Source organism: Microbacterium sp. CnD16-F (genome assembly GCF_024124465.1).
Taxonomy (GTDB): domain Bacteria; phylum Actinomycetota; class Actinomycetes; order Actinomycetales; family Microbacteriaceae; genus Microbacterium; species Microbacterium gawkjiense.
In genome coordinates, this window is record NZ_JAMXSA010000002.1 from 54996 (window position 1) to 112048 (window position 57053).

Annotated in this window: 53 protein-coding genes and 1 pseudogene (2 of these 54 cut by a window edge); 22 read left to right on the top strand and 32 right to left on the bottom strand. The window is 66.3% G+C overall.

Annotation, left to right across the window (positions count from 1 at the left end; translation table 11 throughout):
- Positions 1-70 carry the final stretch of a tripartite tricarboxylate transporter permease gene (locus NH287_RS00920; protein WP_253034098.1) on the top strand. 1625 nt of this gene lie to the left of the window's left edge, so 70 of the gene's 1695 nt are visible here — the last part of the coding sequence; its start codon lies beyond the left edge, outside the window; it ends in the stop codon at positions 68-70.
- 87 nt (positions 71-157) lie between these two features.
- Complete coding sequence (locus NH287_RS00925; RefSeq protein ID WP_253034164.1) at positions 158-1501, top strand: hypothetical protein; 1344 nt, start codon at positions 158-160, stop codon at positions 1499-1501.
- 398 nt (positions 1502-1899) lie between these two features.
- On the opposite strand, the gene NH287_RS00930 is transcribed toward NH287_RS00925, so the two are convergent.
- Both NH287_RS00930 and NH287_RS00935 read right to left on the bottom strand, forming a co-directional pair.
- On the bottom strand, positions 1900-2436 hold the full coding sequence (locus NH287_RS00930; protein WP_253034099.1) for a hypothetical protein: 537 nt from the start codon (positions 2434-2436) through the stop codon (positions 1900-1902).
- A gap of 11 nt (positions 2437-2447) precedes the next feature.
- Positions 2448-3131, bottom strand: a complete 684-nt coding sequence (locus NH287_RS00935) for a hypothetical protein (protein ID WP_253034100.1) — start codon at positions 3129-3131, stop codon at positions 2448-2450.
- Between the two features lie 148 nt (positions 3132-3279).
- Between NH287_RS00935 and NH287_RS00940 the strand changes: the two genes are divergently transcribed.
- The 4 genes from NH287_RS00940 (at position 3280) to NH287_RS00955 (ending at position 8621) form a co-directional block, all read left to right on the top strand.
- Entirely contained in the window at positions 3280-3651 is a 372-nt protein-coding gene (locus NH287_RS00940) for a response regulator transcription factor (protein ID WP_253034101.1), read from the top strand.
- Between the two features lie 74 nt (positions 3652-3725).
- Positions 3726-5453 (top strand): ABC transporter ATP-binding protein, encoded by a 1728-nt coding sequence (locus NH287_RS00945; RefSeq protein WP_253034102.1) that lies wholly within the window; start codon positions 3726-3728, stop codon positions 5451-5453.
- Positions 5450-7504, top strand: coding sequence for an ABC transporter ATP-binding protein (locus NH287_RS00950; RefSeq protein ID WP_253034103.1), 2055 nt, complete (start codon positions 5450-5452; stop codon positions 7502-7504). The genes NH287_RS00945 and NH287_RS00950 overlap by 4 nt, the downstream gene beginning before the upstream one ends.
- A 28-nt stretch (positions 7505-7532) precedes the next feature.
- Positions 7533-8621, top strand: a complete 1089-nt coding sequence (locus NH287_RS00955) for an alkene reductase (RefSeq protein ID WP_253034104.1) — start codon at positions 7533-7535, stop codon at positions 8619-8621.
- A 16-nt stretch (positions 8622-8637) separates the two neighbouring features.
- On the opposite strand, the gene NH287_RS00960 is transcribed toward NH287_RS00955, so the two are convergent.
- The 9 genes from NH287_RS00960 to NH287_RS01000 form a co-directional block, all read right to left on the bottom strand.
- Positions 8638-8937 carry a Dabb family protein gene (locus NH287_RS00960; protein ID WP_064001600.1) on the bottom strand — a complete coding sequence of 100 codons (300 nt, stop codon included), beginning with the start codon at positions 8935-8937 and terminating at the stop codon, positions 8638-8640.
- Positions 8938-8962: 25 nt separating this feature from the next.
- Complete coding sequence (locus tag NH287_RS00965) at positions 8963-9979, bottom strand: Gfo/Idh/MocA family protein (protein ID WP_253034105.1); 1017 nt, start codon at positions 9977-9979, stop codon at positions 8963-8965.
- Positions 9980-10004: 25 nt separating this feature from the next.
- Positions 10005-10988, bottom strand: coding sequence for an NAD(P)-dependent alcohol dehydrogenase (locus tag NH287_RS00970; RefSeq protein WP_253034106.1), 984 nt, complete (start codon positions 10986-10988; stop codon positions 10005-10007).
- Positions 10989-10991: 3 nt separating this feature from the next.
- Positions 10992-11207 carry a helix-turn-helix transcriptional regulator gene (locus tag NH287_RS00975; RefSeq protein WP_184216259.1) on the bottom strand — a complete coding sequence of 72 codons (216 nt, stop codon included), beginning with the start codon at positions 11205-11207 and terminating at the stop codon, positions 10992-10994.
- Positions 11207-11641, bottom strand: coding sequence for a hypothetical protein (locus NH287_RS00980; RefSeq protein ID WP_253034107.1), 435 nt, complete (start codon positions 11639-11641; stop codon positions 11207-11209). Before NH287_RS00980 ends, NH287_RS00975 begins: the two co-directional genes overlap by 1 nt.
- A 72-nt stretch (positions 11642-11713) precedes the next feature.
- Positions 11714-12499, bottom strand: a complete 786-nt coding sequence (locus NH287_RS00985) for an MOSC domain-containing protein (protein WP_253034108.1) — start codon at positions 12497-12499, stop codon at positions 11714-11716.
- Positions 12500-12518: 19 nt separating this feature from the next.
- Positions 12519-12806 carry a hypothetical protein gene (locus NH287_RS00990; protein ID WP_253034109.1) on the bottom strand — a complete coding sequence of 96 codons (288 nt, stop codon included), beginning with the start codon at positions 12804-12806 and terminating at the stop codon, positions 12519-12521.
- 11 nt (positions 12807-12817) lie between these two features.
- Positions 12818-13465, bottom strand: a complete 648-nt coding sequence (locus tag NH287_RS15320; RefSeq protein WP_253034110.1) for a VOC family protein — start codon at positions 13463-13465, stop codon at positions 12818-12820.
- A gap of 39 nt (positions 13466-13504) precedes the next feature.
- Complete coding sequence (locus NH287_RS01000) at positions 13505-14374, bottom strand: aldo/keto reductase (protein WP_253034111.1); 870 nt, start codon at positions 14372-14374, stop codon at positions 13505-13507.
- 169 nt (positions 14375-14543) lie between these two features.
- Between NH287_RS01000 and NH287_RS01005 the strand changes: the two genes are divergently transcribed.
- Positions 14544-15083, top strand: a complete 540-nt coding sequence (locus NH287_RS01005; protein WP_253034112.1) for a hypothetical protein — start codon at positions 14544-14546, stop codon at positions 15081-15083.
- Positions 15084-15090: 7 nt separating this feature from the next.
- A complete protein-coding gene (locus NH287_RS01010) occupies positions 15091-15660 on the top strand; it encodes a TetR/AcrR family transcriptional regulator (RefSeq protein ID WP_253034113.1) in 570 nt (189 codons plus the stop codon).
- 10 nt (positions 15661-15670) lie between these two features.
- On the opposite strand, the gene NH287_RS01015 is transcribed toward NH287_RS01010, so the two are convergent.
- Entirely contained in the window at positions 15671-16549 is an 879-nt protein-coding gene (locus tag NH287_RS01015) for a hypothetical protein (RefSeq protein WP_253034114.1), read from the bottom strand.
- Positions 16550-16611: 62 nt separating this feature from the next.
- Here NH287_RS01015 and NH287_RS01020 point away from each other — a divergent pair, with 62 nt between their 5' ends.
- Both NH287_RS01020 and NH287_RS15145 read left to right on the top strand, forming a co-directional pair.
- The gene (locus NH287_RS01020) at positions 16612-16908 is read left to right on the top strand and encodes a rhodanese-like domain-containing protein (RefSeq protein ID WP_253034115.1); all 297 of its coding nucleotides are present in this window, start codon (positions 16612-16614) and stop codon (positions 16906-16908) included.
- A gap of 186 nt (positions 16909-17094) precedes the next feature.
- The gene (locus NH287_RS15145) at positions 17095-17223 is read left to right on the top strand and encodes a hypothetical protein (RefSeq protein ID WP_290440209.1); all 129 of its coding nucleotides are present in this window, start codon (positions 17095-17097) and stop codon (positions 17221-17223) included.
- Between the two features lie 3 nt (positions 17224-17226).
- Here the strand turns inward: NH287_RS15145 and NH287_RS01025 are convergent, their stop codons facing one another.
- On the bottom strand, positions 17227-17628 hold the full coding sequence (locus tag NH287_RS01025; protein WP_253034116.1) for a GNAT family N-acetyltransferase: 402 nt from the start codon (positions 17626-17628) through the stop codon (positions 17227-17229).
- Positions 17629-17762: 134 nt separating this feature from the next.
- Between NH287_RS01025 and NH287_RS01030 the strand changes: the two genes are divergently transcribed.
- Entirely contained in the window at positions 17763-18032 is a 270-nt protein-coding gene (locus NH287_RS01030; RefSeq protein ID WP_253034117.1) for a hypothetical protein, read from the top strand.
- Positions 18033-18071: 39 nt separating this feature from the next.
- Positions 18072-18461, top strand: a complete 390-nt coding sequence (locus NH287_RS01035) for a DUF2510 domain-containing protein (RefSeq protein ID WP_253034118.1) — start codon at positions 18072-18074, stop codon at positions 18459-18461.
- A gap of 8 nt (positions 18462-18469) precedes the next feature.
- Here NH287_RS01035 and NH287_RS01040 read toward each other — a convergent pair whose 3' ends face one another.
- Positions 18470-19423: an oxygenase MpaB family protein gene (locus NH287_RS01040; protein ID WP_374209349.1), complete on the bottom strand. Its 954-nt coding sequence runs from the start codon at positions 19421-19423 to the stop codon at positions 18470-18472.
- Between the two features lie 39 nt (positions 19424-19462).
- Here NH287_RS01040 and NH287_RS01045 point away from each other — a divergent pair, with 39 nt between their 5' ends.
- Complete coding sequence (locus NH287_RS01045) at positions 19463-20245, top strand: SDR family NAD(P)-dependent oxidoreductase (RefSeq protein WP_374209351.1); 783 nt, start codon at positions 19463-19465, stop codon at positions 20243-20245.
- Positions 20246-20489: 244 nt separating this feature from the next.
- Here the strand turns inward: NH287_RS01045 and NH287_RS01050 are convergent, their stop codons facing one another.
- Both NH287_RS01050 and NH287_RS01055 read right to left on the bottom strand, forming a co-directional pair.
- Positions 20490-21803, bottom strand: a complete 1314-nt coding sequence (locus tag NH287_RS01050) for an HNH endonuclease signature motif containing protein (protein WP_253034121.1) — start codon at positions 21801-21803, stop codon at positions 20490-20492.
- Between the two features lie 67 nt (positions 21804-21870).
- Complete coding sequence (locus tag NH287_RS01055) at positions 21871-24231, bottom strand: glycoside hydrolase family 65 protein (RefSeq protein WP_253034122.1); 2361 nt, start codon at positions 24229-24231, stop codon at positions 21871-21873.
- 126 nt (positions 24232-24357) lie between these two features.
- Here NH287_RS01055 and NH287_RS01060 point away from each other — a divergent pair, with 126 nt between their 5' ends.
- Positions 24358-24981: a cyclodeaminase/cyclohydrolase family protein gene (locus NH287_RS01060; RefSeq protein ID WP_253034123.1), complete on the top strand. Its 624-nt coding sequence runs from the start codon at positions 24358-24360 to the stop codon at positions 24979-24981.
- 27 nt (positions 24982-25008) lie between these two features.
- On the opposite strand, the gene NH287_RS01065 is transcribed toward NH287_RS01060, so the two are convergent.
- From NH287_RS01065 to NH287_RS01075, 3 genes are all read right to left on the bottom strand, one after another.
- Entirely contained in the window at positions 25009-25722 is a 714-nt protein-coding gene (locus NH287_RS01065; protein ID WP_253034124.1) for a membrane protein insertase YidC, read from the bottom strand.
- Between the two features lie 84 nt (positions 25723-25806).
- On the bottom strand, positions 25807-26076 hold the full coding sequence (locus tag NH287_RS01070; RefSeq protein ID WP_253034125.1) for a DUF6412 domain-containing protein: 270 nt from the start codon (positions 26074-26076) through the stop codon (positions 25807-25809).
- Positions 26077-26118: 42 nt separating this feature from the next.
- On the bottom strand, positions 26119-26940 hold the full coding sequence (locus NH287_RS01075) for an SDR family NAD(P)-dependent oxidoreductase (protein ID WP_253034126.1): 822 nt from the start codon (positions 26938-26940) through the stop codon (positions 26119-26121).
- Between the two features lie 266 nt (positions 26941-27206).
- On the opposite strand from NH287_RS01075, the gene NH287_RS01080 reads away from it, so the two are divergent.
- The 8 genes and pseudogenes from NH287_RS01080 (at position 27207) to NH287_RS01115 (ending at position 40029) form a co-directional block, all read left to right on the top strand.
- Positions 27207-27827, top strand: a complete 621-nt coding sequence (locus NH287_RS01080; RefSeq protein ID WP_253034127.1) for a hypothetical protein — start codon at positions 27207-27209, stop codon at positions 27825-27827.
- Positions 27828-27858: 31 nt separating this feature from the next.
- The gene (locus NH287_RS01085) at positions 27859-29124 is read left to right on the top strand and encodes a hypothetical protein (protein WP_253034128.1); all 1266 of its coding nucleotides are present in this window, start codon (positions 27859-27861) and stop codon (positions 29122-29124) included.
- 226 nt (positions 29125-29350) lie between these two features.
- Positions 29351-29570, top strand: a pseudogene (locus tag NH287_RS01090) (helix-turn-helix domain-containing protein).
- Positions 29567-32845 carry an ATP-binding protein gene (locus tag NH287_RS01095; protein WP_253034129.1) on the top strand — a complete coding sequence of 1093 codons (3279 nt, stop codon included), beginning with the start codon at positions 29567-29569 and terminating at the stop codon, positions 32843-32845. The pseudogene NH287_RS01090 and the gene NH287_RS01095 overlap by 4 nt, the downstream one beginning before the upstream one ends.
- Complete coding sequence (locus NH287_RS01100; RefSeq protein WP_157087326.1) at positions 32842-33312, top strand: hypothetical protein; 471 nt, start codon at positions 32842-32844, stop codon at positions 33310-33312. The genes NH287_RS01095 and NH287_RS01100 overlap by 4 nt, the downstream gene beginning before the upstream one ends.
- A gap of 9 nt (positions 33313-33321) precedes the next feature.
- On the top strand, positions 33322-36231 hold the full coding sequence (locus NH287_RS01105) for a DUF1156 domain-containing protein (protein WP_308210377.1): 2910 nt from the start codon (positions 33322-33324) through the stop codon (positions 36229-36231).
- Between the two features lies 1 nt (position 36232).
- Positions 36233-39544: a DEAD/DEAH box helicase gene (locus NH287_RS01110; protein ID WP_253034131.1), complete on the top strand. Its 3312-nt coding sequence runs from the start codon at positions 36233-36235 to the stop codon at positions 39542-39544.
- Between the two features lie 176 nt (positions 39545-39720).
- Positions 39721-40029, top strand: coding sequence for a hypothetical protein (locus NH287_RS01115; RefSeq protein ID WP_253034132.1), 309 nt, complete (start codon positions 39721-39723; stop codon positions 40027-40029).
- A 19-nt stretch (positions 40030-40048) separates the two neighbouring features.
- Here NH287_RS01115 and NH287_RS01120 read toward each other — a convergent pair whose 3' ends face one another.
- From NH287_RS01120 to NH287_RS01180, 13 genes are all read right to left on the bottom strand, one after another.
- Positions 40049-41506, bottom strand: a complete 1458-nt coding sequence (locus NH287_RS01120; RefSeq protein ID WP_253034133.1) for a hypothetical protein — start codon at positions 41504-41506, stop codon at positions 40049-40051.
- Positions 41503-42291 (bottom strand): TatD family hydrolase, encoded by a 789-nt coding sequence (locus NH287_RS01125; RefSeq protein ID WP_253034134.1) that lies wholly within the window; start codon positions 42289-42291, stop codon positions 41503-41505. Before NH287_RS01125 ends, NH287_RS01120 begins: the two co-directional genes overlap by 4 nt.
- Complete coding sequence (locus NH287_RS01130) at positions 42291-43589, bottom strand: hypothetical protein (RefSeq protein WP_253034135.1); 1299 nt, start codon at positions 43587-43589, stop codon at positions 42291-42293. The genes NH287_RS01125 and NH287_RS01130 overlap by 1 nt, the downstream gene beginning before the upstream one ends.
- A complete protein-coding gene (locus NH287_RS15150) occupies positions 43586-44431 on the bottom strand; it encodes a hypothetical protein (protein ID WP_290440210.1) in 846 nt (281 codons plus the stop codon). The genes NH287_RS01130 and NH287_RS15150 overlap by 4 nt, the downstream gene beginning before the upstream one ends.
- Positions 44421-46304: a P-loop NTPase fold protein gene (locus NH287_RS01140; protein ID WP_253034136.1), complete on the bottom strand. Its 1884-nt coding sequence runs from the start codon at positions 46302-46304 to the stop codon at positions 44421-44423. Before NH287_RS01140 ends, NH287_RS15150 begins: the two co-directional genes overlap by 11 nt.
- Entirely contained in the window at positions 46301-49273 is a 2973-nt protein-coding gene (locus NH287_RS01145) for a DEAD/DEAH box helicase family protein (RefSeq protein WP_253034137.1), read from the bottom strand. Before NH287_RS01145 ends, NH287_RS01140 begins: the two co-directional genes overlap by 4 nt.
- Complete coding sequence (locus NH287_RS01150) at positions 49273-51264, bottom strand: site-specific DNA-methyltransferase (RefSeq protein ID WP_253034138.1); 1992 nt, start codon at positions 51262-51264, stop codon at positions 49273-49275. Before NH287_RS01150 ends, NH287_RS01145 begins: the two co-directional genes overlap by 1 nt.
- A 48-nt stretch (positions 51265-51312) precedes the next feature.
- The gene (locus tag NH287_RS01155; protein WP_374209350.1) at positions 51313-54216 is read right to left on the bottom strand and encodes an SNF2-related protein; all 2904 of its coding nucleotides are present in this window, start codon (positions 54214-54216) and stop codon (positions 51313-51315) included.
- Positions 54217-54627: 411 nt separating this feature from the next.
- Positions 54628-55155: a DUF3846 domain-containing protein gene (locus tag NH287_RS01160; protein ID WP_253034139.1), complete on the bottom strand. Its 528-nt coding sequence runs from the start codon at positions 55153-55155 to the stop codon at positions 54628-54630.
- On the bottom strand, positions 55149-55688 hold the full coding sequence (locus NH287_RS01165) for a hypothetical protein (RefSeq protein WP_253034140.1): 540 nt from the start codon (positions 55686-55688) through the stop codon (positions 55149-55151). The genes NH287_RS01160 and NH287_RS01165 overlap by 7 nt, the downstream gene beginning before the upstream one ends.
- A gap of 183 nt (positions 55689-55871) precedes the next feature.
- The gene (locus NH287_RS01170) at positions 55872-56192 is read right to left on the bottom strand and encodes a ribbon-helix-helix domain-containing protein (RefSeq protein WP_253034141.1); all 321 of its coding nucleotides are present in this window, start codon (positions 56190-56192) and stop codon (positions 55872-55874) included.
- Positions 56193-56360: 168 nt separating this feature from the next.
- A complete protein-coding gene (locus NH287_RS01175) occupies positions 56361-56909 on the bottom strand; it encodes a hypothetical protein (RefSeq protein ID WP_253034142.1) in 549 nt (182 codons plus the stop codon).
- Positions 56903-57053, bottom strand: the final stretch of a protein-coding gene (locus NH287_RS01180; RefSeq protein WP_253034143.1) for a hypothetical protein. 431 nt of this gene lie beyond the right edge of the window; the window shows 151 of its 582 coding nt (coding positions 432-582); the start codon falls outside the window, past its right edge — the gene reads right to left on this strand; the stop codon is at positions 56903-56905. The genes NH287_RS01175 and NH287_RS01180 overlap by 7 nt, the downstream gene beginning before the upstream one ends.

Below are 57053 nucleotides of genomic sequence, written 5' to 3' on the forward strand. Positions count from 1 at the left end.
CGCGAAGCGCGAGGCGCGCGAGCGTCGGGGCCGCCGGGGCACCGGCGACTCGGGCGGCGGCGCCGGCTGAGTCGCCGCATCCGTCGACGCCCGTCCGATCCCTGTGGTCGGGCGGGCGTCGCCGCGTCGGTGCCACTACGGTGAGACCGTGCGAACCATGCTCGGCCTCACGTGGCGCCTCCTCGTGCGCCACTGGCCGGCGCTGCTCGCGTGGTACCTGGCCGGGACGCTCGGCCGGTACGTCGGCCTCGAGGTCGCCGGGTACGTCGGCGGGTACACCGCACTCGGCGGCATCCTGCTGCTGCCGTTGGCGATCCTCGCGAAGCTCATCAGCCTCGTCGCGATGTTCCTCGTGCTCCGCGACGGGATGGTGCGGCTCGGTGCGATCGCACCGCCGCCGACGGAGCCGCGCGCTCGACGGGTGGCGTTCCGCGACGCGATGCTCTCCTCGACTCTGCCCTTCATGGCGATCTATGCGGCCCTCGGCTTCCTGAAGGAGGACTTCGCCGTCTACGTCGACACGGCCATCCAGGCGAAGCTCGGGCGCGGCTTGACCGGAGTGGTCTCGGGCGTGGAGGTCGACACCTCGGGAACCGTGACGGCGCTCACCTGGGAGCCGTGGACGATCGCCGTCGTCGTGGCCGCGTTCGTCGGCCGCTGGGCCTGGGGACGGTGGAACGGACGTCTGCCCCGCTGGACGGGGCTCGCCGCGACATACCTCGAGGGCCTCTGGGTCTTCCTGACGGTCCTGTTTGTCAGCGACCTGTTCGGTCGTGTCACGTCCTGGGTGCAGTCCCGCCGCGCGATCGAATGGCTTGGCGACCTGCGCGAGACGGTCGGAACGTGGTTCGATCCGCTGGGATGGGCGTGGGATGGTGTGGCCCTCGTCGTCGGCGAGGCGGTGGGGCTGATCGCCGTGCCGCTGGCGTGGCTGACCGTCGCCGGTGTCGTCTACGGCCAGGCCGTCGCGCCGCAGGGCGTCCAGTGGCGCGGCGACCTCGTGCGCCGCGCCAGGGAACGCTACGGCAGCCTCCCCCAGCGCCTGCGCCGCCGGCTGGGCGACATCGGGGCGGGGGTCGGGGCGAGGTTCCAACCCATCTGGCGTGCGATCGTGCTGATGTGGCGCGGCGGCCCGATCCTCGTGGGCGGCTACGTCCTCGCCTACGTCGTGATCCAGCTCCTCGACCCGCTGCTGACGTTCGGGGTGACGCGAGCGGTCGGACCGCACGGCGTCGACGACTTCTGGCGCGGAGCCGGAGGGCTGCTCCTCGGCATCCCGGCCCTCGTCATCGAGCCGCTGCGGGTGTGTCTCATCGCCGGTGCGTACGACGCCACGGTCGGCGCACTGATCGGCGCACCCGTCGTCGCGTCAGGGCACGACGACGAGTCGAACGTAGCGCGGCAGCTCGTCGACGAGCGTGAACTCGACGCCGAGCTTTCCCGTGACGTCGTCGGGGACGATGAAGGGCACGTCGATCGTGAAAGGCCCGTCCGGGAATGAGTCGGCCTCCGGGTCGGCCGGACAGAACGTGTGGAGCCGCCAATCCCAGCGGAGGATCTGGTGGTCGGCCTCCCACAGGCGCCCCTGTCCCCCGAGTTCACGCAGCACCGGGATCGAGCACGCCGTCGACGCCCCGTGCCGGTCGACGGGCACGCTGACGGCGACCACCTTCGTGCCGGGCGGCAACTCGACGTCCGGGACGGTGATCTGCTCCGCCGTCGCGGGACCGAACGTGATCCCGTCGAAGTCGATCGTGGTGCCGGCGTCGGCCGTCACGGCGAACGTCGGCCGCCCCTGCACCTGCTTCCAGAACTCCCACCCGCCGGCGACTCCGACCGTCAGCGGGACGAGGACGACGACCGCGAGCAACGCGCGCCGGTTGCGGCGCCACCACGCGCTCACAGTCCGCCTCCCACGGTCGGGCGGAGCTCGCGCGCGTCCTCGCGCGGAAGCTCGGCGAGGTCGAGCGTCATCTCGATGACCGAATCCAGCCTCACGTCTCCCGCCTTGGACGCGAAGCGGATGGTCGCCTCCGACCCGGTGACCTCCTCCGGCAGTTCGAAGGCGAGGCTCCCCGTCGTGGCGATCCCCGCCCCGAGAGGCTCGCTCAGCAGGGACTCCGGGCGCTCGCTGGCCCGGTAGGTGCGACCGCCCACCTCGAGGGTCGCCGTTCCGAGGAGGGCGCGCTCCTCACTCGTCTTGGCGGACAGCGCGAGATCGACGACCAACCAGTCCCCCTCCGCGGTCCACCCCCGGCGATCCGAGGCGGTGGTTACGAGGACGACGTCGTCGACCGTGATGATCAGTTCCGATCCGACGGCTCGCTCCCCGAGCCGGGCCTCCGTCACGAACGAGGCTTCGGTGAACTCGGCGCCGGGCGTGACCTTGGTCACACCCCACGCGGCGACGAGCAGCGTGATCCCGATGACCCACACCGCCCACGGCCTCACTGCTCGGCCTCCGTCTGCTCGGCGTCGGCCCCGGCACCCACGTCGGTGACCGGGATCGCGATGCGCGCCGTCACGACCGGATCGGACCAGACGTCGCCCGAGAACACGACCTGACCCTGTTGCAGGGAGAAGTCGCGCAGGTCGAACTCGATCTGATCGCCGGCGGCGAGTTCGTCCTCGTCGATGATCCAGGTCACGACGAGCTCGGCCGGCAGGCCCGGCTGCAGCCACGGCTCCTTCGTGCCGTCATCGAACCGGGCCGCCGCCACGGGTACCGGATCCGCGAGCGAGGGCGCGCGGAGCATCCCCGTCAGGGACGCGTCGTTCTCCGCCGGCACCGCGCGATCCCACGTGTTCTCGGCGGTCACGACGACGGCGAGGACCCGCTCACCCTCCTCGGCGTTCGCAGACGCGCCCGCCTCGGGGAACGAGTCGATGAGCACCGCCCGCTCCACCGTGAACGCGAGCATGTCGTTGCGGTGCTCGTCGCCCGCCTGCAGGGCGGCGATGGGGGGTGCGGCGACGGCTTCGAGCCCGCCGAACGCGGCCGCCGCGCCGAGGAACACGGCGGTGACGATGCCGGGGAGCCACGCAGTGGGGACCCGGTCGGTGACCTCGCGCAGCCACCGGGCATTCCGCGGGGAACGGCTGTCCCGCGGGTCGTCTCCGGAGGCTGTCACGGCGTCATCCTAGCGACGCGGGCACCGGCATCCGTTCCTCTCATGCCGACAGCGCGAACTCCTCGGCCGGGGGCGTGGTCGAACACCGGCACACCCCCGCCCGCGGCCCGGGTTCGTCCACACCCCGGGATCGTGTCAGAGTACGGGGGTGGAGATTTCCGTGCTCGTGGTTGACGACGACGACGACATCGCTATGCTCCTCGTCTCCAGCCTCGACCGCGCCGGGATCGTGGCCGGCCGCGCCGGCAACGGCCGGGAGGCGGTCGAACGGGTCGTCGCCGACCATCCGCGCGTCGTCCTGATGGACTGGATGATGCCCGGCACCGACGGCATCCAGGCAGCGCGTGAGATCCGGGCAGCCGGCATCCCGCAGCCCCACATCATCATGCTCACCGCGCGCGTCCACAGTTCGGACCGCGAGGAAGCGCTCCGCGCCGGGGTGGACGAGGTGGTCGCCAAACCGTTCCGCCCGCGCGAGATCGTCGCGCACGTGAAGGAACTGCTCGCCGCGGTGGCCTGACGGCGCTACGCCGTCAGCGGACATCCCCCTATAGGGGGACGCGCATGTCGGCGGGCGGTGGCACTCTGAGACTCATGCTCGGAACCCTCCTGGTGCGCTACCTGCGCACCTACCGCTGGCTGGTGGTCGGGGTGCTGGTCTTCCAATTCGCCTCCGCCATGGCCGCGCTCTACCTCCCCCGCCTCAACGCCGACATCATCGACAACGGCGTCACCCGCGGCGACATCGGCTACATCTGGTCGCACGGTGTCCTCATGCTGACGATCGCCCTCGGGCAGATCGTCGCCTCGATCATCGCCACGTTCTTCGCCGCCCGCGCCGCGATGGCCGTCGGGCGCGACATCCGCCGCGACGTCTTCCAGCGCGTCAGCGGGTTCTCCGAGCGCGAGGTCACGCAGTTCGGCGCCGGTTCGCTCATCACCCGCAACACCAACGACGTCCAGCAGGTGCAGATGCTGGCGATGATGGGCGCGACGATGCTCGTCACCGCGCCGCTGCTGGCCATCGGCGGCATCATCATGGCGCTGCAGCAGGACGTCGGACTCAGCTGGCTGATCGGCGTGTCGGTGCCGACGCTGCTGGTCGTCGGCATCCTCATCATCAGTCGGATGGTGCCGCTGTTCCGCAGCTACCAGAAGAAGCTCGACGCGGTGAACCGCATCATGCGCGAGCAGCTCACCGGCGTCCGCGTCGTCCGCGCGTTCGTGCGCGAGCGTATCGAGGAGGAGCGCTTCCGGGGCGCGAACACCGACATCATGATCGTCGGCCGCAAGGTCGGGTCGCTTTTCGTCTTGATGTTCCCGCTCGCGATGCTCATCCTGAACGTCACCGTCGTCGGGGTCATCTGGTTCGGCGGCATCGAGGTGAACGAGGGGTCGGTGCAGATCGGCACACTGTTCGCCTTCATGCAGTACATCGGTCAGATCCTGATGGGTGTGCTGATGGCGACGTTCATCACGATCATGATCCCGCGCGCCGCGGTGTCGGCCGACCGCATCGGCGAGGTCCTCGCCGTCGAGGGCGGACTGGTGAAGCCCACCCAGCCCGTGTCGGTCTTCCCGACGCCCGGCACCGTCGAGTTCGACGACGTCACCTTCACCTACCCCGGAGCCGACGAGCCCGTGCTCTCGGGGGTGAGCTTCTCGGCCGCGCGCGGCGAGACGGTCGCGATCGTCGGATCCACCGGCGCCGGCAAGACGACGCTCGTGTCGCTCATCCCGCGGCTGTTCGACGTGACGAGCGGATCCGTCCGGGTCGCGGGCGTTGACGTGCGCGAGGCGGACCTCGACCGGCTGTGGCAGGGCATCGGCCTCGTCCCGCAGAAGGCGTTCCTGTTCACCGGCACCGTCGCCTCGAACCTGCGGTTCGGCCGCGAGGACGCCACCGACGACGAACTGTGGCACGCGCTCGAGATCGCGCAGGGTCGCGACTTCGTCGAGGAGATGGACGACCGCCTCGACGCGCGGATCGCGCAGGGCGGCACCAACGTGTCGGGAGGCCAGCGCCAACGCCTGTCGATCGCCCGCGCGATCGTGCACCAGCCCGACATCCTCGTCTTCGACGACTCGTTCTCGGCGCTCGACCTGTCGACCGACGCGGAACTGCGCCAGGCCCTCTGGCGAGAACTGCCGCAGGTGACCAAGATCGTCGTCGCGCAACGCGTCTCGACGATCACGGATGCCGACCGCATCGTCGTGCTCGACGGCGGCCGGATGGTCGGGGTCGGCACGCACGACGAGCTGCTGGCCACGAACGACACCTACCGCGAGATCGTCGAATCGCAGCTGGGGGTGGACGCATGAGCGCGCCCGAGAAGGAGATGACCGAGGAGGAGCGCCTCGAGACGGAACTCGCCGAACAGGCCCGTCTGAACAGCGGCGACTGGGACTCCGTCGCCCCCGGCAAGGCGTCGCAGTTCGGCCCGAGCTTCTTCCGCATGATCGGGCTGCTCTCGCCCTACAAGTGGTGGTTCGGTCTCGTCACGCTCGCCGGCGCCGTCGGTGTCGTGCTCGCCGTGATCGCGCCGAAGGTGCTGGGCGAGGCGACCAACATCGTCTTCGAGGGGTTCCTCTCGAACTTCCTCGGGCAGAATCCGGCGCTGGCGGGGCTCTCGCAGGACGAGGCCGTCGCGGCGCTGCGCTCGCAGGGTCAGGACGATTTCGCGAACATCGTGGGCGCGATGCAGAACTACGCCCCCGGTGCCGGGGTCGACTTCGACGCACTGAAGGTCGTCATCACCTGGGTGCTCGTGATCTACGTCGTCTCCGCGGTCCTCACCTGGATGCAGGGCTATGTCATCAACGTGATCATGGTCCGCACGATGTGGCGCCTGCGCGAGCAGGTCGAGGCCAAACTCAACCGTTTGCCGCTGTCGCACTTCGACCGGGTGCAGCGCGGTGAGCTGATCTCGCGCGTCACCAACGACATCGACAACATCACCCAGACGATGCAGCAGTCGCTCTCGGGCGCGCTGACCGCGATCCTCACGGTCGTGGGTGTGCTCGTCATGATGTTCTCGATCTCGTGGCAGCTCGCCATCGTCGCGCTCGTGGCGCTGCCGCTCATGGCGATCATCTTCGGCATCATCGGGCCGAAGTCGCAGAAGGCGTTCGGGGTGCAGTGGCGCAAGGTCGGCCGCCTCAACGCCCGCGTCGAGGAGTCGTTCTCCGGGCACTCGCTCGTGCGGGTCTTCGGTCGTGAGGCCGACGCGCAGGCGAAGTTCCAGGAGGAGAACGAGGAGCTCTTCCAGGCGGCGTTCAAGGCGCAGTTCTTGTCGGGCATGATCATGCCCGGCATGACGTTCATCGGCAGCCTGACCTACGTCGGGATCGCCGTGCTCGGCGGTCTGCAGGTCGCGAGCGGCCAGCTGCGTCTCGGCGACGTGCAGGCGTTCATCCAGTACTCGCAGCAGTTCACCCAGCCGCTGTCCGAGCTCGGCGGTATGGCGGCGGTCGTGCAGTCGGGCACCGCCTCGGCCGAGCGGGTGTTCGAGCTGCTCGACGCCGAGGAGCAGGAACCGGATGCCGCCGACGCCCCCGCCCGGGCCGACGGGCGCGGTGTCATCGAGTTCGAGAACGTGAAGTTCTCGTACACGCCCGAGCACCCGCTGATCACCGACCTGTCGTTCCGTGTCGAGCCCGGGCAGACGGTCGCGATCGTGGGCCCGACGGGTGCGGGCAAGACGACGCTCGTCAACCTGCTGATGCGGTTCTACGAACTGGACGGCGGACGCATCCTGCTCGACGGCCAGGACATCGCCGGGCTCTCCCGTGACGACGTGCGCTCGCGCACCGGTATGGTGCTGCAGGATCCGTGGCTGTTCGCCGGGTCGATCCGCGAGAACATCCGGTACGGCCGCGAGTCGGCGACGGATGACGAGATCGTGGATGCCGCCGTCGCGACGCGTGTCGACCGTTTCGTTCGCTCGCTCCCCGACGGCTACGACACGATGCTCGACGAGGACGCCTCCAACGTCTCCGCCGGCGAGAAGCAGCTGATCACGATCGCCCGGGCATTCGTGGCGCAGCCGGCCGTGCTGATCCTCGACGAGGCGACCTCGTCGGTCGACACACGGACCGAACTGCTGCTGCAGCACGCCATGGCGGCGCTGCGCGAAGGACGCACGTCGTTCGTGATCGCGCACCGGCTCTCGACGATCCGGGACGCCGACCTCATCCTGGTGATGGAGCACGGGGACATCGTCGAGAAGGGCACGCACGAGGAGCTCATCGCGGCGCAGGGCGCCTACTACCGGCTGTACCGCTCGCAGTTCGAGCAGGCGCACGACGACCTCGTCGGAGCGCCGGCAGACGTGGACGCGGCACCGGCCGAAGGGAAGGCCGCGACGGAATAACGCGCTGTGTGCGTCGTTCCCCCTCAGCATGAGCCTGTACGAATCCGCTGTTTTCGGTGATCTGGATCTGTCCAACCGCGTCGTCATGGCGCCGCTGACCCGCACGCGTGCGGGCGACGACGGCGTGCCGACGGACGACATGGTGGAGTACTACCGCCAGCGCGCGGGCATGGGACTCATCGTGACGGAGGGCACGTGGCCGGTGCGCGAGGGGATGTCCTACCTCGGCCAGCCCGGCATCGAGACGCCCGAGCAGGTCGAGGGCTGGCGTCGCGTCGCCGAGGCCGTGCACGCCGAGGGGGGCACGATCGTCATGCAACTCATGCACGGCGGCCGCGTGTCGCACCCCGAGATCTCGGGCGTCGACCGTGTCGTCGGCCCGAGCGCGATCGCCTCGCCCGGCGAGGGGCGCACCCGGGACGGCAAGGTCGCGCTGCCGGTCCCCCATGAGCTGAGCACGGCGGAGGTCGCCAGCGTCGTCGAGCAGTTCGTGCAGGCGGCGCGCAACGCGATCGCCGCGGGGCTCGACGGTGTCGAGGTCCACGGCGCGAACAGCTACCTCGTGCACCAGTTCCTCTCCCCTGAGTCGAACGTCCGCGACGACGTCTACGGCGGGTCCCCGGAGAACCGCGCACGTTTCGCCGTCGAGGTGACCCGCGCGGTCGCCGACGCGGTCGGTGCGGGGCGCACCGGCATCCGTCTCTCCCCGCAGCACCAGATCCCCGGGGTCCTCGAGACCGACGACGCCGACGCGCTCGCGACGTACACTGCGCTCGCGCAGGGCCTGGCTCCGCTCGGGCTCGCGTTCGTCGACCTGCTGCACGCCGACCCGAAGAGCTCGATCGTCCAGCGGATCCGGCACGAGGCGGCCGCACCGACGATCGTGAACTCCGGCTTCGGCACGGTCACGACGCGTGAGGAGGCCGAGGAGCTCGTGCTCGAGGGCTGGGCCGACGCCGTGGCGGTGGGCCGACCTGCGATCGCGAACCCCGACCTCGCCCTCCGGTGGGAGCATCGGGCCGAGCTCAACGAGCCGCGGCCGGAGTTCTTCTACACGGGTGGGGCCGTCGGCTACACCGACTACCCGTCACTCGCCGAGGTGCGCGCGGAGCGCTGACACGCCTGCGGCCCGGTCAGTCGCCCGCGACGAAGTCGTACTCCTGGAAGTCGCGCACCTCGTGCTGCCAGCGGCTCTCGACGAATGCGACGTGGTCGGGGTGCTCGTTGTACGCGTCGTAGGCGGCCTGGTCGTCGAAGAGCATCGTGAACTGCCAGCGCAGGTCGCTCTTGTCGCTGACCTGACGGTTGATGCGGAACTGCTGCACGCCGGGGATCGCCGACAGCGACCGTTGGGCGTCCGTCAGGAACGTCTTCTCCTCCGAGGAGCCCTCGGCGTGGTGCAGCGCGAACACGACGGTGTGCTGAATGGTCATGGTGACCAAGGCTAACCCCGACCGGTCAATCGGCGGCGATCTGTCGGCGCACCTCGTCGATCGTCGCGAGCACCGAGACGACCTCGTCGTGAGGGTGCAGCGGCGATTCGACGAGCCCTTCCCCGACGAACGAGGCGAAGGCCGTGGCCTGGTAACCGAGGCCGTCGTGGACGGTGGGGAGCGCGTCGTCGTGCCACACCTCCTCGTCGGCGCCGTGCAGCTGCAGCCGCAGACCGGTGGGGCCGTAGAACGGCGCGAGGACGTCGAGCCGCCCCCGTGAGCCGAACACCGTCGCCTCGACGGGGGTGACCGCGCCGAAGGTGGCCGTGAGTGCGGCCTGCGCCCCGGCATCCGTCTTGAGGGCGATCGTCGCACTGTCGTCGACACCGGTGGGAGCGAGGGTGCCGACCGAGCGGATCGTGCTCGGCGGCCCGATGATGGACGACGCGAACGCGACGATGTAGACGCCGAGGTCGAGCATGGCGCCGCCGCCGAGGGCGGGATCGAACATGCGGCTGGTGGGGTCGAACGGGACGAGCGAGCCGAAGTCGGCGCGGACGAGGTCGATCTCGCCGACGGTGCCGGCGGCGAGCACCTGCCGGATGACGTCAGCCTGCGGCAGGTAGCGCGTCCACATCGCCTCGGCGACGAGGACGCCGGCGGCGCGCCCCGCGGCCAGGATATCGGTCGCGTCGGCGGCCGTGAGGGCGATCGGCTTCTCGATGAGGACGTGCTTGCCGGCCGCGATGGCCGCCAGCGCCTGCTCCCGGTGGAGCGGATGCGGGGTGGCGACGTAGACCACGTCGACCTCGGGGTCGCCGGCCAGGTCCGCGACCGACCGGTGCACGCGGCCGATGCCGTGGGCGTCGGCGAACGCGCGGGTCTTGTCGGCATCCCGCGCGGTGACGGCGATCGCGCGCTGCCCCGTGTGCGCGTGGAGGGCGTGCACGAACCGGTCGGCGATGCCCGTGCCGATGATCCCCCACCGCAGGGCGGGGACGGCGGCGGGGTCGATCAGGCGGGGTGCGGGGAGGAGAGGCATCCCGCCATCCTGTCGGAACCCGGCGTCAGGCGTCGAGCAGTCCGTCGCGGACGACGACGACCTTGCCCACGGTGCGGCCCGCCTCGACGTAGGCGAGGGCGGCGCCGGCCTGCGAGAGCGGGAAGGTGCGCTCGAGGTGCGGGGTGAGACGACCGGATGCCGCGAGTTCGACCAGCTGCGCCGTCGTCTCGGTACGGGTGACGGCGGTGATCGGGCGGAACCGCCCGCGGGTGACGGCGGAGCGGAGGATGCGTCCGAAGGGTCCGAAGAAGGGATGCCCGTCGCCGCCGACCAGGGCAGCGGTGCCGCCGGGGGCGAGCAGGTCCCGGAGGACCGTGAGGGGCGGCTCGCCGGCGATGTCGACGACGGCGTCGAACCTGCCGCGGGGCAGGTCGCTGAGTTCGAGCGCGCGGTAGTCGAACGTCCGAGCGGCGCCGAGACGCTCGAGCACGGGTCGCGCGCGCTCTCCGCACGTCGCCCACACCTCGGCGCCGCGGTCGGCGGCGAGCTGCACGAGGAAGGTGCCGACGCCGCCGCCCGCTCCCGCGATGAGGACGCGCGCGCCGGAGCCGACGCGGCAGGCGTCGAGGGTCTGCACGGCGGTGTTGCCGGCGATGGGCAGGGTCGCAGCGATCGCGGGCGCGACCGTCTCGGGCAGGCGGGTGAGTCGCTTCGCCGGGACGACGACGCGGTCGGCGAGGGTCTCGCGCCCCGACCCCACGACGGCGTCGCCGACGGCGAACTCGGTGACGCCGTCGCCGACGGCGAGGACGGTGCCGGCGACGTCCATGCCGCGGCCGCGGATGCGCGGTCCGCGGAGGCCGAGCGCGACGCGGACGAGTCCCGGCTCACCGCGCATGAGGTGGATGTCGCCGGAGTTGAGGGCGACGGCATCCGTCTGCAGCAGGACCTCGCCGGCGCGCGGTGCGGGGACCGGGACGGTCTCGGGGCGGACGGCGTCGGCGGAACCGTAGCGGCGCTGGCGCCAGACGGTCATGGTGTCGGTCATGGGTCAGTCCTCCGGGTACTGGAAGGCCGCGTCGAAGGGGACGTCGAGGACGCGGACGATCTGGAAGGCCATCTCGAGCGAGGGCGAGTACTTGCCCTGTTCGATGGCGATGAGGGTCTGGCGGGTGACGCCGACGGCGCCGGCGAGGTCGGCCTGGGTGAGCCCGCGGTCGGTGCGCAGCTCGCGGATGGCGTTCGTGACGCGTGTGGGCTTGACCATCAGACGAGCCCGCGACGGTAGGCGACGACGCGGGCGATGCCGCCGACGACGGACGAGAGGGCGAAGCCCGCATACAGGGTGTTCGCGATCCAGAACGGGGCGGCGTCGATCGCGGAAAGGCCGATGCCGACGACGCCGCCGATGACGAGGAATGCGACACCGACGCGGTCGCCCATCTGCGTGATCGCACGGTCGCGCTCGTCGGCGGCGTTCTCGCCGCGGAGCGACCCACCCTCGGCGACGACACCCCAGATGATCGTGACGACGATCGAGACGACGATGCCGCCGATGATCGTCCAGAGCATGGGTCCGAGCCAGTCGACCTCCGGGAGGGGGGTGGATGCCGCCCGCCCCGCGACGACCGCGGCGTAGACCGCGATGGCGATGAGCGAGACGACGAGTCCGACCCACGCGGCGCGTTCCTCACGAGCCATGCTGCACCTCCGATGTCAGGAATGTTTGACATCAGGAGGATGACACGATGATCAGCGCGTGTCAAGAATTCTTTACTCGACGACCTCGTCCCCCACGCGCACGACTCCCCCGTCGCCGACCGGCAGGAGCAGGATGCCAAGGGTCGGCTGGTCCTGCCCGAACTCGGTCGTGAGCACCCGCAGCAGGCGCGCGTCGCGGACCCCGGTGTCAGGGTTCGCGGTGATCGCAGCGCACCGCCCGATCGGTCGCTGCACCGCAAAGGCGACGTCGCCGATGCGCACGCGACCCGACCACCCGAGCTCCGCCCACGCCTCGATCCCCGAGACGACGATGTTCGAGCGGAACCTGCGATGGTCGACGGATGCCGGGACCGCGGCATCCACCTCCGTCACCGAGCCTTCGCCGTGCAGCGAGACGTACCCGCGGGCGCGGTCCTGGAAACGCGACGTCACCCCGTCACCGATCAGCCGCAGCGGCAGGACACCGGGCCGGTCGAGGAGCCGGGCGTCGCTGGTCCCCCGGACGAACGCGGTGACGGCGTCTTCCAGCTCCCGGCGGCCCGCGTCGTCGAGATTCGCCTCGGCGAGCAGCGTGTCACCGTCGCTCAGGCGCACGCGACCGCCGTCGAACTGCATCCGCACCCGTGCGAGCGACGGGAAGTCCATGAGCGCGAGGCCGCGGCTCTTCGGCCAGGAGGCGAGACCGTCGGCATCCTCCGGCTCGGTCGCGTCGGCGAACCGGAACGCGAGCACGCGGTCTCCCGCGACGCGCCCGTCATCCTGCACGACGAGCTCGGAACGCGGCTCCGGCGTGAAGCCTTTGATCGGATAGCGGTACAGAGCGGAGACGACGGCCACCCTCCCACTCTGCCGCACGTCAAACCTGGCGATAGTGCCGCACCCGCTCGTCGCGGTCGATGAGGAACTCGTCGTCCTCGGGATAGAACACGGCTTTCTCAATGTCGTCGCCGGCGAACGCCGCGATCACTTCGAAGCTTTCCCAGCGCGAGACGGTGGTGATCTCGGTGCGCCCGTGGCCGAGGTCGCGCGTGAGCAGCCAGGCGTCGAGGTTGCCCGGTGTGCCGCGATAGGCGGTCATCCCCGTGCGTTCGACGTAGACGGCGTACCGTTCGCGGTCTTCGGAGCGGACGACGCCGGTCCACATGCGCACAATGCTCATTCGTACGTGTCCGTCCAGCTCGCGATGTCGACGCCGTGGTTGTCGGGTGAGGCGAGAGTCCACCAGGCCGGGGCGTTCGCGTCGTCGACGAGACGCCCACCGGCCGCGATCGCGGCATCCACCCTCGCCTGCGCCTGATCGGCGGGGACGAAGACATCGAGGTGCGTCCGCCCCCGGCCCGGGGCATCCCCGGTCAGCGGATTGAAGGCGAGGACCGGCCCCGATCGCAGCGGATCCGCCGCATCGGTGTCACCGACGGCGTCGTACCCGAGGGCGGCGAGGAAGAACGGGCGCACGTCGGCGCCGGAGTGCTCGGCGACGTAGACCCCGACGCTCTGGACCCGCGCAGGATCCGGCCGCAGCCCGAGGGATGCCGCGCCTTCCGACACCGCTCGGGCGAAGTCGGTCGCGGCAGCCGGGATGCCGTCCTCACCGCTCGACACGCGGACGACCACTGCCTCGGGCCGCAGGTCGACATCGGGACGCACCCCGTGTCGCTCGGCCGCGGCGACGACCACCGGAACGAGACGCGATCCCTCGATGAGCGACGGCGCGACGAAGACGGCGTGGGGCCCGAGCGCCGTGACGCGCCAGTCGGCGACGCCGGTCGCGCGATGGAACTGGGCGGGAGAGATACTCGTCACCCGCCCACCCTGACAGAGGCGGGCGGGTGACGCGAGGGGTCAGTTGCCGAGCTTCGACAGCTCCGCGAACTCCTCGTCGGTGAGCTCGATGACAGCGCCCTGCAGGTTGTCTTCGAGGTGCGCGACGCTCGAGGTGCCCGGGATCGGCAGCATCACCGGCGAGCGCTTGAGCAGCCAGGCCAGCGCGATCTGAGCGGGCGTGGCGTTCTTGCGCTCGGCGATGTCGATGAGCGGCGAGTCGGCGCCGGTGAGACCGCCGGTCGCGAGCGGGAACCACGGGATGAACCCGATGCCCTGCTCCTCCGACCAGTCGAGGAGGGCCTCGGCGTCGCGGTGCTGCAGGTTGTAGAGGTTCTGGACGGTGACGATCTCGGCGATCTCCTGCGCGGCCTTCACCTCGTCGACGGAGACCTCGGAGAGGCCGATGTGGCGGATCTTGCCCTCGTCCTGCAGCGCCTTCAGCTCACCGACCTGGTCCTCGAGCGGGACCTTCGGGTCGATGCGGTGCAGCTGGAACAGGTCGATGCGCTCGAGGCCGAGGCGGCGCAGGCTCATCTCGGCGCCCTGGCGCAGGAACTCGGGGCGGCCCAGCGGCGGCCAGACGTTGGGGCCGGTGCGCGTGAGCCCGGACTTGGTCGCGATGACGATGTCGTCGGCGTAGGGGTGCAGCGCCTCCTTGAGGAGCTCCTCGGCGACGTACGGGCCGTAGGACTCGGCGGTGTCGAAGAAGTTCACGCCGAGTTCGACGCTGCGCCGCAGTACGCGGATCGCTTCGTCGTGGTCCTTCGGCGGACCCCAGACACCGGGGCCGGTGAGCTGCATCGTGCCGTAGCCGAGGCGGTTCACCGCGAGCTCCCCGCCGATGCGGAACGTGCCGGACGACTGTGCAGGCTTCGTGGTGTTCGTCATGGGGAGATCCAGCGCATCAGCGCGCCGGAACATTCCCGCGTCAGCTCTTCGCGCCGAAAGCGGCGACGGTCTTCGGGTTCGCGAGGCCGACGCCGAGCACTCCGGCATCCGACCGTATTAGTACACCCGTGCTAAAATGATCCGACTCGGTCGGACGGAAGGAACCCCCGTGATCCTGGTGGCGATCATCGCCTGCGAAATCGGCTTCTGGCTCGCGATCATCGCGGGGCTCGTCGCCCGGTACGTCTTCCGTCGAGCACGCCTGGGAGCGGCGCTTCTGCTCGCGGCACCCGTCATCGATCTGATCCTGCTGGTGCTCGTCGGTGTCGACCTGCTGGGCGGCGGCACGGCCTCGTGGCACCACGGTTTGGCCGCGCTGTACATCGGCATCTCGGTCGCCTACGGACACCGGATGGTCGTGTGGGCCGACGCGAAGTTCGCCGAGTGGTTCCGCGGCGCGGAGCCGCGCCTCTCGCGCTACGGGTGGGACTACGCGCGCACCTGCTGGAAGGACGTCCCCCGCACGCTGTTCGCCGTGGCCATCGCAGCGGCCGTGCTGGGCGGGTTGATCGTCCTCGTCGGCGCCCCCGACCGCACGTCGGAGCTGCTGCGGTTCTTCCCGATCCTCGGCGTGATCGTCCCGGTCGACGTCCTCTGGGCGCTCAGCTACACCGTCTGGCCGAAGAAGGCACCGGCGGTCGCGGCATGATGAGAGCATGCCGCGACTGATCGACCACGACGAGCGCGACCGCGTCATCGGGGATGCCGCGATGCGCGTCCTCGCGCGCGACGGACTCGGCGCGCTCTCGGTGCGCAAGGTCGCCGAGGAGGCGGGCCTGGCGACGGCGTCCCTCCGGCGCGCGTTCCCGACACAGCTCGCACTCCGTCGCTACTGCGTCGACCGGATTCACGACGCCGTCGCGGCGCGCGTGACGACGCTGACCGGCGAGGGGTTGCCGCTGGCGATCGCCCTGCTGTTGGAGTTGCTGCCGCTCGATGCGACCCGGCGCGACGAGCTGCTCGCGCAGCTGCAGTTGGGGAGCCTCGCACTGACCGACGCGACTCTCACCGACAGCGTGCGCGATCTGCACGACGGCGTCGCGTCGATCTGCAGTGTCGCCCTGGGTCAGCTCCCGCTGCGGGAGGACGTCGACTCCGCGTTCGAGACGCTGCGTCTGCAGGCACTCCTCGACGGGTTCGCGTTGCACCTACTGTGGGCGGCGCCGACCGACGCCGAGGGATCCGCGCGACGACTCTTGGAACACCATCTGTCGACGCTCGTTTGACCCTGCCGCCTCATCCGCCGATCGGGCGAAGCCCCTCGGGCGATTCGATGAGCATCTCCAGGTCGCCGAGCGCGGGCCAGTCGCCGAGCTCTCCGAGGTCACCGCCGGACTCGTACCAGGCGTCGCGCTGCTCGGACGTCCAGTCAGCGCCTTCGTCGACGAAGACACTCGTGAGCGCACCGTCCGTCACCATGAGCCGCACGTCGAAGGTGACATCGCCGAGGGCGCGGAACCGACCGACGACCGGGAACGTCGCGTGCGCCGGAACGGCCCGCGGCAGGTCCTCGGCGACGAGGAGCTGCGCTTCCGGCCAGAACCCGCCGTCGCTGTCGTCGAAGACGAGACGCTCCGCATGCGCGAGCTGGGCGCGGAGCTCCGGCGCACCGAACAGGTCGGTGGCGGCGAGCAGGTGCGCAGCGAGAGCCCGAACGTCCTCCGGCAGGTCGACGGCGATCTCCTGCGCCTCGGGAGTGTCCTCCGGGGTGTCGAGGGTGCGACTCGCCCACCACGAGCCGAAGGCGAGAAGGGTCCCACCGGCTGCCAGCCAACGGCGCGGATGCCGGGCGCCGGCGTGCGCGACCGCGTCCTGCACGCGGGCGTCCACCGCTTCGCCCGCATCGGCGAAGCCCAGGGCCGCACCGGCGGCGCCTGCGATGAGGGCCGCCCGCCCGGCCGGCGGCACAGCACCGCTCGGGTCGGCGCTCCGGAAGCCCGCGCCGACGCTCCAGGCGGCGAGCCCCGCGTTCGCCAGGCGGTAGACGAGGCGCTGCCCGACGGTGAGACGGCGTGGGTCGATGAGGGTGAGGGCGCCGATGACGCACGACGACACGACGCCGTGGGTGATCGAGGTCGAGTCGTTCAGGGCACGAAGAGCGGAGCGGATCGGCATACTCCGAGGGTAACGATCGCCGACGCCGCGCCTCGGCCCGCGAGATCTGCGAGCATCGAGGTATGCACTCCATCACGACGGCGCAGCTGGCCGAGGCATCCCCCGCGAACATCATCGACGTGCGCGAACCCGACGAGTTCGCGGCCGGCCACGTGCCCGGCGCGCGCAACATCCCGCTCGCGACGGTGCCCGATCACGTCGACGAGCTGCGCGAGCTCGACGACCTGCACCTCATCTGCCAGGTCGGTGGGCGCAGTGCCCGCGCGGCGGCGTTCCTCGAGCACCACGGGCTCGAGACGACGAACGTCGAGGGCGGCACGGGCTCGTGGATCGCGGAGGGGCGCCCGGTCGAGAAGTGACCCGGGGACAACACCCCGGTCCGTCCACACCGACCCTCTAGGGTCGGACGCATGGCATCGACGGTCGAGGAGTACCGCCGGGCGGTGCACTCGATGAGGTTCGACGACTCGTTCCTGGAGATCCTGACGACGATCACGGGCGACGACACGTTCCGCGCGTGAAAGGTCGGCGCGCTGAGCCTGTGGATGGACTCGAACGTCGACGTGCCGCAGATCGTCTACCGGCACGCGCTGGTGTGCGAGTACGCGCACGCGCACCTCGTGAAGCTCGCTGGCGGCGAGTACCCGCGCGACACGCCGGTCGCCTACGACTGAGCGTCAGCCGCCGCGCTGCATGACGCGCTCGGGCGTCGGGTACAGCTCGAAGCCGAACTGCTCGTACAGCCCGTGCGCGTCCGCGGTCGCGAGGAGCGTGCGCTTCAGACCGAGTGGCTCGAGGGTCGCCACGACGGAGCCGACGAGGGCTTTGCCCACTCCCCTGCCACGGGCGGCGGGGTCGACGTAGACGTCACAGAGCCACGCGAATGTCGCCGAGTCCGTGACGACGCGGGCGTAGCCGAGGGGCGTGCCGTCGTCGTCGAGGGCGCAGAAGTTGAGCGAGTTCTGCGCGGCGCGGTCGACGACGTCGCGGCTGCGGCCGAGAGCCCAGTACGCGCCCTCCGACAGCCAGCGGTGCACGACGTCGAGGTCGATCTCGGCGAGCTCGGTCGTGACCTTCATGCGTGTCCTCCGTTCGTCGGCCAGTCGGCGGATGCCGCGGGCCGCGCGTTCACGGCTTCGGCCACCGGACCATCCTGGCATCGGTGGGGTGTGGTTCGCGTTAGCGTGGGAGGGCCGCGACGGAACGGGGAACGATGACACAGCCGCAGGCGAAGCCGAAGAACGGTCTGGCGATCACGACGCTGATCGTCGGCATCTTCGCGTTCCTCACGGGGCTCGTCCCCTGGGTCGGGCTGCTGCTCGGCCTGTCGGCATTCGCGCTGGGGGTGTTCGCGCTCACACGCGGTCAGTCGAAGCCGCTCGCGCTGACGGGCGGGTCGCTCGGCGCGGTCGCGGCGATCACGGGGCTGATCTCGACGATCGCCCTGATGGCGTGGCTGATCGGCGCGCCCGGCAGCGCCTGACTCTTCACCGCGGGCGCTCGGGGCCAGTACGGTGACGACATGAGCGACACGGCAGCAGGGTGGTACGACGACGGTTCGGGCACGATGCGGTGGTGGGACGGCACGGCCTGGACCGAGCAGACCCAGCCCGCCTCTCCCCCGCAGGGTGGTCTCGGCGGCTTCATCGCGCAGGCGCAGGCAGACGCTGTCGCCGGTGCGCAGCCGCGGCAGGCGCCGGCCGGCATGAGTTACGTCGTGCTGCAGGTGGTGCTGAAGGAGAAGATGTGGGGCGCGGGGTCGAACAACCTCGTCGAGCTCGAGGCGGCGATCAACCGGCAGGCGGCCCTCGGGTATCGCCTGCACACGATCACGACGGCGTCGTCCGGCAGCACGGGCTTCGGTGGCGGTGACCGCATCCAGGCGACGATGGTGTTCGAGAAGCTGGTCTGACCGGTCGGCTACCGGCCCAGGCGGCGCAGGCGCAGGCGGGCCATGTCCTGCGCGCGGGGTCCCGACCCGAGCGCGCGCTCGGTGACGCGGAGGATGAGGCGGGTCGCGGTCTTCACCGGGAGCCAGGAGCGGCGGAGGCCCAGCATCCGTCGGATGCGGGGTGGGAACGTCGCGACCGCCGCAGCGAAGAGGACGCGGTAGGCGACGCCCATCATCCCGGTGAACGGCGGCTTCTTGAGGAAGCGGACGACGTCGTCGACGCGGTCGTCGCGGCGCAGTTCGCCGCGGTCGAGGTAACCGTCGATCTCGGCGCGGAGGGCGGCGTCGGTGAGCGGCGGGTCGGTGACGCGCATGAGCCGGCCGGCGGTCGCCCAGTCAGCGACGTAGGCGTCGGGTCCACCGGGGATGGCGCCGCCGTAGGCCTGGTGGCTGCGCAGGAACGCGTCGGTGAAGGCGAGGTGCACCCAGCGCACGAGGTCGGTCTGCTCGGCGGTGTAGGTGCGGGCGGAGCCGTCGCCGGCGACGTACTCGCCCTGCACGCGGCGGTGGAATCTGCCGACGCGGGCCGTCTCGGCATCCGCTTGTTCGGTCGAGCCGTAGGTGAGCGTGATGACCCAGCGGACGGTGCCGGTGAGACGGCCGATCGGGTCGTCGCGGTAGCGCGACCAGTCGTGGACACCGGCGAGGGCCCCCGGGTGCAGGGCCTGCAGGAGCAGGGCGCGGATGCCGGCGACGAGGGTTCCCATGCCGGCGTGGACCGTCCAGGCGGGGCCGTTCTCGGCGAAGTAGCCGGCGTCGTCACCCTCGGCCAGGGCGCGGACGTAGGGCGCCATTCCGGTCGGGTCGCCGGCGAGGGCGGTGAGCACGCGTCCGCGGATCCGGGTCAGGCAGGGCGGTGCGGACGTCACCCTTCCAGCGTGCCATCGCCGGACGGCGCCAGGGCCGTGTGGGTCTGCGAGCATCGAAAGACGGACGAGAGAGGACGACGCATGACTGACGGACTGATGCTGGACCTGAGCGGCAAGACCGCGGTGGTGACCGGCTCGACGCAGGGCATCGGGCTCGCGATCGCGCGGCGGCTCGCCGAGGCGGGCGCGGACATCGTGATCAACGGGCGCAGCGAGGAGCGGGTGTCGCAGGCGGTCGCGTCGCTGAGCGGGCTTCCGGTGCGGGGCGTCGCCGCGGACGTGACGACTGCCGAGGGTGCGCAGGCGCTGGTGGATGCCGCGGGTGCCGTCGACATCCTCGTCAACAACCTCGGTGTCTTCGGTTCGACGCCGGCGCTCGAGATCAGCGATGACGAGTGGCGGCGGTTCTTCGAGGTGAACGTGCTGAGCGCGGCTCGGCTGACGCGGCTGGTGCTGCCCGGAATGACGGAGCGCGGCTGGGGTCGCGTGCTGAACATCGCGAGCGACTCAGCGGTCGTCATCCCGGAGGAGATGATCCACTACGGCGCGTCGAAGAGCGCGCTGCTCGCCGTGTCGCGGGGGTTCGCGAAGGCGGCATCCGGAACCGGCGTGACGGTGAACTCGGTGATCGCGGGCCCGACCCACACCGAGGGCGTGGAGGGCTTCGTCTACGAGATGGTCGACCGGTCGCTCGACTGGGAGGCCGCGCAGCGCGAGTTCATGCGCACCGCGCGTCCGCAGTCGCTGATCGGACGGCTGATCGAACCCGAGGAGATCGCGAACATGGTCGTTTACCTCGCGTCGCCGCTGGCGTCGGCGACCACGGGTGGCGCGCTGCGCGTCGACGGCGGGTACGTGGACAGCATCCTGCCCTGAGGCGGGTCGACCACGTCCGCACAATGGGGAGGACTCCCCATCGCGAGCGGTTGACGCGCGTCCCTACGCCGACATCGCTCGACAATGACGATGGATGCCGTGCGGCGCGACTTCTGGGGGATGGATCGCCCCGCGCGACACATCGACGGATGCCGCGCGGCGTGAACGTGTGGGGACGATTCACGCCGTGCGGAGTCGGGCGACTTCGACGCGGCGCTCCGTGCGCGCGGTCGGGGCGCCCTGATCAGAACGGTGCTGGATCGTGACTGTGCGGTTTCCGCGTGGCAGGGGTGAACGCGACGGCCGGTGTCGGTGCGTCTTCGCGGTAGATCCTGCCGAGGGGTGAGGTCCATTCGAGGACGCCACCCCCGAGTTGTCGGACTCTCCAGGCGGTGAACTGCTTCATCGAATGGTGCCGCTGACACAGGTGGGCGAGGTTCGCCCGTTCGGTGCGGCCGCCGAGGGCATGGTCGTGCGTGTGGTCGATCTCGGAGCGGATGGCGGGGACGCGGCATCCGGGGAATCGGCAGTGTTGGTCGCGGGCGCGCAAGTGGCGGCGCAGCGGAGAGGGCACCCGGTAGGTGTCGACGGCGAGCACCGTATGGGTGACGGGGTCGGTGACGAGGCGCTCCCACGAGGGAGTGTCGCCGGCGAGGCGCCGCGCTGTGGCCGCGTCGATGGGGGTGCGTCCGACGAGGTCGCACGGCACCTCGGTGCCCGACAGTGCGAGCGCGGGGATGACGACCTGCACGTGCGCCCGTATCGCGCCGAGCGGACCGGCGGTGGTGTCGCGCGTGTCGTCGAGGGCCGGCGTTCCGGCGAGGAGCAGGTCGGCGAAGACGTCGGCTCGGACCTGGTCGATGGTTCGGCCGTCGGTGTCGACGACGTCGCTGGAGCGTTCGGTGCGCGTGTCGATGACGGCGCGCGCCTGGCGGGTGAGCCGGTCGTGGATACCTTCGGCGATCACGGTGGGCACCGTGGCGACGACGTCGCTCATGCCGTCGCGGCCGGGGATCAGGCGCACGGCGCGGTGGGCGGCGGCATCCTGATGGCGTTCGGTGAAGGTGCGCGGGTGCATCTGCAGGGCGAGCATCTCGATCTCGGCACGCACGCGGTTGGGGGTGTCGCGCCGACAGCGCTGGATCGCGACGGCCTCGAACGGCAGACGGATGTCGGCGGGCAGGTCGGCGCCGGCGTCGACGATGATGTCGACGTGCGCGCGGGTGATGGAACCGGCGCGCCACGCCGCGAGCGAGGCGGCGTAGTCCTCGACGATCGTGCGGGCGCGGGTGATGCGGCGCTGCACGGCACGGTCGGTGAGGTGCATGAGCCCACCGAGCTCGGCGGCGATCGCCCGCAGCGCCATGTCGTGCGCCTGCACGCGGGCGGGCGAGTCGGCGGCTTGCTGCTCGGCGAGCTGACCCGCCCGGGCGAGCACCTGCAGCTGCACGATCTGCGCCTGGGTGAGGAGCTTCTCGGCCATGACCGCCTCGTGCGCGATGTCGGCGAGGGGCGCGAGGCGCTCCCGCGTGCCGATCGTGCCGTGCCAGGTGGTCATACTCCCATTGTGGTGAGGGCCTCCGACATCGGTTTGGGATGCCCGGGGGCCAGCGAGACCCGCACCGTCACTCCGCGAACGCCTCCGCGAACGGCCGCGGCGCGCACCCCTTCGGCTGGGTCGGGCGCTCCCCCGGATCCGGCAGCGGCGGTGTCGGCATCGTCACGTCTGCGCCGGACGTCAGCTCCACCGGCTCGCCGAAGTGCCGGATCGTCAGCGGCGCGCCGGCGCTGATGCGATAGGTCGTGGCATCCGGCGCGATCTCGAGGTGCAGGGTTCGGCCGTGCCACCGGATGCCGAACGCGAGCCCCGTCAGCTGTTCCGGCAGCCGAGGCGCGAACCGCAGTCCGTCGGCCGTGTCGCGCATGCCGCCGAAGCCGGCGACGAGCGCCGTCCAGATGCCGCCGAGCGACGCGATGTGCAGGCCGTCCTCGGCGTTGCCGTGCAGGTCGTCGAGGTCGATCGTCGCGGCTTCGGCGAGGTAGTCGGCCGCGAGCCCGAGGTGCCCGACCTCGGCGGCCACCACCGCCTGGATCGCCGCCGACAGCGACGAGTCGCGCACGGTCAGCGCCTCGTAGTAGCGGAATGCCCGCGCCTTCTCGTCCGCCGTGAACGCGTCGGTGCAGAAGAACAGTGCGAGCACGAGGTCCGCCTGCTTGAGCACCTGCTTGCGGTAGAGCTGCACGTACGGGTAGCGCTCCTGCAGCAGCTCGTCGCCGGGGGTGTCGGTCTCGAAGTTCCATCGCTCCAGCTCGGTGAACCGCGCCGCCTGCGGGTGCACGCCGCGTTCCTCGTCGTACGGCACGTGCATCGCGCCGGCGGTGCGCACCCACTCGCCGATCTCGCCGTCGTCGACCCCGAAAGCACGGGCGAGATCCGGATGCCGACGCGCGGCATCCGCTGCGGCTTCGAGGTTCGCTCGGGCCATCAGGTTGGTGAAGACGTTGTCGTCGTAGAGGGCGGTGTACTCGTCGGGGCCGGTGACGCCGTCGATGTGGAAGCGACCGTCGGCGTCGGTGCGGCCGAGGGACTGCCAGAGCCGGGCGGTCTCGATGAGGATCTCGAGCCCGGCGTCGCGTTCGAAGTCGACGTCGCCGGTCGCGCGGACGTAGTGGACGACGGCGGCGGCGATGTCGGCGTTGATGTGGAAGGCGGCGGTGCTGGCGGGCCAGTATCCCGACGACTCGCGTCCGTCGATGGTGCGCCACGCGAACGCCGCGCCCTGCAGGTGCAGCTGGCGCGCACGGTCGCGGGCGTGGTCAAGGGTGGCGTGGCGCCAGCGGAGCGCTTCCCTCGCGGCATCCGGTGCTGTCGCGGTGAGGACGGGCAGGACGTAGGCCTCGACGTCCCAGAACGTGTGGCCCGCATAGCCGGCGCCCGTCAGCCCCTTGCCGGGGACCGACCGCTGCTCGGCGCGCGCAGCCGCCTGGAACACCGAGAACAGCGCGAACCGCACCGCCTGCTGCAGTCGGGGCTGCCCGTCGACGCGGACGTCGGCGCAGGCCCAGAAGTCGTCGAGACCTTCGCGCTGCGCGGTGGCGAGGCCGCTCCAGCCGTCGCGCATCGCGTCGGCGACGGCGGCTTCGGCGCGGTCGCGCAGTGCGGGCGCCGACAGTCCGGGCGCCCATGCGTGCCCGACGATCTTGACGACCTCGAGCCGTTCGCCGGCGGCGAGGCGTGCGCGGATGGTGGTGCGGGCGAGATCGTCGGATGCCGCGGTGCGGACCTCGGCGGTCGCCCCCGACACGAGGTGGTCCATGCTGACGGCGACGCCGATCCCGCTGTTGCGGGTCTCGTGGACGAGGGTCGCAGCGTTGTCGAAGACGAAGCTGCCCGCGCTGCGGAGCGGAGTCTCGAGGATGTCCTGCACGCGCGGATCGGGGTGCGGCTCGGGCAGGGGTTCGTTCGCGACGAGCGCGGACTGGACGGTGATCGTGACCGGGTCGTCGACGGCTTCGACCTCGTACCGGACGGCCGCGACGGACCGGTGGGCGAGCGAGACGAGGCGGGTCGAGCGGATGCGGACGGTGCCGCCGGCGGGCGAGGTCCAGGTGAGTGTGCGTTCCAGGGTGCCGGCTCGGAAGTCGAGGTGCTGCTCGTGGTCGTGGAGGGTGCCTTCGCGGATGTCGAGGGGTTCGTCGTCGACGGTGAGGCGGATGACCTGGCCGTTGGGCACGTTGATGACGCTCTGCCCGGACTCGGGGTAGCCGTAGCCGCCCTCGGCGTAGGGCATCGGGTGCTCCTCGAAGACGCCGTTGAGGTAGCTGCCCGGAACGCCGTGGGGCTCCCCCTCGTCGAGCAGCCCTCGCCAGCCGATGTGCCCGTTCGAGAGGGCGAAGACGGACTCGCGGTGCGGCAGGCGGTCGACGTCGACGCCGCTGAGGCCGATGCTCCACGGCGCGACGTCAAAGGGCAGGGGGCGGGTCATGGTGTCACGGTAGAGCACGGTGTCTTTTCGCCTCGAAGGGTTGCAGCGGGCGACCGTGGCCGTATCCTCGCCGGCCGTATCCGCGCCCGCTTCATCACCGCGAATCGCTGCGGGTAGCGTCGTCGCATGGCCAGCGATGACATCGACCCTGCAGAGACGCCGCTCGCCGAATGGGTGGACCGTCTCGCCCAGGCGAAGGGCGCGCCGGGCGGAGGCGCCGCCTGTGGCGTGATGACGGGCATCGCCGCGGGGCTGCTCGGGATGGTGGCCGCCTACACCGCCGACGACCTCGAGGCTCGACGGGCTGAGGAGCGACTCAGCGACAAGCGGCGCTTGGCGATGAGGGCCGCCGAGGAGGACGGCGTCCGGTCCGCGGCTTTCGGTGCGGCTCTCGCGATGGAGCAGGGCCCCGACCGGGAAAGGGCGGTCCGGGAGGCGACGGTCGACGCCCTCTCGTCTGTCCTGGATGTCGGCCGGATCGCGGCATCCCTTCTCGAGGAGGTCCGACTGCTGGCCGACATCGGCAATCCGCACGTCGAGGCGGATCTCCGCGTCGCGGTGGAGGCTTTGCGCGCAGCGCTCGAGGGCACGAATCACACAGCGCGAGCTGATCTCGACCTCCTGTCCCGGCATCGGGCACCGGACGACGACCTCGACCCGCAGGTCGCCGATGTCGAAAGGGACCTCGTCGACCTCGCCGAGGCGCGGGCGGAGTGCACGCGCATCGTCGCGGGCTGGTCGTCCGAGTAGGCCGGCGAGCGCGACGGACCGCGCGCTTCACCCATACACCCGCCGCAGCACCACCCGCTGCCCCAGCGTCCACGTCACCGTCGTCAGCAGGTACACCCCCGCCGCGACCGGCACGAACACCGCGACGACCGCGGTCGCGAACTGCAGCGCCCCCAGCGCCGCCACCGGCACCCCCTCCGCAGGCTCGACCCGGAACGCCCGCCGCGTGATCTCCCCCACCGCCGCGATCGCGAGCACCAGGCATCCGATCACCAGCCAGGTCACCACGTCCGCAGTGCCGGTCGTGACGGCGTGCAGCAGACTCGTCCCGAGCGGAACGCCGAGCAGCGTCTGCGACAGCAGCTCGTTGGCGTGCCCGGCGATGCTCGTGTGGATGAACACGGAGTACAGTAGCCCGACGATGGGCGCCTGGATGAGGATCGGCAGGCAGCTCGCGAACGGCGACACGTTCTCGGAGCGGTAGAGCGCCATCGTCTCGCGCTGCACGCGTTCCCGGTTGCCGCGGTACCGGGTCTGGATCTCGCGCAGCCGTGGAGCGAGCCGCATCCGTGCCTGGTCGGCTTTGGCTTGGGCGATGCCGGCGGGGATGAGCGCTGCCCGCACCACGAGGGTCACGAGCACGATGGCGAGCGCGCCGGCGAACGCTCCCGTCCAGGGGGTGAGCAGCGAGGTCAGGGCGAGCAGGCCGCGCGAGGTGAGGTCGAGCAGGATGGAGATGACAGGCAGGGTGGTGATGTCCACGGGGTTCCGTTCGTCGGAGCGATCAGGGTCGGCTGATCGGCCGCGAACGGATGCCGGGGCACGAGGTGCCCGGACGCTTCGACGCTACGCGGCCGCAGTCACCTGACCGGGCCCGCGACGGCGGACGTGTCCTGCCGCGTCGGGGTCGCTTTGCGCGAGCGGTGCCGTGAGTTCGATGCGACGGGTCGGATGCGGCGCCGCTCCGCGCGTGCTCGCGTGCACGGCGGTCGCGAGGAGCGCGAGCGTGAGGACGGCGAGCGCGAGCAGCGCAACGGTGAGAGCAGCGCCGCTCATCGACGGATCGACGACGAGCCCGAGGACCTCGAGGACGACGCGCAGCAGGTCGTGGATCATGCTCGCCTCCCGTCGCGTCGTGTGGCCCTCAGGCTAGCGGCCTCACCCAAGCTGCACCATCTCGGCGCTGCGCTCCCACAGTTCCTGTGCGAGGCCAGGGTCGGTCGCGAGTCGGTGCGTCTTCGTGACGCGGTCGTTCTCGTAGTAGGCGCCGGGCAGCCAGTCCTCGCGCGGGGTGCCGTCGGCGAGGAACACGAGGCGCTGGCCGCCCTCGTCGGTCGTCGTCAGCACGCGGCGTGCGAGGGGACTGTGGTACATCCAGCGCAGCGCACCGCCCGTGTTGCCCGCGAAGTTCGTCGCCACGACGCCGGGGTGGAACGCGACCGCCGAGACGCCGTCGCTCCCCCACCGGCGCTGCAGCTCGCGGGTGAAGAGGATGTTCGCGAGCTTCGCGTTGCCGTACGCCCGCCACCCCGAGTAGCGGCGCGCGGCGTTGAGGTCGGTGACGTCGAAGCGCGAGAACAGTCGCGCCGCCGCGCTCGCGGTCTGGATGACGGACGCCTCGCTCTCGACCAGACGCTCGCGCAGCAGGTTCGTCAGCAGGAACGGCCCGAGGTGATTCACCTGGAACGTCTGCTCGAACCCGTCGCCGGTCAGCTGCCGCTTGCCGAAGACCCCACCCGCGTTGTTCGCGAGCACATCGATGCGCGAGTACGCCTCGAGCAGCTCCCCCGCCAGCCGGCGCACCTGCGCCAGGTCGGAGAAGTCGGCGAGGTGGTACGGCGTGCCGAGCTCAGCCGCGACGGCCCGCGTCTTCTTCGGCGAACGGCCGACGAGGACGACACGGTGACCCCGAGCGACAAGCTGACGGGATGCCGCGGCCCCGATCCCGTCGCTGGCTCCGGTGATGACGATGGTGCGCATGGGGTGAGTGTCACACGTGGGCGATGCTGTCGCGTTGCCTTGACGACATGCGAGAAATGTGACTGAGGGTCGGATGGTCGGCGCAACGCGTGCAGGCGTGGGCGGCTCCTGAGGTACCAGTGCTTGAGAAACGTCTGGGAGGCCTTAGGTTCGAACCAGGAATGCACCGCCGCATCCATCCGGGAGACACGTGACGACCACGACCGCACCAGTCACCTCCCCTCGCGTGCGCCTCGGCGCCTGACAGAACAGATGTCCCGCAGATCATGAACTTCTTCCGCGCCAAGGTCCGCCTGTGGCCGCTCATCGTCGTACCCGGAGTCCTCGTCGGCGCCGCCGCCGCAGTAATGAGCGGCGTGGTCAATCCGTCGTTGTTCGCAGGCGCTTTTGGCGGAGTGAGTACCAACACGTCGGAGGTCATCAAGTACCAGCTCCCGCAGCAGGAGGTCGCGCTGACGAGCCTGAGAATCGAAGGGCTCGAGCGGGCGAACGCGGATGGAAAGCTCTTCGGCATTCCCGTGGATGCAGGCGACCGTACCAAGTACATCGAATACGGCTTCAATGCCAAGCTCGGCGTCGACGGCTCCCAGGTCGAGATCGTCGCTGACGGTGAGAACGCCTACATCGTCGCGATCCCCTCGTTCATCTTCATCGGTCACTCCGACGAGCATTTCGAAGACCCGATCGAGGAGAACGGAATGTTGAGCTGGTTGACACCGCAGATCAGCGAGACGGGAATGGTCAACAAGATCCTCAGCACCGAACGCAAGGACAAGTGGGTCGCGAGCAGTCTTCAACTGCTGAAGGACCAGTCCGAAGTGTTCTACGGAACGATCATCAAGAGCGTCGACCCCGACGCTGAGATCACATTCAAGTTCACCCAATAGTCATTGCCCGCAGCCTAGAGGAGACGACCAGATGACACCTGCGCCCACCCCGACAGGAGATCTGGAGCTCATCAGCGATGGTGACGGGATCGCCGTCATCGGCGATCCGAAGGCGGTCGAGCTCTTCGTCGCTTCGGCTGGCGTGCCTTCGCGGGAACTGGACCTCCAGCGACTCAACTCCGTGGTCGCGACGAGTGGCTCGGCACTGCAGGCGGCATCCGAAGTGTCTGCGAACGCTGGCCGCTGGATGAAGCTGACGGAGGAATCCGCCCGCGCGGCCCATACCGCCAACCTCGTGCAGAGATCGGGCGGGAAGTTCGTCCAAGCGACCACCCGTGGCGCCGACGGCCGGTTCGCGAAGAACCTTCAGTTCGTCGCAAAGCCCGGAGCGATGCTCACCAATCCGGCCATCCTCGCCGGCGTCGGCGGTCTCATGGCCCAGTACGCGATGCAGAAGCAGATGGAGGAGATCACCGACTACCTCGCGAAGATCGACGCGAAGGTCGACGACATCCTGCGCGCGCAGAAGGACGCCGTGCTCGCCGACATGATCGGGGTGGAGTTGATGCTCGACGAGGCGATGGTCATCCGCGCCGAGGTGGGTCACGTCTCAGAGGTGACCTGGTCGAAAGTGCAGGGGTCGGCGGCCACGATCGCGCGCACCCAGGCATACGCATTGCGCCAACTCGACACGCTCGCGGAAAAGCTCGAACGCGAGACGAAAGTGAGCGAACTCGTCGATCTCTCGAAGGAGGCGCAGGAGACGGTCGTCGATTGGCTCGCCGTGCTTGCCCGCTGCTTCCACTTGCAGGATTCGATGTCTGTTCTGGAATTGGATCGCGTCCTCGAGTCCGCACCGGATGAGATCGACCGTCACCGGCTCGCGTTGCAAACCGCGCGTCAACGACGCCTGAATGCAATCGCCAATTCGACGAGTCAGCTGGTGGCGAGGATGGACGCAGCCGCAGGCCGCGCGAACGCCAAGGTGCTCCTGAACCCGGGCTCGGCGCGGGTGGTGGTGAAGGCCAGCAACGACGTCGCGTCCGGTGTCGCAGACCTCCATCTGACTCTCGGGCTCGCAGACGATCGCGAGTCACTCGAAGCACGTCGGTGGTCCGCAGCGGCTGCCGAGATGCGTGACGGCGTGGTCGGCGCAAGCAAGCAAGGATTGAATGCCGTCGGTCGCTTCGGTGGTGACACACTGGAGAGCGCGCGGATGTCCACCGGACGGTTCGCCAACAAGGTGGCGAACAGACTCCAGCGCAACAACGACGACGACGAGAAAGGCGGCCGTTAGAGCTACGCCCGCTTGAACAACTCCGCGGGCCGTCCGCGCCCTTCGATACGAGCAGCGCCCGGCGCCGGGAACAGGTCTGAGCCTCGCGGTCGAGCCTGACGCGGGTCGCGACCGCCGACGGCCACTCCTGACGGTGCGTCGCGCCGCTCCGACGCCGCCGAACATCGACCCGCTACTCTCGGACATAACCGGAAAGACCCGGATCAACTCGCCTCCAGGAGTTCACATGCCGGAACCATGGCTCTCTGCCGAGCGCGGACTACCTGGGCGTGGCTAAGGACACGATCTACGCCTGGATCGTTGACAAGGAGATGCCCGCACACAAGGTCGGTCGCCTCTGGAAGTTCCAGACGAGCGAGGTTGACGACTGGGTGCGCCACGGAGACGCTGCATCACGTGACAATGAATCGCGCGACAGCGCGCGGCTTGGGAGGGAATCTGAATGAGCGACTTGAACCTGTTGCCGCTGCGCACCACTTGCGTGCCACGAGAGGACGTGCTCCAAGGCGGTCTCGCCGACAACCACTTCGCAGCACAGCTCGACAAGGTTGTGCGTGACGCCGAGCACTACCCGGTGTACGGCGACGCCGAGGCCTTCTTCGCTCAGACCTACCCGACTTCCGGGTTGAAGACCCTTCTCACTAAGACCTTCGGTCGCATCACTGGGGCGAAAGGCGTGGCGGGAGAGAACGGGGTCCTGCGGCCCACCACCTCCTTTGGTGGCGGCAAGACCCACGGCCTCACAGCGGTCTACCACCTGGCCGGTGGGGCGCGACCTGCCAACATCGCAGAGTTCATCGACCCAAGCTTGCTTCCGGACGGTGCTGTTCAGGTTGCCGCGCTCGTCGGCGACGCTCTCGACCCCACCGCTGGGGTCGACACTGATGGCCACCGCACCTACACGCTGTGGGGTGAGATGGCGGCACAGATCGGCGATGACGCCTTCTCTGTGATGGCTGCCAATGACGTCGAGCGCACGGCGCCGGGAACGGGCACCATCAAGGCGGCGTTCGGCGGCAAGCCAACGATCGTCATCGTGGACGAGATCGCCAAGTATCTGCGAGCGGTGTCCTCCTCGGGCAGCGAGGATGTGCGTCGAATGGCGCGCGCGATCCCGGTGTTCCTGGGGAACCTGTTCGAGGTCGCGTCTGACCCGACCAATCGGGTCTCAGTCATCATCACCCTGGCGGCCACCACCAACGCATTCGGTGCAGAGACCACCGAGATCAGCGACCTCACCGGCGACGAGAAGGAACGGGCCGACGCGGCGAACGCCGCCTCGGTTAAGGCAGCGGAAGAGACCGGCGACGTACTGACTCGCGCCGTGCAACCGTCCGCGGTGATCCGCCCTGCCGACGACAACGAGATCGGCGAAATCCTCAAGAAGCGCATCTTTGCCTCAGTCGATCAAGATGCTGCGGCTGCCGCTGGTGACGCCTACAGAGACCTGTACGAGACACTCGGCAAGACCGAGCAGTTGGCGGGCGGTGCCGAGCACCCTGCGACCTATGGCGAGCTGGTCACAAAGACGTACCCGTTCCACCCCGAGCTCGTCCGTGTCCTGGACAAGCGCCTGGGCAACATCACACAGTTCCAGCGAGCAAGAGGCGCGTTGAAGTTGCTGGCTGAGGTCGTGGCACACATCTACGCGACGAACGATGACACCGCGATCATCAACGTTGGCGACATCGACTACGACAACGACCCGGTGCTGAACCATCTCACCGATGGTCTCGGACGGGCCGAGTACGCATCTGTGGCCGAGGGAGACTTCGCAGGCAAGAAGTCGCACTCCGCAGCAGTGGACGCTGATGTCTTCCCCGGTAAACCGGCCTACACCACCCGTGTCGCACGCACCGTGTTCACTCATTCGCTTGAAATGGTGGCGACCGCAGGAGCTGGCCGCAACGACTGGATCGTCGGCACGCTCCGCCCAGGCGAAGACACCGCCATCTTCGAGAAAGCACTCACGGAGTCCGAGAAAGTCTTCTGGCATCTATCGTTCGACGGGGGGCGGTGGCGCTTCAACATCGAGCCGAACGTCAACGCCATCATCGAGACCGAGAAGCGCAACGTCGCCAATACCGCTGTTGCGGCGATGGTCGACACTCTCATCCGCAACGCGTTCGCCAACGACGGTGGCGCCAAAGCTGTGCACTTCCCGTCGGGTCCCGCCGAGGTTCACGACGAAGCCGGGCTACGAGTGGTCGTACTCGACTACAACGTCGTGGCTGTCACGCCGAAGAGCGCAGAGCAGCCACCTTCCGCAGTCGTTGAAATGCTGGATAAGGTCGGCTCCGTCGGCAGCCCGCGGACCTACCGCAATGCTGTGGTGTTTGCAGTACCCGATGAAGAGCAAATCGAAGTGCTGAAAGACCGAGCACGAGCTCTGATCGCATCCAACAACCTCGCCAGCGACGCCGCTCGACTCGCACAGTTCAGCGACGAGGTGCGCAAGAAGGTAGAGGTCTACAACAAGGAAGCCACGCTCAACGCCCGTATCGCGGTGACCCGCTGCTACAAGCACATCTACTTTCCCTCTGGGGACAAGGCGACCGGGTACCTCCGCCACCGTGAGCTCCCGGCTCAGGCGCAAGGGGACACGAAGAATGCGACCTCAGCGGTATTGAGTTTGCTCGAAGACGAGGACAAGATTCGGAGCAGTCCGTTCACTGCCTCGTACCTCCGGTCGAAGACCTGGCACGCTGCAAACTCCGCCACCACACGCTCGATCGCCGACTACTTCTGGACTGACCACACGATCCAGATCGTCCGCAACCCGAACCTGATTCGTGAAGCGATCGTCAACGGGGTGAAGAACGAGAACTGGGTCTACTACGACGCGGGCACGGGCAAGACTCACACGGCAAGCACGATGGCCGGCTTCTCGCCCGAGATGAAGCCTGACGCCGAGGTGATGACCGCTTCCGAAGCACAGTCACGAGGCCTACTCGTTCGCAAGCCGACCCAGGCCGACTTGCGTGCCGTCATCACTAACGATGACCTCACCGGAGCCGAGATACGTTCCCGCCTCGAAGCCCAGTGCGGCGGCGAGCCCACCAAGACCGACGTCCTCGAACTGCTCGCCACTGCGGTACAGGCCAGCGACTACAAGTGGTTCGTCGTCCTCGACGCGGAGCCTAGCCCTGGCGTTCGGGCACTGTCGCCGTCTGCGATCAAGGACAAAGGACTCGACGGCCTGCGCATCCTCAGCCGGGAAGCAGCCGACGCGCAAGAGATCGAGGTGCCGACCCGCACACCGAACTCGAAGACCTTCAATGCAGCCGGCCCGGGCGGCGCTGCAATGCAGAGCCTCCTCGATCAGATTTCGGACTTCACGGTCCCGACGGTAAGCACGATGACCTTGAAGGTCACCGCCGACGAGGCCTCAGGCACCAGCGACATCGACCTCGCCGTGGCAGCGCTCGGCATGCTGCAAAAGCAGCACATCACCGTTCGTGCGACGATCCGCGCCGAGTTCAAGGGAGTCAACGGCGGAGTCCAGTTCCAGGGCACTGCAGACCGTCAGGACTTCCAGTCCGCGTATAACCATGTGAAGAAGTCCATCGCCGGAGCGAACAAGGTAGCGGGCGAAGTCACCCTCGTCTTCCGTTTCGCCCCCGCTCTGGACATCACCGATGCTCAGTTCGGCCAGATACACACGGTCGTCAAGAACCTCGGCATGAAGAGCACCACCATGACGGCCGAGGTGACCAAGTGAACGCGGTCAAGCGGTTCCGCCCCACATCCCATCTCGCACTGGTCGAAGGCGTCCGAGGGTTTCGACTCGTCATCACGCCGGGCCGAGGCGAAGCCTTCGGAGTAACGCTTGAAGAAAGCTACGGCGAGAACGGCAGCTCGATCACGGCACCGGTCAGCGTGGCCACACCCGTTCAAGCTGGACGCGTGATTGATGCGCTGTTCGCCGCGGTTCGCAAAGCGGGACACCAGCCGAGCGTGCTGGCTTTCAAACGCAAAGCGCCCATTCGCCTCGGCGAAGCCGAGGGCGTCCGCCTTGCGCTGGTCCTGCTCGCGACCCTACCCATTGCCAAGCATGAGCGGGTCCGGGCGCTCGTCGCCGGAATCAACGCCATGAGCGTCGAGGAGACCTACTACTGGTACTCCAAGTGCATGGGACTCGATGGCACCCGCGCCCGCAAAGCACTCCGAACCCTCCTCGCCGACTAAGGACACGACGTGACCAACTCAAGACCACGGGTCCTCATCGAGGACTGGCTACCCGTCGCAGAACTCGGAATCGAGTCGCGGCGAGAGCGCGGAGCGGCCTCCGCCCTACCACCGCTCTCGTTCCTTCACATCTGGTGGGCGCGTCGACCACTTGTGGCTTCCGCCGCTGTGGCTCTCGCTGGCGTCATGCCGACATGGACCGAAGAGTTGGCCGAAGCGTTCCCAGACGCGCCAGAAGTACGCAGTGAATTGGCCTACAGGGCATGGCTGCTGCGCCTCGTCGGGATCCTGGGGGACCCCGTCAAGGGACGACGCATGATCGATGCCGCCAACGCTGCTGGCGTGAAGTTGCAGGGCAACGGGTACGGCTACCGTCAGGCGTTCCGAAACGCAGTGGCGCGCTCAGACATCGATCTGCTCCACTCCATTCTTCGTCGCACCTGGGGCGAGCTTCCGACCGTCGCTGACCCGACCGCCGGCGGAGGATCGATTCCCTGGGCTGCGAGCCGACTTGGGCTGCCTGTCGTGGCAAACGACCTCAACGGAGTCGCGGCCAGCGTCCTGCGGGCGGGGGTCGAGATTCCTGCAACTCGCGGGCTTGACCTGTTGCCCGAAATCAAGGGATGGGGTGGCGTTCTCGTCAATCGCGTGGAGAAGCGACTTAGGGAGTACTTCCCTCTGGACGAAGGTGAAAGCGTCACCGCCTACATCTGGGCAAATGCTGTCCCTTGTCCGCGCACCGGCCGACTCGTCCCCTTGCTGACGGACAAGTGGCTCCGCAAGCAAGCGGGCAAAGAGGCAGCTGTGCGCTTGATTTTGTCAGCAGACGGTGCCGACCTTCAGGAGCCACGCTTCGAGGTCGTCCTTGGTCGGGACGTAGACAGGGGCGATGCAAGTGCAGGGACCATAGCGCGTGGGAAGGCGATCTCGCTTTACGACAATCTCGTTATTGATGGTGACTACATCAAGGAGGCAGCCCAGAGCGGCCAAATGGAGCAAGTCCTCTATGCCGTCGCCATCCGTAAGGCGTCGGGCGAACGCACCTTCCGTGCGCCAACCCGTGCCGATATTGATGCACTGCGGGCTGCGGATCGTCGCTTCGACGAAGTCAAAGATGGCTGGTTCGTTTCGGGCATCCTTCCTACAGAGGAATTCCCCGATGGCAATGACCTGCGGCCGAAACAGTACGGGCTTGAGCGTTGGATCGATTTCTACACTCCGAGGCAGGCGTTGGTTCACGGCACGTTCGGTGAGGAGTTCGCTACGTTGATCCCCGAAGTGCGTGACGCTCTAGGCGACAGAGCGGACGACGTCCTCTTCGAACTCGCGCTCATGCAAGGCAAAGCTCTCAACTGGAACTCACGGCTTTCCTCATGGAACGTTGCGCGCCAGGGGATGAGAAGCGTCTTCGACCGCCATGACTTTTCTTTCAAGTGGACATTCGCCGAGTTTGAGGGTGCATCAGCGTTGTATTCATGGTGCCTCGACCAGCTCGACGACGCTTATGGTGGAATCGCGCGTCTCCTCGACGAGACCGGGGCGGCAGAGCTTGGAACGAACACGCGGCTTCATCGCGAGGTTACCGTCACGCAGGGTAGCGCAGCGAGCCTCACGCTCGATGCGGGCTCCGTGACTCATATCTGCATGGACCCGCCCTACTACGACAATGTCATGTACGCGGAGCTCGCCGACTACTTCTACGTCTGGGAGAAGAGGACTCTTGGGAGACTAGTTCCCGACTACTTCCGGGACGATCTTACGGACAAAGACAACGAAGCCGTTGCCAATCCCGCCAGATTCGCGATGATGGGAAAGCGCAAGAGTGAGCTGGCCGACCTCGACTATGAGACGAAGATGACATCAATCTTCTCCGAGTCGCGTCGCGTTCTGTCAGACGACGGAGTCCTCTCGGTGATGTTCACTCACAAACGAGCCGAGGCGTGGGACACACTTGGTATGGGTCTCCTACAGGCGGGCTTCACGATTGAAACATCGTGGCCTGTCAACACTGAGTTCGAGCACTCTATGCACCAGGCAAACATGAACTCTGCAGCTTCGACCATCATGCTGGTGTGTCGAAAGCGAACCGACCGCGCCAACGGCCGCAAGGTCTATCTCGATGACATCGAGCACGATATCCGCCTCGCAGCACGCGACGCGGCGACACGATTCCAGCATGACGGTATCGACGGCGTTGACCTTCTGCTCTCGACTTACGGCCCAACGCTGTCCGTGATCTCGCAGAACTGGCCCGTCTACTCGTCCACTCCGGACGCTGATGGGCGGGACCAGTTGCTCCGCCCCGAAGATGCCCTGGCTCTGGCGCGCGAGGAGATCGTGGACCTTCGTCGTTCCCGCCTCGTCGGGCAGGCCGCGAAGGTGGATGGGCTCACTGACTTCGTCCTGTTGGCGTGGGATACGTTCGGTGCGCGGGAATTCCCGTTTGATACGGCCAGACTGCTTGCCCTTGCGGTGGGCGGCTTGGATGTGGACGACTTGGAGCGTGCCAAGATCGTGTCGAAGTCTTCCGGGAAAGTGTCACTGCTAACGCCGAAGGAACGGTTGCGGCGCGGTGCTGACTCGGGCCTTCCCGGCGTCACACCTGAAGCATCCTCGTTCGAGTACATTATTGACGCTGTCGACACTGCGCTCTACATTGCCGAGGTGGACGGCCAGCAGGCCGCCAAGCGCTTCCTCGATCGCCACGGTTACACCAGCGATGCCGGGTTCATTTCCACCCTGCAAGGTCTGGCGAACGCGATCCCACGTACCAAGGTCAAAGGTGCTTGGGTGGTGCCGGAGGCTGGGCTCATCGACACACTCTGCACGCTCTACTTCGATGATGTGGTTCTACCGGAGGCGGAGGAGATGGCCGCACAGACAGACGCCAACGAGAACACGTTGTTCGACGTGGTGTGACATGACACTGGACGACAGCGACGCTCTATCACCTGGATCGTCGGCGCCACCTGGCGGACCGGCGAGTTCTGAGCTGTCCTCAGGGGACTCTATTTCGTCGCCGGATTCGTTCCAGACTGTTGATCTTGGAGCAACCTACTCGCCGGATGACCGTCCGTTCGAGACGTTCTATCTACCGTTGCTGTCTCGGGCGGTGACCTACGACAGAGCCGTGGGCTACTGGTCCGCGTCCGAGCTTCAGTACGCAGCGCAGGGCACCGCCCATTTCCTCGCGAACGGCGGGAAGATGCGCCTGATCGTCGGTGCGCAACTCGCACAGCGAGACGTGGACGCCGTCATCGAGGGCAAGCCGCTCGACGATGTAGTGGCGGCGAGGCTGCTCGCTGATCCGGGCCTTGCTGGGACGCGGATTGTGCAGAGCGAGCATCTGAGCGTGCTTGCGTGGATGGTGGCTACGGACAGGCTTGAGATTCGTGTTGGTGTCCCGAGGGGAGAAGACGGTGATCTGCTGACGCACCTACAGTCGGGACGCTACTTCCACACCAAGTACGGCATCTTCGCGGATCGGTACGGGAATCGAGTCGCCTTCAACGGATCGAACAACTCGTCGGTGACGGCCTGGGCGAGGAACCATGAGACGTTCGACGCCTACCCATCCTGGAATGTGCCGATCTGGGACTACCTGGGTGTCCACAAGGTGCTTGATTTCGAGAAGCACTGGACCGACAACGCTGATGCAGGATGGGCGATCATAGACCTGCCGTCGGCAGTGCGGAAGCACCTCATCGAGCACGCCCCCGAGACCCCGCCGCTTCCACCCGGCGTTGTCTCGCCACCTTTGGAGACGCCGACCTCGTCCGAAGACGACACCGAGGAGTTCGATGTCGAGGCAGCATGGGACGAGCTCGTCGCACTGCGCGATGCACCAACCGCGTCGCCCTGGACGGGCGTCGGATCGGCATGGGCGCAGCCTCTCCCGCACCAAGCGGAGCTCATTAGTCGTGTCGTGAGCACCTACCCGCGCGGCTACCTGCTCGCCGACGAGGTTGGGCTCGGCAAGACCGTGGAAGCGGGCATGGTCCTCCGCGAACTCTTCACATCGGGCCGGGCGAAGAAGGCACTGCTGCTCGTCCCCGCCTCCGTGATGAAGCAGTGGCAAGAGGAACTCCACGAGAAGATGAACCTCGATGTGGCCCGCTTCGACAAGGGTGCTTTCGTAGATCGTTACGATGCGCCAATCCCGGTCGGGCCGAACGCGAATCCGTGGTCCGCGTTCCCCATCGTGCTCGCTTCGTCGCATCTTGCTCGGCGTCGCGACCGCCGGCGGCAGATACTCGACGCCGGTCCGTGGGACGTTGTCCTGGTTGACGAGGCTCATCACGCCCGGCGACGTGGCTCCAAGCCGACCGACACTCCGAACTCGTTGCTGGCGCTACTCCAAGAGATGCGCGACAAGGAGATGTGGCGGGCGCTGTACCTCGCCACGGCAACGCCGATGCAGATGAACCCACATGAAGCCTGGGACTTGATCTCCCTGCTCGGGCTCAAGGGACGGTGGGGCGTCAGCGCCGAGGACTTCATTCGATACTTCAAATTGCTGGCAATCGACCCGATGCTCCGGCACTGGGATCTGTTGTGCGCGATGCTGGAGGACTACTTCGCCGACCCGCAGGCCGAGCGGGATACTGACCTCGAACAGCAATTCGATGACGAACTTGGCTGGACTAGTGGCTATGTGGTCACGGCCCTGGCCGGGAACCCGCCGAGCGCGGACCTGAAAGCCAAGTTCCCCAATGAGATTTCCGAGTGGATGGACAAGTGGCTCCGTCGACACACCCCGATGCGGGATCGCGTCTTCCGCAACACCCGAAAGACGATGCGCGCGTACCAGACGGCCGGGATCATCCCTGACGACGTGGTCATCCCATATCGCCACGTCAAAGACGAGTTCATCCCGCTGGAGCCAAACGAGCGCCGACTGTACGAGCGCATCGAGGAGTACATCCGCCGGCATTACAACGCGTACGTGGCGGAGGCGGGCAATCAGGCACTCGGGTTCATCATGACCGTCTATCGCCGTCGCCTGACCTCATCGTTCGAGGCGATCAAACGGTCTCTTCGTCGCCGACTGAGTGTCTTGGAAGACGGTAAGAACCTGGCTGAATTGCTCACCGATGACGACAACGTGGATGTCGAGGGATCACTGTTCGAGCCAGAGGCTTTTGACACGAGAGCCGACCGACTCCGCGACGAGATCGCCGAACTCAAGTCCTTCCTCCAAGACCTCGACAGCATCACCGGCGAAGACAGCAAGGCCAGCCAGCTCGTTGCTGACGTGACGGAGTCGCTGAACACATACTCGTCGGTGGTTGTCTTCACCCAGTACGCCGACACGATGGACTACGTCCGTGAACGGCTGCTCACGGCGGGGTATCGGCGCCTCGGTTGCTACTCGGGCCGGGGCGGTGAAGTCTATGACGCCGAATCCGGAGCATGGGCCGAGGTCACAAAGTCGGAGATCAAGAGCAAGTTCCGCAGTGGCGAGCTGGAAGTTCTCATCGGTACAGACTCCATGAGTGAGGGCCTGAACTTGCAAACGTCGGGACGGCTCATCAACTACGACATGCCATGGAATCTGATGCGGGTGGAGCAGCGGATCGGCCGCGTCGATCGCATTGGGGCGTCCTACAAGGACATCCGCATTAGCAACTACTTCTACGCCGATACGGTGGAGGAGCAGGTCTATAGGGGCATCGCAGAGGATTACGGAGACTTCACCGCAATTGTCGGCGATGCCGCCCCAGTGCTGGCAAACATCGAAAAGGCCATCGAGCGTCTCGCCCTCGATCCTCACGCGACTCCCGCCGTGGTGGACTCTGAGGTCGACGAGATTCGCCAACAAGTCGAGGACATCAAGAACGAACCCATAAGCAACGACGACATGGGCGATCATCCGGATAGTGCACAGATAAAGGCACCACCCACTCTGTTGGGCTCGATAACACCCGCGGAGCTGGAGCGAGTACTCATGTCCAACGCCCTCACGCGGGGGGCTTTCGATTCCGACAGCAATAGGCAGAAGGTGTACTGGCTGGTACCACCTGCGGATGCATTCCCGTTGCTCTCGTTCAACCCAGCCGCCGGCGTGCGTGACGTCGAGGAGTACCTCACCCCGTCAACGCATGCGCCGCTGCCGGTAACTTTCGATCGGGCAACATGGGACGAGAGTGAAGAGGATGCCCTGGTCTTTATGACCTATGGGACTCCGGAGCTCGCGGCATTACTGCCGGCTGTAGGCGTCGGCGACGATTGACGCAGTGCCAGTCCACTACCGTCGAGCCGACGCGAAGCGGAGTCAAACTGGGACAGATGGTGCGGGTCTTGCATAACTACTCAAATCATGTCGTAGGAGGTGCATCACCCCTGGAGATCGCGGCTAAGGCTGCGCGCTCGCGGCGTTCCGCCACGGACTCGCCCAATCCGGTACGGATGGCGAAGCAGTTGCGCGAGCGAGAAGTTGATGAGCTCGCAGCCCGGTACCAGGAGATTCGCAACATGCGGCAGGTCGCTCGGGAGTTCCGGATGAGTCGTACGACGGTGGCGAAGCATCTGGCCGACCGCGGCGTCGACACTTCGCGCGGGATGAAGCCTGCGGACGTCACCAGAGCCGTGGAGCTGTACGCGGAAGGGCTATCGAGCGTGAACATTGGCAAGCAGCTCGGGTTCGACAATCACACAGTCATCTCCGCCTTGCGCTCTGAGGGTGTTGTGATTCGGAAAGCGCTCGGGAAGCAGTAGCCGATCATCCCCTGGTCGATCACCGCGCCTCCTTCTTGGCTGCGCGCTCCTGCGGGTCGAGCGGAGCACCAAGCAATCGGATTGCCTCAGAACGCACCATCCTTTCGAGGATGTCGGCCACGACCGCAAGGTGCTGAGGCTCGAATGATCCTGAGCCGTGCGACAGGGTGTTCCGGGCTCTCGTGAGCGCGGTCTGAAGCGGAAGCGTTCCCTTGCCGGTGTCTTCTTCTTGAACGGCCTTGATCAGTTCACTCTTCGTGAGTTCCTCCGAAACCTCATCCGGCAGTCGCTTCAGCAGGTCAGCAAGCGCCGAGTCAAGGCCCTGCTGCGCCTCCCGACGAAGGTTCTTGTTGATGAAAGCAAAGTCCGCCTTCTCCAACAGCTGCTGGGCCCGCGCGATCACGCCCTCCCGTTTTGCCCCGAACTTCTCCTTATCCGCCTCATGCTTGGCGCGATATTCGAAGCCGTACGACCCCTCAAGCGCTTGCAGTAGAAGCAGGAATCTCGAGCGGGGGTGTTGGTCGGCAGCCGTCGCCATCGCCCCGTAGGTCTCAAAGAGGGGATGCCTGGCTGCGACCTGTCGCTGCCAGGTGCGCAGTAGGTCGAGCAGACTCAGGTTGTCTCCCGCAAGACTGACCGCCGAACGAATCTCCTCGACCGCAGCGCGCGTTGAGTTGACAGGTAGGTGTGTGATATCCCAGCCGAACACCTGATCACGGTGCGAACGGGGCGCGGATTCAGCGACCACGGCGAGAAGGTACCGAACCTCACGTGGGGCACCTGTAAGGAGCGAGATGAGCTGGCGGAGGGGGCGAACCCACTCAAGCCACCAATCGACAACCGTCAGCGGCTCGTCTGAGGTGAGACGCAGGACAGGGCCGAATGCCATCCTGAACTCATACCCGTCGAGCGCACGCACGGTGTAGTCATAGCTGAACGTCATCGACTTGTCGCCCGCGCTCCAGGCGAATTTCGCGTCCTTGTCGACGGTGGCTTCCCAGACTGGCTCGTCACCGGCCTTCATTGGCATCTTGACGTGTGAGATCGGGGCGAACCCCGCAACTGACTCGAGCCCCTCGATCTGAAGCTCGATGGAGGCGTACTTCCGGTGTTCTGAGGTGTCGAATGCATCGAGCGAAAGGGCCGCGAAGGCTCCTACTGCTCGGCCGTTGCCGGGGAAACTGTAGCTGAGCTCGCCGTTCATCAGCGCCACGTAGGCGCCGCTCGACAGTCGGCCCGTGAGGACGTCGAAGGTGTGGCGCTGCGGGAAGGAGGCGACGCCCGTCGCACCCTCCGACAGCCACTCGATCGGCAGGTCGCCATACAGAATCCCGGTCGGGTACTTCCCCTGCTCAACAGTGAGGAGCCCCGGGATTCCAACATGGTTGCCTTTGCGATCGGGCACCTGCCATGTGATGAGATACTCGCCGGTCTCGAACGGGAGCTTGACTGCTTCGGTCTCCTTGGCAGGCTTCATTGCGACGTTCCGATCGTCCGAGTGAAGGCGATCATCCGCTGAACAGCGGTAGGAAGAAGATCTTCGACATTCGTCTCGCCAACGAGGCCGGCCAGATTTGTCCAGACCTGCCCACGGACAGCCCTGACGTCGATTCCGTAGATCTCTGCCAACGCCCGTTCGACATCAGTCACGGCACCGGGCTGACGCGGCGCAGATGACCCCCGGTCGCCAGCCGGATGATCCGTCTCAGTGAGCACCCGCCCGAGGGGGATCAGGGCAACATCACTCGGGTGCCGCGTATTTGCTGCGTTGATCGAGAACCAACAACCGAGCTCTACTGCTCGTCGCGTCTGGGCCTCGTCACCGCGCCACCAGTGGAGCACGGCTCCCCTGATTGGCGTGCGCTCGAGGGCATCAAGGACACGTCCCGCCGATTCAGTACTGTGGATCGAGGCAATGCGGGGCGTGCCCTGAAGCGCGCTGAGGATGGAGGTGAGCACCTCCTCCTGCTCCGCAAGAGCCACCTTTGAGCGCCGGTCCAGTCCGATCTCACTGACGAAGGCTGTCGAAGCGAGCAGTGGTGCGAACCTGTCGGCATCGAAGTCCTCCTGCGCCTGTGGCACACCTGGATGGCATCCAACACCCCAGATGGTGACCCGATCGTGGCGGTCTCTGACGGATTCGTACTCATCCATAGATCGTGTCGCCGCGAACACGACGGCGCCGAGCCGCTCGAGGTCAGCCGGATGGGTCTTCGGATTGATATGCGCGTGCAGATCGAGCGGAGGAAGCTGTGGGGCCATCAGAAGAGCCCCCGCAGTTCCTCGACACCGCGCTGCGACAGGGCTAGCGCGTCCTGCGCTGTGTAGCCCTCTGGCAGCGACATTGCCATTACGTCGCGGGGACGGATACCCCGGTCAACGAAGTCACGAAGGGGCTCGACGATCGACTTCTGCCGGACGAACGTTTCGTACCTGCCGCTCGTATCCTCGGAAAGATAGGTGGTGGTGTCGGGAATGCCAGAGGCGATAAATGCCGCTCGGCGGACGAGGCAGCCGAAGCAGACGCCGCAGGAAGAACCGGCTGGTGCGCCGCTGTAGCGCGCATCGGTGTGCGAGCAAGAGTTGGTGCTGCTGAGGTAGGTCGAGGCGGCGTCGATGCCCACCGCATCCGCCACCCGGCGGAACATCTCACCCTTCGTGAGCGTCTCGAAGGGGTTCTCGATAAGGCAGTGCCCGCCCACGCTCTGCATCAGCGCTGACAGCTCGCGCAGGAAGCGCGGATGGGTCGTGTGCGTCGACAGGCTGCCACGGCGATCGGGGCCGAGCGGAGGGTTTAGCGAGGCGAAACCGTTCTCGGCGATCCAGAGCGTCGAGCCAGCGCGCTCAGCGACGGCGAGCCCTAGTGCGAGAAAGAGCAGTGAGCGCGAGCGGGTCGATGTTTCGCTTCGGAACGATGAGTCGTCAAGTCGCTTCGACCCACGATGAAGATGGAACTGGTGATGCACTTGCCGAATGCCGGGCACCAGCCCTGCGATCGCGCTGACGATGCCCTGCTGCACTGGAGAGATCGAGGTTGAGCTGTACTGCGATACCAGCGACTGGGAGTGATTCCTACCCAGATCAATTGCGGACAGCAGTGCGCCAGCAGCCGAGTCGGCACCACCGCTCAGAAGCACTGTGCGGTCGTGGTGCTGCTCCTCGATCGGCAGTCCGGTCTCCTCGGCCGTGGGTGCCTGCGTGAATCTGAATATCCAGTGGTCGCCCGAGAGGAAGCCGATCGTGCGGGACAGCTGCTCCGCGTGCGATGCCCATACGGCGGGATCGTCTACTTCAACGGTGAGCTCGAACTCCCTCGCGTTCCAGCTCGAGCCGCCACCTTCCCGAAGGACGGAGCGGTCCGCAGCGAGGACGGCGAGGGCGATCCGGACGAGGTCGACGTTTCGCGGGTTCACCACGCCAAGTCCAGCGAGGTGCGGATCGATGCCGCCGGTGAAGGTTGTGCGGCCGCCGCGGGTCCAGAGGAAGACCTCGTCGAAACTGCCGTCCTTCACGGCGGCGTCCGCGGTGACCTCGGAGAGCGTGAGCAGTGACCGACTCATGAGGCGACTCCGAAGATCTGCCCGATGTCGCGGATGCCGTTCTCAATGGCCTGCGCCATCTGCTGCTCGGTCGCACCTGCCGGGTTTAGCGTTGCCTGGGCCGCGTACTCCGCCGCTACATCGCGAATCTGGCGCTCAAGGCTGCGACGCTTCTCGAAGCTGACGTTCTTCGCGTAGATCGTCGAGGACACCTCGGTCAGAGCGGTCTCGGCGATCATCGTTTCGATCGACTTCCTGACAACGTCTTCTGGCATCGGCGGATGATCCGCGGGTTGCTCCAGAATCCACTCGACGACCATCGAGACGATGTCGCGTTCCTCGGCATCTGCGACCGTGCTATCTGCCGGGGACTCAAAGGCAGTCTCGATGATCTTGAGCCCAATAGCAACAGGATCGCCGAGCGCCTGTAGCTCGTCGTAGTTGAGGCCCGCCTCGCGCAGGGCCTCCCGGTTACCGGACGAGTAGGCAAGCGCAAGTCGTCCGGCTCGCCCGGCTGCCCGCGATACCCGTCCGACAGATCGGGTTGCGCCGCCTGACGGACGACCACCGCCTCCGCTTCGAGAGCCTCCACCGCCACCGCCACCGGGGCCGTCACCGTGGCCGCCGCGCCCGCGCGAGTTGAGCAACACGCGCAGGGCTGGGCCGAGGTCCACTCGGGGCTGCCCCGGCGTTCCGGGGCGCGACGGGTCGAAGGGTTGGTCGGCACCTCCGTCCCCGTTGCCTGCGTCGGCTCCATCGGCACCACCGGGCTCGCCTGCCGCGTCGAGCCATGCCGCGATGTTGTCGCGAAGATCGCCTGCATCCTTGCCGCCGCTGCCGCCGAATGAGCCGCTAGTTCCCATTGCCGCTCCATGCCTTCTCGACGATGCCGACCGACGTCTGGAGCTGCTGATCGTCCGAGCCCGCCCGCCAGGCATCAAGTACCGGCCGATATGCCGTCTGATCCAGCGGCCGCAGTTTGATGATTGTCGCCGGTTCGACGTTCCCGGCGGGAAGCCCCTTCAGCGCCGCCACGACGTTCGGCTGGGTGATGGGCTGCTGCGCAGCGAGGCGGAGCAGGCTCTCGACGGTGAACTTCTGCAGTCCGGGCTGGTCACGGGTACGACGTCCAAGATGGCCGACCAGGATCTGGGCGTCGCCCTCGGGTAGCAGTCTCAGCGTTTCGTCTGTGACACCTGCACGGTCGAGCTTGAGGCTCGATGTCAGCGCAACCGCAAGGTCACGGAGCCGTTCAGGCAGCCCAGTGTCGATGATCTCGATCTTGGCGAACGAGGCCGCGAGGTAGAGGTACCCCGAGATAGCCGAGGCATCGAGGGCGGGAGGGAGTTTCGCCCAGCGCCGGAGGGTGTCACTGAAGTCATCATCGCGAGCAGGCTCCGCCTCTGGCTCAGGCGTGACGGGCTTCCTCTTAGCACGCCCATCTTTCGGAGCCTCATCTTCGGATGGTCCGGGCGCCGGTTCCTCAGCCACCTCAACTCGACCATTGGCAGCAACGTCAAGGGCATCGAGCTTGTCGCGCAGTTGATTCGACGCCAGCCAGCCGAGCACGGTCTCGAAGTCGTCGGTGAGGATGCGTTCCAACACCATCAGCTTCGCGACCTCATCTGGTTCCAGCTTGAACCCACGACGCCGGGCAACTGATTGGCGCACGTTCAGATCGTTCAGGAACCGCTTGATGCGTCGCGGATTGCCGTGGAACTTCTCGTAGAGGATCGGTGTCAGTCGCGTGGCCGTGACGAGATGCTCCGCCAGTGCACTACCATCCTCGACCGCAAGATCGTCCAGGCTGCCACCGTCCACGCGCAGTTCGTCACACTTTGCTACGAACGCCTCATAGGCTGCACCGTCATTGCCCAGCTCAGACTTCGCAAGCAGCAGGAACAGATACGCTTCGGTGTCGAACCGGCTCAGCGCGGGAAGCGGGATGGTCGTCTGGACGATCTTGTGGAGGTAGAGCTTGGCGGGATCCTCGTCCTCGTCCTTTGGAGGCGCGGTCTTGAGCTTCTGCTGAATCGCCTCCGCTACGCGGTCCTCATCGGCCGCGATGACGAAGGACATGCCCTCAGCCGAAAGGAACAGTCGGATCGCCTCAAGCGACTCGACCACGGTGTCGGGCAGACAACGATCGAGATCATCAACAAGCACAACTACACGCGACAGGTGCGCCAACGCAGGATCGGCCAGGAGCTTCCCGAACTCTTCGCGGAAGGCGGCCATGCCCTTCTCGCTTTCGAGGCTCTCGGGTGCGTCACTGACCAGTCCAAATACGTCGTCGATATTCGGCAGCTGCATGGTGATGGCAGTCCGCGCCGCCATCTTGACCGCCTTCGACCAGTTGACCTTACGGACGAGCTTCTTGAATACATCCAGACCGAGCTTGCCGACCGGGTCTTCTTCGTTGAACTCCTTGCTGAGCGCGCCCAGCACCTCAGCGATGAGGCTCTCCTTCGGACCGACGGTCGGATCGTAGAGCCACGGCTGCGTCGGGATAACGAGCACCTTACGGTCGCTGCCCTTGGATCGCTCCGCGATCTCGGACTTGATCAATTCGAGCACGCTGGTCTTGCCGCTGCCCCAGGCACCAGACAGCCCGATTGCCAAAGGGTCGAGCCCGTCATCGAAGATCGCATCTGCGGCGGTCTCCGCCACGGCGCGAAAGGCCAGCAGATCCTGGGTCGCGGGCTCATCTGACCAGAGTGGGTAGGACGAAGTCATAGTCTCCACGCTCCGGGTGCTGCTCGTGCGTAGTCGTCGATGCCGATGGCCTTGAAGTGTTCCTTCGCCGACTTGATCTTGGCGAGCTCGGTCGGGCGTAGCTTCGAGTCGTCGAGCGTGCTCTTGGTCTCGCGGATCATGTAGATCCGGTCTTCGCCGTCCTCGTGCTTGATGATCGCCCAATCTGGGTTGTACGGGCCAACGGGCGTATCGATCTTGAACTTGGCAGGCAGTTTCATGAATAGCTTCACGTCTTCACGGCTATCGAGCAGTTCGGCGAACTGACGCTCGACGTCGGAGTCGTAGACGACGAAGTCAAAGTCGGTCTTCTGAGTGTTCTTCACCTCATACATCTGGTCGAGGAATCGTTCCTTCTCCTCGAGCCCGTCTCTCTGGAGCTCTCGGAGTTCGTACACGGAGCCAGCAATCTTCTCGTACTGCACGCCGTCGACGACGAGCTTGGCAAGCTCCGTCTGGATGGCCCGTTTAGCCATGGCAATGTAGTCGTTCGGGTTGCCGATGAAGTCGTCCAGTCGGCCACTCTCGATGAGGATGTCGACGATGGTCTTGTGAGTCAACGACGTGGCCTCCTGCAGCTCCGCGATGATGTCAGGAAGGTCGTAACTCCCCTTCAACTCGGCAGAACGGCTGCCGAGTTCTTCACCTTTGGCGCCACCGCGCAGCACCTTGACTCCTGCGCGTGTGACCTGAATGCGGAGGGGGTCCACCTTCGGTGCAGATCGGATCGCGTCGACCGCCTTCTCGACAATTGTGTCGCGCGAGACCGTCACCCGGTACGTCGTGCGGCGACTGATCGCGTGCCAGAAGTCGTCGAACTCGGGAGTGGTGTAAATCTCCTTGTTGAGCTTGCGGGGATGACGCTTGCTCGCCGGCTTCACGTAGGTGCCGATGTGCGCTCTCGCGATCAGCGCAATGATCTCTGGTTCGTAGTCAACGAAGATCTCGGGCAAGTTCAGGCTGAAGTCGATCGTGTTCGGCTGGAACTTGGCAGTCACCTTGCCGTCGACGATGAACTTCTCCCGAGTCAGGTGTTCGAAGACGGATGCAGACCGTTCGAACCCAAAGAGGTCGTCGGTCAGCTGACCGTTCGCGTCCAGGAGCGGGATCTTGGAGAACTCACTTCGACGCACCTCGCCGATCTCAACGCCCGCGGACTTGTACTCGTTCTGAAGGCTCTTCGCGAAGGCAGTGTAGGACTCGTTCGCCACCACAGTGAGAGTCGCGATGCCGCGGTCGGAGACGCGCACGTACCCGTCTCCGGTCTTGGCAACAGGAAGTCGAAGACCTCGCCCGATGGTCTGACGGCGTTCAGTCTCTGCGCCCATCTCGCGGAGGGTGCAGATCTGGAAGACGTTCGGGTTATCCCAGCCTTCGCGAAGCGCGGAGTGGCTGAAGATGAAGCGGACGTCCTCGGCTTCATCGAGCAGCCGCTCCTTGTCCTGCATGATCAGTTCGTAGGCGTCATCGTCGGCCTTGGTCGTGCCGGAGCTGTCCTGCACAACGGTGGTCTTACCGCGCTTGATCTGCGAGAAGTACGCCTTTCGCAGCGCGCTCGGGTCCTGCGGCAGAAGCTCTTGATATCGCGCCAGCTTGGCGCGTTCTTCGACGAAGACCTCGTCGAACCAGCGTGCGAAGTCCCCGTTGGCATCGTCGTTCGTCGCTCCGTCACCCATGTAGCTGGCGACCTTGTCCACGAAGAACAGGCTCAGTACCTTGATGCCGCGCGGGCGCAGCATCGACTCCTTGCGCAGGTGCTCACGGATGGTCTCCCGGATCATTTCCTTGTAGATCGCTCCGGTGGAGCCGCCGATACTCTCGCCCTGCTCGAGGAAGCCATGGAGGGTGAGATCGATGTAGGCCGGCTCGATGCTCATCTCATTGATGCGCCAGCCCTCGTAGATTGGGTTGTCGGTGATGCGCGGATCGGACAGCTCCTGATGTTGGCGCACGCTCACGACCCGACGTTCGAGACTGCCGTCGGCCTTTCGGCACGACAGCTCAAGTCGCGCAATCCAGGTCGGCTCTCGCCGAACCTCGATCAGTTTGATGTACGGAGCCGCATCGGCACCTTGCTGCTGCACGTCGGCAACCACGATCTGCTTGACAAGGCCCAGGTCATGCGCGTCGACCGGGTCAAGCCGGTACGCGACGTTGCGCTGCTTCTTGTGCGTAGCACTGTAGCGGAGCGTGAAGACAGGGTTGAGCTCGCCTACCGCTGACTGCGAAAGCAGCGACTCCATGTTCTGCGGCTCGTCCATGATGACGACGGGGTGCGTCGCCTTCAGGTAGTCGAGCGGGCGCAGCCCGTTGAGCTTGTCCTTCGTCTGGTGGATGATGCGCGTGTTCGCGGTGCCACGGATCGAGTCGATCGTCATCACTAGGATCTGGATGTTCGTCGCCGTCGCGAACGACTGCACGTCTTCGGCGTTCTTTCCGCTGTAGACCGAGTAGTCGAACGGCTGCCCTGGATAGAGACCATTGAAGTGATCCCGCATGAGACGGATGCTCGTCGCGACGCCCTCACGGATGGCAACGCTCGGCACCAGGATGATGAACTTCGTGAAGTTGTAATTCTTCGCAAGCTCGAAGATCGTGCGCAGGTAGACGTAGGTCTTTCCGGTGCCCGTTTCCATCTCGATGTCGAAGTCGAGTGCCGCGTCGTACAACTTCCCCACAACTTCGAGACCGTTTCGATCCTGGACGCGCTGCAGGTTAGACAGCACCGTGTCGCGTTCAAGGACGAGGTTGTTGCCGACCGCCCCGACCTCCTGAGTTAGGTCAAGGTCGAGCGTCGCCTGATCGGTCTCCTTCAGCGCTGCATGACCGCGCAGCGTCAGCAGCAGCTTCTCGGCATCCTTCGGCTGGCCATCGATGAGGTCGACGACCGCGTTCACCGCATCGAGCTGGTACGGCTGGCTGGGGTCAAACTGGAATCCTGAACCACCCATTACGCCGTCCAGAGCTCCACGTTCTTCGACTTCGCGAGCTGTACGAGGTTGGTCTTGAGCTCATCGTCTCCTTGGAAGGCGTCCTCCAGGATCACCAGCTTCGTCGGCTGGGTGTCCACGATCGCGCGAAGCTGCTCGACCGACGGCTTCTTGTGCTCGTTCAGATACGCGAGGACTGCCACGTCTCCGTCGGCATCGAGGACCGCGCGCAGCTCAAGGCCTTCGATCTCGACCGACGTGATTCGCTCGGTGAGCGCGTAGCCCTGCTTGAGCAGAATCTCGGTGAGGAGGTCGTCAGGTGTCGCGTCATCGGCGCTACTGCTGTCACGGAGAGCCAGAAGATGCTGTTCGAGAGCGCCCTCTTCGACATCACTCGTCACGCGCCACTTTGCGAAGTTGGTTTCGGCGAGCTTGAGGACCCGAACACCCATGTCAGCAGGCTCACCATCTCCCAGACGGCCGCTGAGTGTTGCGTCAATCGAAGTAGCGGCAGCGCGCACTCGAGCGATGGAAACATCGGCAATCGTCCGATGCCCACCAACTTCACGCGCAGGATGATCCTCAGCCAGCGGCTCTGGAAGTTGAACCTGGATGAATCGACGGCGCCCTCCATCATCAGCATTCAGTTGCATCACGGCGTGCGCCGTAGTCCCGGATCCGGCGAAGAAATCCAAGACCATTGAATCGGAATCCGTCGCCGCATCGACCAGCATCTTGATCAGATTCACGGGCTTCGGGTAGTCGAACCACTTCGAATCAAGACCAAGTTTTCCAATATCGGCGGAACCCTCGTTCGTCGTGATGTCCATAACAAGGTCCTTGACCGTTGCAGAGTCGACATCTCGGACTTTCGTGTAGACCTTCCAGCCCGACGCTGATTCTACGAAATGAAGGTCGTACGACTCCGCCTGAACCTTGCGGGCACTCCATCGAAAGGCGTGGTACTTGTTAGTACCGTTGTTGTTCTGCTTCGGTGCGATCTTGATGTAACCCTCGTGCGCATGTTCGGGCGACACCGATGCCGTCTTCACATCGCCCGTCGTCGGGTTGAAGTAGATGTCAAAGACGAGGTTAGGTCGAGTGATCTCATTGAATGCCGAGTTGGTATTGTAAAGCTCGTTCTTGACTACGAACGGCCCGCGATCATCGGCCTGCGCGGTGTAGTTGAATCCCTTATAGACAGTCGGCATCAGAGACTTCAGACGCGAACCAGACGCGCGGAACTCGCCCGCTTGGTCACCCTTCCGCGCATAGCATAGGATGTACTCCTTGGTGCCCGCTGCGCCGCTCGCGGAAATCTGTCGCCCCTTGAGATTGCTGACCCAGACGAATGTGTTGAGGTAGTTCGCCTCGCCAAATACGCCATCGCAGAGCTTCTTAAGGTTGTCGTACTCGTGGTCGTCGATCGAAACGAAGATCACGCCGTCGTCAGTCAGGAGGTTCCGCGCGAGCTTAAGCCGCGGGTACATCATGTTGAGCCAGTTGGAGTGGTAACGCCCCTCGGTTTCTGCGTTGGTCGAGACCTTCTTGCCCTCCTCGTTGACCTGCCTGGTCCACTCGAGATAGGTGTCGAGACCCTCCTTGAAATTGTCCGGGTAGACGAAGTCCTTACCGGTGTTGTACGGGGGGTCGATATAGATCAGCTTGACCTTGTTGTGATAGTGCTTCTGCAGGATCTTCAGCACTTCGAGGTTGTCGCCCTCGATGAACACGTTCTTGGTTGTGTCCCAGTCCTTTGAGTTCTCGAAGTCGGGGCGCAGCGTCGCCGTCGTGGGCTCCTGCGCAGCTCGCAGCGCGCGCTTCTTGCCGGGCCAGAACAGACCGAACCGTTCGGTCGGGTCGGCGGCATCCGTAGACAGCAGTTCCTGGAGCTTCGTGACGTCGATCTTGCCGTCGGCGATTGCCTCGGGGATCAGTTCGGCGAGCTGGGCTGCCAGCTCGCTCTGGAAGTTCGGTGTGCTTGATGGTGTCTCGTGGATGTCGTCGGTCATGGATTAGTTCTCTCTGCTTACGTTTGGTTAGTTCTTCAGAGCGGCTGTTCAGGCGATGATCCGCCAGCGGATCGTGAACAGGTGCTCTATGCTCTGGGTGCCCTTGAGGGACTGCTCGATGAGGTCGAGGTACTTGTCCGCCTCGTCACGGAGCTTGCGCCGATGGTCGCGGAAGTCCTCGTCAGCTTCCTCGGCTTTCTGCTCCCAGCGCCGGGCTTCCTTCTTGAGCCGCAACTGCTCCATCGGGTCGTTGGCCAGGCGTGCTGCCTTTCGGGCCTCCTTCTCTTTGGCCCGGTAGTCGCGGATCTTGCCCTCGTGCTCGGCCTTGCGGTCTTGCTGGTTGCGGTAGATCAGCTCTTCCTGCTGGTCGTAGTAGCGGGAGTTGCGTCCCTGAACCTCCTTCTCCAGCTCTGATTGACGCGCTTCGAGGTGCGGTGCGAAACGCGACGTGTCGATCGCGACGTCGTTGTCGCCGATCTGCACACATGCAAGATCGAGGATGTCGGCCGCGTACTCATCATCGAGCCACCCTCCGACATCAGTGATCGCGCCGGCCAGAAGATAACTCTCCGAGACGTCCTCATCGCGAGCCTTCATCGTGTAGGTCACGATGTTGATTGTCAGCTCACCAGAGGCGCCTTCGAGGGCCTTCACGGCGCTCGTCACGCGCTCCGAACTACTGAGCGAGAACGTCAGCTCCCGCGGCGGCGTGTCGCGCGCCTTCGCCGCGCGCACGACGTGCTGCGCCAGAGGGCTGGCGTAGCGATACTGATGCGCATTCTCCAGCGGCTGGCTCTTGAAGTAATAGCGACCTGTCGGCGCCGCCGCGAGGGGCGAAGAGTGGAGCACGAACGTCCGTCCGTCCCCTTCAAAGGTCGCAAAGCCGCTGAGGCCGTATCGCGTGACACCGAGCAACAGGCGCTCGAACTTGTTGAGCACCTCGCCGGACTGGGCGTCGTACGCCTTCAATCGGTCCTGGACATGGGGGTCGAGGTTGTCGAAGACCTTTGCCTTGGCGTTCGCCATCTCGGTTGAGATGACCTCTGCGTACTGCTCGTCGAGGTCCTTGAACGCCTTGTCGATCTGGGCATCCGTGCGACTCGAGTTCAGGATGTCGCTGATGCGCTTCTCGAAGTCGAGGCCGTCCTCGATAGCACCGAGCACCTCGTCTGAGGCGCCGAAGACGCTGGAGAAGAGTTTGAACTTGTTCGTCAGGAGCTCCAGGATCCGCTGCTCGGCGACGTTCCCCTTGTTGGAGAAATTCGCGACGACGACGTCGTATTTCTGCCCGAAGCGGTGCACGCGCCCAATGCGCTGCTCCACCCGCTGTGGGTTCCATGGCAGGTCGTAGTTGACGAGCATGGAGCAGAACTGCAGATTGATACCTTCAGCTGCGGCTTCGGTGGCGATCATGATCGTGCCGCGGTTGCGGAAGTAGTCGACCAGCGCCTTTCGCCGATCGGCGGCCAGGATTCCGGTAATGAGGTCGCCATCTTTGTTTGCCTCAAGCCAGTCGCGATAGATCGCGGACTGCTCGGGACTGTCGTTGGAGCCGTTGAAGAGTACGACTCCGTCACCCTTGCCCGCGTCCTTGAGTGCCTGGGCGATGTACTCCTGGGTCTTTGTAGAGTCAGTGAAGATGATCGCCTTTTCGGGGGCACCCAGCTCGCGCAGCCGTTCAAAGCCTCGGTCGATAGCGTCAGATAGCTTCGCTGCCTTCTCGTTGACCTTGATCGACCGAGCCAGCGCTGCATACTCGCGCAACTCCGCGACCTCATCGCGCATCGCCTCAATGACTTCAGGAGGGATTGCGCCGTCGCTGCCCGCCCGCGGGCCGAACGAACGCTGTGTCGCCTCGGTCTCTTCGACTTCTTCTTGCTCCTCGTCCGTGAGGTCATCGCCCTCGAAGTCGACTGTCCACCGCCGGCCGTTGTTGTCACGCACCACGCCGTCTCGAATCTCACCCTCAAGGCGGGCCGCAATCCGCTCAAGCGTGCTTGCCACAGCGTAGGTCGACGAACCGAGGCGCTTACGAATGATGAGCGCCGACAGGTGGCGTTGACTCCCCGTGAAGGCGAACAGCTCGTCACGCTGAAGGTAGTCGTTGACGAGGTCATAGAGGCGCCGCTCATCAGGGCTCGGAGTGAACTCGACCGTCAGTGGCATCCGCTTTGTGAAGTGGATGTACTTGTCCGCGTCGCGTCGAAGCGTGCGCTTCGCAACGCTGGCGACACGCTCAGCGAGGTCATCGCCGTTGCCCAGGTCGAGACCCTTGACGTAGCGCTCCCGGAAAGCGTCGAGCGAGTAGAAGTAGCTCGGGTCGAATACCGAAACCAGCCCGTAGAGTTCCTCAAGCTTGTTTTGTAGAGGCGTCGCCGTGAGCAGCACGGTCTTGTGCGCGCCGCCGACGATGTGGCTCACCGCCTCCGCCGTCTTCCCCTTGCCCGTCCAGTGGTTACGGAGACGATGCGCCTCATCAGCGACGACCAAGTCCCAGCCGCGTAGCAGCGACTGTTCGTGGCGCTGCGCGAACTCGTACGAGCAGATCAACACCTCGCTCTGGCGTCCGTGACCAGGAGCAAGGAGTGCGTCCTTCGACTTGGGGTCCAGGATGCTCGCCGGGATCAGGAACTTCTCGTACAACTCCTGCTTCCACTGCTGGCGAAGGCTGGACGGCGTGACGATGAGAATGTTTCGCTTGCGCTCTGCCCAGTACTGAGTGATGACGATCCCAGCCTCAATCGTCTTACCGAGCCCGACCTCGTCAGCGAGGATCACACCGGGCAGAAAGGGCGTCTGCAGCGCAAACAGCGCAGCGTCGATCTGGTGCGGCTTCGGCTCGACCTGCGCGTCGAAAAGAAGGCCGGCAAGCTTGCCGACGTGATCATTGGCATACGAGCGTTGTAGCTCGTGCGCGTAGTACTTCGCCTGGTACGCGGTGAGAGTTTCCATCAGGACGCCCATGCCGCCGCATCAGCCCGGAGGCAAACTGAGTGAGAAGCGTTGTCTCCGCTCGGAATGCGGCGCTCTGCGCTCCGTCTCATTCTGTGTTCCTCCGCGCCAACGTTGGCCTAAGTAGTAGTGCTTCCCCGTGAACAAAGGTATCCGTGCCAACAGCAGCTCAAAGCATGCCGGGCCGGTCATGGCCACGAAGGTCGATGCGTCGGGGAGCATGATGAGCTCAACCCCAGATCGCAGTCGTGTCTAAATTATGCCATAATCAGGCATTTTGGTGAAGCCCTGAGCATTTCAGCCTGAGCAGTCTCGAGGTATCGCGGCGCCTCAATATGAATCGGCGACGACCACCGGGACGAGAACTCAGTCGTTCTCGACGCCCGGCAATCGCCGCCTTGTTTGACGCAGCTATGCTGCAGATGGTGCGCTATCCCGTGCCGCGAGCTCTTCAGGCACCGCGGGAACGACGCGAGTATCCTCAGCGAGGCTCCAGCGTTCGAGGGTGTCCATTGCCCAGACGAGCGCCTCGAAGTAGTCCGAGTACGTCATCTGGTTGCGATACCACTTCGGGTCGCCGACCGTACGCACTTCGACCCGCCACTCGGCCTGCTCGGTGAGCATCGCGACTACCTCGCCCGGCACGTCGGTGCTGTCACCACTGCGGTCAGGCAGCCCGGCGATGAGTGCCGATCCGACGAGCATCGCCGTCTGGCGAGCTTCGGGGACGAAGTGCCACCAGAGGAACGTTGCCCGAGGGTTGAAGGGCAACTGCCGGAGTAGGCCCTCCTCGTTGACGTAGACCGTCACGCCCAGCCTCGGGATGCCGACCGGCTCGATCCAGCCGCCCGCCACGGCCTGGTATTCCTCGAGCCCGTCAACCTCGCACTCCGTGATCGGCTCGTGCTCAGCGGATGGGATGATCAGCGCCTTCACCATGACCGCTCACCTCCGAGGAGATCGCCGTCGGCAAGTTCGCCGTCGGTGATCTGCCGCAGGATGCGGAACTGGGGTCCCGGCCGCATGGTGGCGCTGAACAGCATGCACCAGAGCGCCGCGTCGAACAGGTTGTCGAATCGGGCGTAGGTGTTGTGCCAGCAATCGTTGCCATGCGGGGTGCCCTGCACGACGTAGCGACAGGGGCCGAGGAGCTGATGCACCACTGGCTCGGGGACGTCGTTCCCCTCAGCGGAGAGCCCTTCACCGTTGCCGCTGATGATGATGTCGCCGAGGATGAGCGGACACAGGGTCGGTTGAGCGCTGTAGTACCACCACAGCGCAGTCGCCCGCGTGTTCGGCGGTCGCCGATCGCGGCGGGCCGCTTCGCACATGTAGATGGTGACGTCGAGCGAGGGGACTTCGAGCGGTTCCAGGTAGCCGTCAACGGCCGCGTGGAAGTCACTGAGATCGGCGAGATGCCGAAGACGCGGCGAGAGCGTCTGATCGTGCGGGATGACGATGCTGCGCACCATTCGTCCCACCTCCTTACTGTTGTCGCGGCCGAGAACTCTCTTGGTTCTCTGACAAGCCGCGGGGCAGTAACGAGGGATGAGCGATGGAGGGCCTTACGGCTGGTTGGTTACCGGCTGTCCGGGACGAGCGCGGTGAAGCGCTCAATCCCGAACAGCCGGAGCTCCCCGCATGCCGAACTGCGGTCAGGCGGAGCCCGATGATCGGCGCGGCGTCTTGCCACCGCTGGTGCCGCCGAAGATGGCCTCGATCGCGCTCTGCTTGGTCTTGGCTTCGCGCTCGATCTCAGCGCGCACCGTCTCGGCACGCTCGAGCACCTTCGGGTCGGACTTGCTGGTCTCGACCCAGGACTCGAGGGCGAGGCGGATCTCTTCGGTGACGGTGCGGTCGTTGAGCTGGGCAAGGACGTCCAGTTGCGCCCGCAGGCCGTCGGTGATGCGAACGGCGAGCGTCCGCAGCGGACCGAGCGCCGAGGCCGGCACGTCGGCAGGGGTGTTCTCACTCATGGTGAATCTCCTCATCGGAAGCGACGGACGATCCCCGGTTGGGATCATCTACGCCGCACGCCGACGAGGAGCGAGGCCGATTATGCACCGCCTGTTCGCGAGGTCAATCTTCCGATCGTGAGCGTTGTCAATTCCGCTACATACCCCACAGCGACGCGAGCATGGCGCCTAGCGTCCTTCCAGGCCGGCATAGGCCTCGCGGAACCCTGCGACGAATTGATCACGCACATTCCCGAGCGGAAAGCTCAGAGCGCGGGCATGAAGCAATGGCAGCCCAGCTTCGCGCAGCGGCAGCGCGAGCGCATCGAAGACATCGCTGCTGCAGAGAATGATGCCGTCCGGGTCCAGGGCGGCGGCACGCTCGATGCACCCAGCGACGTTCTCACGAAGAATCGCCTTACGCTGCTTCCTGCCCCGGATGTCATTGACCGGGTACGGGACCAGGTCGATCAGGAAGATACCGTCGTCCTTGATTCGCCGCAGCCACGGGCGCTTATCGTGCGAGCGCTTCTGCAGCCCGCGAAGGTCGTACAGCGCTTCGACGACGCCGCGGTAGAGGTTGTCGTAGCCGAGATGATCGGCGTAGAAGAAATTCCGCGGCCGAGTGCCGCCGTGATCGGTCGGCGCGCTCTCGCCGATCAGGAGCAGTCGCACGTGCTCAGGCTGATACTGGTCGCGTAGTTCGGTGTACCAAGGGTCTTCGATGTCGTTCACCACTGCGGAAGCACCTCTCGCCATTCGTGCGCGGGAGGTAGCCCGACACGGTCGGAAAGCGCAAGGTCTCGGAAGCTCGAGGGCAGCAGAACCGGGGCGGCGCTCTGGTCAACTTCGAGGAGGTCCCAACGGTCTTCGTACTTGGCG

What these genes read in the sequence shown, in the direction of transcription:
- NH287_RS01070 (WP_253034125.1), bottom strand. Translation starts at nt 26,076, where the DNA reads ATGATCCACGACCTGCTGCGCGTCGTCCTCGAGGTCCTCGGGCTCGTC.
- NH287_RS01115 (WP_253034132.1), top strand. Translation starts at nt 39,721, where the DNA reads ATGGCGAAGCAGTTGCGCGAGCGAGAAGTTGATGAGCTCGCAGCCCGG.
- NH287_RS01125 (WP_253034134.1), bottom strand. Translation starts at nt 42,291, where the DNA reads ATGGCCCCACAGCTTCCTCCGCTCGATCTGCACGCGCATATCAATCCG.
- NH287_RS00955 (WP_253034104.1), top strand. Translation starts at nt 7,533, where the DNA reads ATGAGCCTGTACGAATCCGCTGTTTTCGGTGATCTGGATCTGTCCAAC.
- NH287_RS01080 (WP_253034127.1), top strand. Translation starts at nt 27,207, where the DNA reads ATGAACTTCTTCCGCGCCAAGGTCCGCCTGTGGCCGCTCATCGTCGTA.
- NH287_RS15145 (WP_290440209.1), top strand. Translation starts at nt 17,095, where the DNA reads ATGGACTCGAACGTCGACGTGCCGCAGATCGTCTACCGGCACGCGCTG.
- NH287_RS01120 (WP_253034133.1), bottom strand. Translation starts at nt 41,506, where the DNA reads ATGAAGCCTGCCAAGGAGACCGAAGCAGTCAAGCTCCCGTTCGAGACC.
- NH287_RS00975 (WP_184216259.1), bottom strand. Translation starts at nt 11,207, where the DNA reads ATGGTCAAGCCCACACGCGTCACGAACGCCATCCGCGAGCTGCGCACC.
- NH287_RS01160 (WP_253034139.1), bottom strand. Translation starts at nt 55,155, where the DNA reads ATGGTGAAGGCGCTGATCATCCCATCCGCTGAGCACGAGCCGATCACG.
- NH287_RS01165 (WP_253034140.1), bottom strand. Translation starts at nt 55,688, where the DNA reads ATGGTGCGCAGCATCGTCATCCCGCACGATCAGACGCTCTCGCCGCGT.
- NH287_RS00980 (WP_253034107.1), bottom strand. Translation starts at nt 11,641, where the DNA reads ATGGCTCGTGAGGAACGCGCCGCGTGGGTCGGACTCGTCGTCTCGCTC.
- NH287_RS01095 (WP_253034129.1), top strand. Translation starts at nt 29,567, where the DNA reads ATGAGCGACTTGAACCTGTTGCCGCTGCGCACCACTTGCGTGCCACGA.
- NH287_RS01025 (WP_253034116.1), bottom strand. Translation starts at nt 17,628, where the DNA reads ATGAAGGTCACGACCGAGCTCGCCGAGATCGACCTCGACGTCGTGCAC.
- NH287_RS01060 (WP_253034123.1), top strand. Translation starts at nt 24,358, where the DNA reads ATGGCCAGCGATGACATCGACCCTGCAGAGACGCCGCTCGCCGAATGG.
- NH287_RS01085 (WP_253034128.1), top strand. Translation starts at nt 27,859, where the DNA reads ATGACACCTGCGCCCACCCCGACAGGAGATCTGGAGCTCATCAGCGAT.
- NH287_RS00960 (WP_064001600.1), bottom strand. Translation starts at nt 8,937, where the DNA reads ATGACCATTCAGCACACCGTCGTGTTCGCGCTGCACCACGCCGAGGGC.
- NH287_RS01010 (WP_253034113.1), top strand. Translation starts at nt 15,091, where the DNA reads ATGCCGCGACTGATCGACCACGACGAGCGCGACCGCGTCATCGGGGAT.
- NH287_RS00970 (WP_253034106.1), bottom strand. Translation starts at nt 10,988, where the DNA reads ATGACCGACACCATGACCGTCTGGCGCCAGCGCCGCTACGGTTCCGCC.
- NH287_RS00990 (WP_253034109.1), bottom strand. Translation starts at nt 12,806, where the DNA reads ATGTGGACCGGCGTCGTCCGCTCCGAAGACCGCGAACGGTACGCCGTC.
- NH287_RS01140 (WP_253034136.1), bottom strand. Translation starts at nt 46,304, where the DNA reads ATGACTTCGTCCTACCCACTCTGGTCAGATGAGCCCGCGACCCAGGAT.
- NH287_RS00945 (WP_253034102.1), top strand. Translation starts at nt 3,726, where the DNA reads ATGCTCGGAACCCTCCTGGTGCGCTACCTGCGCACCTACCGCTGGCTG.
- NH287_RS01110 (WP_253034131.1), top strand. Translation starts at nt 36,233, where the DNA reads ATGACACTGGACGACAGCGACGCTCTATCACCTGGATCGTCGGCGCCA.
- NH287_RS01050 (WP_253034121.1), bottom strand. Translation starts at nt 21,803, where the DNA reads ATGACCACCTGGCACGGCACGATCGGCACGCGGGAGCGCCTCGCGCCC.
- NH287_RS01075 (WP_253034126.1), bottom strand. Translation starts at nt 26,940, where the DNA reads ATGCGCACCATCGTCATCACCGGAGCCAGCGACGGGATCGGGGCCGCG.
- NH287_RS00950 (WP_253034103.1), top strand. Translation starts at nt 5,450, where the DNA reads ATGAGCGCGCCCGAGAAGGAGATGACCGAGGAGGAGCGCCTCGAGACG.
- NH287_RS01155 (WP_374209350.1), bottom strand. Translation starts at nt 54,216, where the DNA reads ATGGAAACTCTCACCGCGTACCAGGCGAAGTACTACGCGCACGAGCTA.
- NH287_RS01145 (WP_253034137.1), bottom strand. Translation starts at nt 49,273, where the DNA reads ATGGGTGGTTCAGGATTCCAGTTTGACCCCAGCCAGCCGTACCAGCTC.
- NH287_RS01130 (WP_253034135.1), bottom strand. Translation starts at nt 43,589, where the DNA reads ATGAGTCGGTCACTGCTCACGCTCTCCGAGGTCACCGCGGACGCCGCC.
- NH287_RS01030 (WP_253034117.1), top strand. Translation starts at nt 17,763, where the DNA reads ATGACACAGCCGCAGGCGAAGCCGAAGAACGGTCTGGCGATCACGACG.
- NH287_RS00965 (WP_253034105.1), bottom strand. Translation starts at nt 9,979, where the DNA reads ATGCCTCTCCTCCCCGCACCCCGCCTGATCGACCCCGCCGCCGTCCCC.
- NH287_RS01015 (WP_253034114.1), bottom strand. Translation starts at nt 16,549, where the DNA reads ATGCCGATCCGCTCCGCTCTTCGTGCCCTGAACGACTCGACCTCGATC.
- NH287_RS01040 (WP_374209349.1), bottom strand. Translation starts at nt 19,423, where the DNA reads ATGCTCGCAGACCCACACGGCCCTGGCGCCGTCCGGCGATGGCACGCT.
- NH287_RS01055 (WP_253034122.1), bottom strand. Translation starts at nt 24,231, where the DNA reads ATGACCCGCCCCCTGCCCTTTGACGTCGCGCCGTGGAGCATCGGCCTC.
- NH287_RS01000 (WP_253034111.1), bottom strand. Translation starts at nt 14,374, where the DNA reads ATGACGAACACCACGAAGCCTGCACAGTCGTCCGGCACGTTCCGCATC.
- NH287_RS00925 (WP_253034164.1), top strand. Translation starts at nt 158, where the DNA reads ATGCTCGGCCTCACGTGGCGCCTCCTCGTGCGCCACTGGCCGGCGCTG.
- NH287_RS01035 (WP_253034118.1), top strand. Translation starts at nt 18,072, where the DNA reads ATGAGCGACACGGCAGCAGGGTGGTACGACGACGGTTCGGGCACGATG.
- NH287_RS15150 (WP_290440210.1), bottom strand. Translation starts at nt 44,431, where the DNA reads ATGGGAACTAGCGGCTCATTCGGCGGCAGCGGCGGCAAGGATGCAGGC.
- NH287_RS01020 (WP_253034115.1), top strand. Translation starts at nt 16,612, where the DNA reads ATGCACTCCATCACGACGGCGCAGCTGGCCGAGGCATCCCCCGCGAAC.
- NH287_RS01150 (WP_253034138.1), bottom strand. Translation starts at nt 51,264, where the DNA reads ATGACCGACGACATCCACGAGACACCATCAAGCACACCGAACTTCCAG.
- NH287_RS01170 (WP_253034141.1), bottom strand. Translation starts at nt 56,192, where the DNA reads ATGAGTGAGAACACCCCTGCCGACGTGCCGGCCTCGGCGCTCGGTCCG.